Below are 57,671 nucleotides of genomic sequence, written 5' to 3'. Positions count from 1 at the left end.
GCGCCAGCGTCACCCACGCCAGGCCGGCGGGGGAGCCTTCCGGTGCCTCGATCAACAGCGGGGGGTCGGCCGGGTCGAGGCCGCCGACCTGGGTGACGCCCCCGGCCGGGTCGAAGACGAGAAGCCGGCCGTCGTTGGTCGTCGCCGCCGAGAATCCCTCGCTACCGATCGCGATCTCCTCGATGGGCGTCGGCAGCTCGTGCTTCCAGACCCAGCGCCCGGCGGCCGTGGCCCGGCCGATCCGGTCGCGTTCCTGGACGATCGCCAGGCCGAAGGAGTCGGGCTTGATCGCCAGGTGGGTCAGCTCCACGAGCATCATGTCGAGCCGCCGTTGCTCGCCGCGCCTCAGGTCGCAGAGGGCAACCTGGCGGTCGGTGGCCGCGGCGAGCCACCCCGGCGCGACGCGGAGGATCCGGCCGACGCCCGACGTCTCCGGCCCCTTCCCCAGCTTCTGGCCGTCGACGCCGAACAGCTCCAGCCGGTTCGGGCTGGAGAAGACCGCGATGCGCGGCGGGTCGTCGCAGACGGCCAGCACCGCCGTCTCGGCCTGATCCTCGGTCGAGACCGCCGGGACCGACCAATCCGGCGCCCGGACCGTCCCCGCGCCGGCGCCGGCGCCCGCGCCGGCGCGGCCCCTCGCCCCCCCCGCCCCGCCGACGGCCGTCCGCGACGCCCCCGACGACTCCCGGCGGCCGGGATCGGGGCCGAAGAAGTCGAGCCGGGTGATCTCTCCAGTGGCCCGGCCGTGGACGGCGTAGCGGCCCAGGGGGTCGACCTCCAGCGCGATCGGCGGGCGTTCGAGGCGGGTCCGCCAGCGGACGTTGCCGGCCGAGTTCATCACGGCCAGCTCCCCCTCCAGCGTCGAGGCCACGATCGTCCGGCCGGGGAAGTCCGGGACCGCGTGCGCGACCGTCCCCCCCAGGTGGTACGAGCCCTCGACGCGGCCGTTCAGGCTGAACCGCTGGACGCCGTGCGTGAAGCAGCTCGCCAGGACCATCGAGCCGTCGCCGCTGCACGTCAGCCGCCCGACGTTGGACATCAGCCGGTCCTGCCAGGCGACCTCGGGCTCGAGCCGACCGGGGGTCCGCGACGCCCCCAGGTCCACCCCCGCCAGCATGCCGAACGCCGCCGCGCCGACCGCGAACGGCCGGTCCGGGACGAAGCAGAGGTGCGCGACGGGCTGGATCGTCTCGATCCGCCCCGCCGCCCGGCCGTTGCGGTTCACCAGCTGCACGGCCCCCAGCCGGCTCCCCACCGCGACGTACCGGCCGAAGGGATCCGTGGCGACGAACGAGGCCTCCGGCGGCGCGGCGCGCTCGGCCTGGATTTCGAGGTCGCCGCTGAGGAGCAGCAGGCCGGCCTCGTCGTGGTCGCACAGGACCACGACCAGCGAGCCGTCGTCGCTGATCGCGCCGGCGAGTATCCGGCTGGGGGAGCGCGTCGAGGAGACCATCTCGCCGTGGGCGTTCAGCAGGTAGAGCTGGTTCCCCTCGTCCCAGGCGAAGATCCTGGCGGCCTCGCGCGCGAACGCCAGCCCCTTCAGCGGCGACTCCGTGAGGACCGTCCAGGACTCCACCGGCTCCAGCTTCGCGCCGCCTCGAACGCTCATCTCGGACATGGGGATCGTCCCGACCTCGCCGATAAACCCCGCGACCGGAATCCCACTCTTGTCGGACTCCCCGACGACGATCGTCGCCTCCCGAGGCCGGCATGGCAAGCCCCCGCCGGGGCGGTCGGCGTTGACAGGCGCGGAGGGCGGGTTAGAACGACGTATCGGTCCCCTACCCCCGGCCCCCGGAGCGTCCGAGTGCGTCGCAATAGCCTGCTCACCCCTCGTCGCGAACGGCTGGCCCGGATCCTGGTCCTGGCGGCGTGGTGGGGCGTGGTCGGATACTTCGCCCGGGAGGTCCTCGGGACGCGGGACGCGAACGGGGAGCACCTGATCGCCGTGGCCGTGCTGGCGTACCTCGCGGCCTGGTGCCCGGTCCTGGCCCTGTCGCGATGGGGCCCGGCCGGGAAGCTGGGGCGATTCGCCGCGTGCACCGCGTCGATCGCGGCCGGGATAGCGGTCGCGGAGGCCCCGGCCGCGCTCGGGCGGATCGACTACCGCGAGGTCTTCCACACCCCCACGCCCCCCTGGAGGCGGTCCGGGAACCTCGCCGACCCCGACCTCCTGTTCGCGCGCAAGCCCGGTTCCAGGCTGACGCTCCGGTTCCAGGGGTCGGACCTGCACGGGCTCCGCGACGCGCCGAAGGACGTCTACACTTGCGACACGACCCTGGACGCCCTGGGCTTCCGCAACCCCGCCGGGCTGGATGCGGCCGAGGTCGTGCTGATCGGCGACTCGTTCGTCGAGGGCCTGCAAGTGGCCGACGACAAGTTGGTCTCGGCGCGGCTGGCGGAGCGGATCGGCGCCCCGGTCGCGAACCTGGGCCGCACCGGCTACGGGCCTCGGCAGGAGCTGGCCGTGCTGGAGCGGCACGCGGCGGGATTCAATCCCCGCGCGTGCGTCTGGTTCTTCTACGAGGGGAACGACCTGCAGGACCTGGGCTCCTACGAGGCCCAGCGCGAGCGCGTGAAGGCGTTGCGGCCCGAGTCGTTCAAGCGGGCGTGGCAGGCGCGGTCGTTCTCCCGCAACGCGGCCGGCTGGCTGATGCGACCGGGGAGCCGCGACGGCGCGCCGGCGCGCGAGCGGGCCGGGCTGCTGGCCGACGGGACCGCCGTCTACTTCTCCTGCGGCGTGCACGAGGGCGCCCCGGAGGCCGTCGCCGGCCGCGCCCGGCCCGAGACGACGGCCGGGCTTCGCGACGTGTTCGAGGAGGCCGCCGAAGCCAGCCGGGCGCGGGGGATGGAGCTGATCGTCGCGTTCGTCCCGGCCAAGTTCCGCGTCTATCGCGACCTCTGCCGGTTCGACGACTCCTCCCCCTGCCCCTCCTGGCCCGTCGACGACCTGCCGACGGTCGTGGCCGGCGTGGCGCGGGCCGCCGGCGTCGACTTCCTGGATCTCACCCCGGCCCTGAAGTCCGCGGCGGAGTCCGGCCCCCTGGTCTACCTCGCCGACGACACCCACTGGTCGGCCGAGGGCCACCGCGTCGCCGCCGCCGCGATCGCCGAGCGCATCGCGCGAGATCGGAAACCTTAACGGTCTTCCCCCCTGGAGGGGGAAGACAGACCGCGAAGCGGTCAGATGAGGGGGTGCCCGCCCACGGGGCGCCGGACTTCGGAACCTCGGGCCCAGGCCGACGACCCCGGAAGGCCCCCTCGGACTCCCATGGTCCTCTCGCTCGCCCCCCCCTCATCCGGCCCTCCCGGCCACCTTCCCCCTCCAGGGGGGAAGGCCGTTAGGACAAATCCTTGGCGCCCGCGAGGGGGCGTGATTCGCCCCCTCCCGGGAAGGGCTCCTCACTTCGACGGCTGGGCCTCGGGCGAGCGGATCGACCGCACGAAGGCGATGAGGTCGCGGACCTCCTCCGGGGTCAGGTCCTTCTCGAGGCCCTCGGGCATCAGCGAGATCCCCGTGGACGCGACCTGCTCGATCTCGTCGCGGGGGACGACCTCGGTGACCCCCTCGGCCCGCTTGAGCACCAGCGCGGCGGCCGACTCGGAGGCGATGATGCCCGAGACGACGCGGCCGTCGGCGGTCTCCACGTTGTAGTTCAGGTAGTTCGCGGCGATCTCGCGGTTCGGGTCGAGGATGTGCAGGAGCAGATCCTCGGGCGTCCGCGCGGCCACCGTCGCCAGGTCGGGGCCGACCTCCACGCCCTGCCCCTCGGCCTTGTGGCAGGTGGCGCACGCCTTAACGTGGACGGCCTTGCCCCGCTCTCGGTCCCCTTCCCCGTCGAGGGCCGACCGGAAGGCGGCGATGACGGCGGAGCGCTCGCGAGGGGCGTCGGCGCCGAACAGCTTCGCGGCGCGGTCGCGGATCGCGTCCGTCGGGTGCTCGCGGAGCTGCTTCAGGCGCGCCGGGTCGATCTCCGCCGTCGCCAGCCGCTTCGCCTCCACGGCGTCGAGCAGCGCGCCGATCCAGGCGGGGCGGCTGAACAGGACCTCGGCGGCCTCGCGACGCGCGGCCGGGCTCATGGCCTTCCAGCCCTTGAGGATCGCCCCGGCGACCTCCGGCTCATCCTGCGCGGACAGAGCCCGGAGCGCGGCGAGCTGCACCTCGGACGGCTGGCGGGCGTCGAGCAGCGGCGGCAGGGCTTCCAGCGAGCGTTCTGGCCCGCTCAGGCCCACCAGCGCGACGGCCGTGACGCGGCGGTCGGCCGGCTCGGTCGAATCGGCGGCCTCGGCCGCGGCGTCGAACAGCGGGGCGAGCCGGTCCCACGAGGCCGGCGAGAGCGACTCGCGCAGCGAGCCGCGGACCCGCTTCAACCCCGCCCCCAGGGCCAGGACGACCCGGCCGCGGAGGTCCTCGGAACGGCCCTCGGCGAACAGATCCGCGACGACCTTCTCGATGGCCTCGCCGTCCTTCGCCTGGCCGATCATCGTCGCCAGGTCGTCGATCCAGGGGCGGCCGGCGGGGGTCGTCAGGAAGTCGCCGGCGGCCAGCCGCGCGAGCAGCTCGGGCGCGCGGCCGGCGATCGCCGTCATCACCGCCGCGCGGGTGTAGCGGTCGCCCGAGTCGCGGATCGCGATCGCCGCCAGCGCGTCCAGGGCGCGAGGTTCGTCATTGACCTCGCCCAGCGTCAGCGCGACCTGGAAGCGGACCATCGGGTCGGCGTCGTCGGCGCGGGCCACGACGTTGGAGACCAGCCGGCGGTCGCCCTTGATGTAATTCTCGGCGAGCCTGGCGGCCCGCTCGCGGACGCGGGGCTCGGGGTCCGCCAGGGCCATGCCGATGTGCGACGTCTTCAGGACGCCAAGTGCGTCCAGCGTCCAGAGGGCGTGCATCCGGCCGAGCGCCGACGGCCGGTCCTGGGCCAGCTTCTCCAGCGCGGGGGCCGCGTCGACGGCCTTGCGCTCCACCAGGAGCCGCTGGGCCGTCTCGCGCCACCAGGCGTCGGGGTCGGCCAGCAGGGAGACCAGCTCGGCGGTCGGGGCGTCGCTCAGCGAGGGCCGGCGCAGGGGGCGCGGGCCGTCGGCCAGCAGCTCGTACAGCCGGCCGCGGTCCTTGCCGCTGGTCAGGTCCAGGTGCTTCTTGATCGGCTCGGGGATGGAGACCGGGTGCTCGATCGTCTCCCGGTACATGTCGATGATCAGCAGCGTGCCGTTGGGCGTGTTGGCGAAGTCGACCGGGCGGAACCAGTTGTCCGTCGACGCCAGGAACTCGACGCCCTCGTCGGCGCGATCGGCGACGTAGGTGGCGCCGGCGACCTTCAGCGTCTTGCGGTGGATCAGGTTGCCGCCGACGTCGCCGATGAAGACGTTGCCGCGGTACTCCTCGGGATAGGCCGAGCCGCGATAGACGGTGACGCCGGTGGCCGAGGTGAAGTAGCCGAAGGCGAACTGCTCGGAGAAGATCAGCTTCTCCTTCACCGCCGGGTCGGCCACGCGCTGGCGGGTGCGGACGACGCGCCAGGGCTCGGGGGGGCTGATGCGGAAGACCGGGCCGGAGGGGCCGTCGGAGGGGATGTCGACGATCGCCGCGGGGGGGACGTAGGCCGGGTTGCGCTCCACGTCATGCGCCGGCAGGACGATCTGGCGGATGTGGTTGCTGTTGCCGCAGGTGAATTCGTGGCCCCAGTCGTCGGTCGTGAAGCCGAACTGGCCGCCGCCGCTGGTCGCCGCGAACTCCAGGGTGTCGGGCTTGAAGCGGAAGTCCCGGCCGCGGACCGAGACCGCCGGGCGGTCGGGGTGCTCGGGGGTGAGGATCGACCCGCCGTTGCTGCTGGTGACGCCGTGGATCCAGCCGTCCTCGCCCCAACGCAGGCTGTTGAGGAGCCCCTGGACGTTATTGGTGTTGAAGCCCGTGAAGGCGACCCGCCGGACGTCCGCCTTGCCGTCGCCGTCGGTGTCCTTGGCGTAGAGGATCTCCGGGGCGACGGCGATGAAGACGCCGCCGTCGTAGGGGACCACGCCGGTCGGCCACATGAGGCCGTCCAGGAAGACCGAGCGGGAGTCGAACTTGCCGTCGCCGTCGGCGTCCTCCAGCTTCACGACGGCGCCCGAGGGCCGGTCCTCGATGAACGGGTAGCCGCGCATCTCCACGACGTACATCGCGCCGTCGGCGTCGTAGGCGACGGCCACCGGGCTGCGGACCAGGGGCTCGGTCGCGACCTGCTCCACGCGGAAGCCGGGGTGGACGGCCAGGCTGTCCATGGCCTCGGCCGGCTCGCGGGGGGGAATCCGGGGGAGTTCGCGGGCCAGGTCATCCTGGCCCCGCGCGGCGGTCGCGCCCAGCAGCAGCGTCAGTGCGAGGGCGAGGCGTCCAACGGGCGTCGGCGACATGCGGCAAGGTTCCTCGTCTCGTCCCGGACGGGTGCCGACCGCTCAACCCTGGATCGCGTTGGTGCGCCCCAGGGCGATGTCGAAGTCGCCGACGGCGGGGACGAGCATCGCCATCAGCGCGAAGCCGTACACCCCGGCGCTGACGAGCAATGCCGCCAGGAAGTCGCCGTTGAGCAGGCTTATGATGCAGTAAAAGGAGCAGAAAGGGGTTAGCAAGGCGACCAGGGCGATCGCCCGGGAGGGATTCTTGGCGCCCAGCGAGCCGAACAGGGCCACGCTGCCGGCGCCGATGAAGATCATGAAGCTGAGGAGCTGGCGGCCGAACTCGCGGTCGCTGAAGATGATGAGGTAGGCGCAGAGGAGGATGCCCACCATCAGGAAGAAGATGGTCCCCAGGCTGTGCGCCACCGCCGTCCGGCTGTTGGTGTAGGTGATGGCGTCGTGCAGGCCGAGCATCGCCGCGAAGTGGCAGAACAGCAGGTAGTCGACCGTGAAGAAGACGAGGTTCTCGCCCCCCATCCGGTCGGTCCACCAGAGGTAGGACGCCAGGATCAGCGGCAGGGCCACCATCTCCTTGGCGTTGTACAGCGCCCCGAAGAGCTTGCCGTAGATGAACTGCCCGGGGGAGAGCTCGGTGACCAGCAGGAGGTCGAGCGCGCCGGTGTCGCGCTCGGTCGTGATGGCGGTGACGCCCTGGGCGTTGATGAGGACCAGGCTGAGGATCGCCAGGCCGACGGGGATCATCCCCAGCCCGGTCGCCAGCGGCTGCTCCATGCCGGCGGAGAGGCTCTCGAAGAAGCCGAAGCCCAGGGCGAACAGCAGGAGGTAACAGGCCTTGATGATCAGCGGCCGGGAGCCGTAGGCGCGGGTCATCAGCTCGCGCCAGAGGATGGGGTTGGACCACGCGGCGCGGTAGGGCCTGGCCGCGGCGGCGACGCGGCGGTGGGTGCGCCGGGGGACGTGCAGCCCGGTGACGCCCCGCCCGGCGTCGTCGAGGTCGTCCTCGCCCCCCGAGGCGATCGCGGCGGCGGCCCGCCCGGAGGCCCCCTCGCCGCCGACCGTCGCGCCGGAGGCGACGGCGACGGCCTCGGCCGGGACGGCCTCCTCCACCTCGACCAGCGTCTCGACGACCCCGGCCTCCTCGTCCCCCTGCTCGCGCGGCTCGTTGTTCCCCGGGTTCCAGACCCGGAGCATGTACGTCCCGAAGGCCACGATCAGCGCCGCGAACGTCAGCCGGACGCCGATGTAGACCAGGCTCGACGCGCGGACCAGGCCCGTCGCCTCGTCGGACGCCGGGTAGAGCACGGCGATCATCGCCCGGTACGGGTTGAGCACCTCCTCCACCGGCACGTCCCAGAGCCGCAGGCCCGGGAAGAAGACGCTGAACAGCTCCACCCCCGTCACCGAGAAGACGACCATCAGGATCGTCAGCGAGATCGACTGGAACGTCCGGTCGCGCCAGAGCGCCACCAGCAGCCCCATCGCCCCGCCGGCCACGCCCGACGCCGCCGTCACCGCGGACAGGCTCACCACCTGCCCGAACGAGATCCCGCCGAACAGGGCGCAGAGCGAGAGCAGCCCCACCCCCGCCCCCAGCAGCACCACGATGTGCAGGAGCCCCGCCACCAGCTTGCCGACGACGATCTCCGTGTCCGACAGCGCCGTCATCAGCAGCAGCGTGAACGTCCGCCGGTCCTTCTCGTAGGCCACGGCCGCCGCCGTGGAGAGGGGGGCGAAGAAGAGCATCAGCGTGAGCTGGAGCATGGCGAACATGCCGTACAGCACGCCGCCGAACCGCGCCATCAGGCCCAGCTCGCGCACGTCCTGCCAGCCGACGATCGACTGCCACGCGGTCCACAGGAGGATGAAGAGGAAGCAGGCGAACGAGGCCCGCCACAGATAATATCGAAGGGTCCGGGGGGCCGTGAGCACTTCCCGGGCGATGATCGGTCCGGCGAACAAGGCGGATCCCCCAAACGGACGGAGAGCGGCGCGGGGCGGACGACGAATGATCTCGGGATGCTCGGCCCCGACCCAAAGTGTAGCAAAGCACGACGGGCCCGACCAAGGGGTCTGGAGCGTCGCGGCCGGCGGATCCGCGCGGCGCGGCCGGCGGCGGGGCATGGCCCGCGATCCCGTCGGTTAGGGGCCGCCGGGCCCGCCGGCCGACGCCGAGATCGAAAGCCGCCGCCGGCCGGCGGGGGGACGCTGCAACGCCGGCGACGGTTTGCTAAGATCGTGACCTCTTCCGACCACGAGGCCCGGCGGCGCGGCCCGGCGAGCGGTCCATCCCGAACAGATCGACGGTGAGGCGCATGAGTCCGATCGACGTGGCGGTGGTCGTGGCCTATATCCTCGGATGCACCGCGCTCGGGGCTTGGATCGGCAGCCGGGGGGACCAGGGGCTCAAGGGGTACTTCCTCGGCGAGCGGAACATGCCCGTCTGGGCCGTGATGATCTCCATCGTCGCGACCGAGACCAGCACCGTCACCTTCCTGAGCGTCCCCGGCGAGGCGTACAAGGGGGACTTCGGGTTCCTCCAGCTCCCCATCGGCTACGTCGTGGGCCGGATGATCATCGCGGCGTTCCTCCTGCCGCCGTACTTCCGCGGCCAGATCGTCACCGCCTACCAGGTGCTGGGCGACCGATTCGGACAGACGACCCGGCGCACGGCGTCGACCCTGTTCCTGGTGACGCGGACCCTGGCCGACGGCCTGCGGCTGTTCCTGGCGGCCACCGTCCTGAACATCATCACCGGCTGGCGGATCGAGGTCGCCATCATCGCGGTCGAGCTGGCGACGATCGTCTACACCTACCTCGGCGGCGTGAAGGCCGTCATCTGGGCCGACGTCCTCCAGTTCGTCGTCTACATCGTCGGGGCGCTGATCGCCCTCTATGTATTGATCGGCAAGCTCCCCGGCGGCTGGGACCAGCTCATCGCCACGGCGACCGACGCCGGCAAGTTCCAGGTGTTCGACTTCTCGTTCACCCTGACGAGGCCCTACACCTTCTGGGCCGGGCTGATCGGCGGCATGGTGCTGAACACGGCGACGCACGGGGCCGACCAGATGATGGTGCAGCGCTACCTGGCGGCGCGGTCGCAGAGGCAGGCGGCCGCGGCGCTGATCGCCAGCGGGTTCGTGGTGCTGGCCCAGTTCGCCCTCTTCCTGTTCATCGGCGCGTCGCTGTACGTCTTCTTCGGCCAGTACCCGCCGGGGCCCTCGGCCGGGCACTCGGACCGGGCGTTCGCGCAGTTCATCGTGGAATACCTGCCGACGGGGATCAAGGGGATGGTCGTGGCGGCCGTCTTCGCCTCGGCGATGGGGGTGCTGTCGGGCTCGCTGAACGCCTCGGCGTCGACGCTGATCTACGACCTCTACCGGCCGCTCGCCGGGGACGTCGGCGAGCGTCACCTGGTCCGGATGTCGAAAGCGGCGACGATCGCCTTCGGCGTGCTCCAGGCGACGGTGGCCGTCTGGGCGACCGGGCTGACCGAGAGCGTGGTGGCCAACGCCCTGGCGATCGCCGGGTTCACGACGGGCATCCTGCTGGGCCTGTTCGTGCTGGGGAACCTGACGAGGACCGTGGGCCAGGGCGCGGCGCTCGCGGGCATGGCGGCGGGGGCGGCGGCGGTGACGTTCGCCAAGTTCGGCGTCCCGGCCGTCTGGCCGGATGTCCCGCCCCTGGCCTGGCCCTGGTTCGCCCTGGTCGGCTCGACGACGACGTTCCTGGTCGGCCTGGCCGCCGGCCCCTTCTTCCCCGCCGCCCGCCCCTCCCCGGCGGCCGAGTCCCCCCAACCGACGAATTGAGCGAGCCGCGACGATGGCCCTGGAAGACCACCTGCAGACCGAGGCCCGCAACCCCCGCACGACGGCCATCGACGCCGTCGGGGCGCTGGGCGTCGTGGAGATGATGAACGACGAGGACGCCAGGGTCGTCGAGGCCGTGCGGGCCGAGGCGGCGAACGTGGCGAAGGCCGTGGAGTGGACCGCCGATCGGTTCCGCCGCGGCGGCCGGCTGATCTACGTCGGCGCCGGGACCTCCGGCCGGCTCGGCGTGCTCGACGCCTCCGAATGCCCCCCGACCTTCAGCACCCCGCCCGAGATGGTCGTCGGCCTGATCGCCGGCGGCCGGGACGCGCTGACGCGGCCGATCGAGGGGGCCGAGGACGACCCCGACGCCGGCGCGGCCGAGATCGCCGCGATGGGCGTGACCGACCGCGACATCGTCGTCGGCATCGCCACCTCCGGCCGCACCCCCTACGTGCTGGGCGCGGTCCGCGAGGCGAGGAGGCGAGGCGCGGCGACCGTCGGGATCTCCTGCAACCGGCCGAGCCTGCTGGCGGCGGAGGTCGACCTCGACGTCGCGCCGCTGGTCGGCCCCGAGGTCGTCTCGGGCTCGACCCGGCTGAAGGCCGGCACGGCGACCAAGATGATCCTGAACATGATCACCACCGGGGCCATGGTCCTGATCGGCAAGACCCTGGGCAACCGGATGATCGACTTCACGCCGGTCAACGAGAAGCTCCGGATCCGGGCGCGGCGGACGCTGCGCGAGCTGGCGGGGGTCAACGACGCCCGCGCGGCCGAGCTGCTGGCGGCGTGCGGCGGCCGCGTCAAGGTGGCGCTGGTGGCCGAGCTGGCGGGGGTCGGCCCCGCGGAGGCCGAGGCGCTGTTGGAGGCCCACGGCGGCCGGGCGCGGGAGGCCGTGGAGGCGAGGACGGGGGCGAGCCGGCTATGAGCGACGAGACGAACGACGTGCTGTTCCTGGGGGTCGACGGCGGCGGGACCTCCACGGAGGCCCTGCTCGGGCTGGCCGACGGGACCGTCGTGGGCCGGGGCGAGGCCGGCCCCTCCAACGCCAAGGCCGTCGGCACGGCCGCGGCGCGGACGGCGCTGGAGGAGGCGATCGCCGGCGCGTTCGCGGCGGCCGGGCTCTGGCCGCGGGCCGTGGCGGTCGCCTGCCTGGGTGTCGCCGGCTTCGACCGCCCGGAGGACAAGGCGCTGCTGGGCGAGTGGTCGGTCGCCGGCAACTGGGCCGACCGCCTGGTGCTGGTCAACGACGGCGACCTCGTCGTCGCCGCCGGCACTCCCGAGGGCTGGGGCGTCGGCCTGATCGCCGGGACCGGCTCCATCGCCGTCTCGCGCGCGCCCGACGGCCGGAAGTCCCGCGCCGGCGGCTGGGGCGCCACCTTCGGCGACGAGGGGAGCGCCTACGCCGTGGCCGTCGCCGCCCTGCGGCTGATCGCCCGCCGGATCGACGGCCGCGACCCCGCCCCCGAGGGCCCGGACCCGCTCACCGAGTCCATCTGCAAGGCGCTCCAGATCGACGGCCCCGGCAAGATCGTCTCGGCCGTCTACGCCCCCGGCATGGACCGGACCCGGATCGCCGGCCTGGTCCCGGCCGTGATGGAGGCGGCCGAGAAGGACCCGACGCTGATCGACCGCCTCATCAAGCCCGCCGCGCGCGACCTGGCCGAGGCCGCCGCCGCCGCCGCCCGCTCGCTCGGCTGGCACTCCGGCCCGCTGCCGATCGGCCTGGCCGGCGGCTTCCTCGTCTCCGCCGGCCCCCTGGTCGACGCCCTGCTGGACGACCTCCGCTCCCGCGGCTACGAGCCCTCGCACTCCTTCGTCGAGGAGCCCGCCGAGGGGGGCCTGCGACTCGCCCGCCGCGCCCACGCGGGGGAGGCCGTCGGCTGAGGCCGCGAGGCCGTCGCCGAGGCGGCCCGGCGCGCCGCTCGCATGCATCTGGACTCGCCCCGGCGGGGCGGTACACTGAACCTTACCTTTCCTTCATTTTGAATGGTCTTGCCGGGCGTCTCGATCGGGGCGCGGCGTGCCAGGAGCCACGGCCATGCGCGTCTGCCGATTCCGCTGCGACGACCTGGTGCTGACCGGCTTCTATCGAGACGGCGTGGTGGTCCCGATCGATCAGGCGGCCGACCTCTACGGCCGTGAGACCGACGAGGAGATGCTCCTGGGGGACACCGACGACCTGCTGGAACTCCTCCCCCCCGACGGGGCGGCGTCCTGGCAGGCGAGGCGGCTCCACGAGTGGATCGAGACCCTGGACGTCATCACGCTCGACGAGCTGACCATCCCCCGAGACGACGTGCAGCTCCTCGTCCCCGTCCCCTCCCCGCGCAAGCTGCTGTTCCTGGCCGGGAACTACTCCAAGCACCTCGCCGAGCGCGGGTACATGACCACCGAGCGGGAGGAGACGTTCCCCTACGTCTTCACGAAGCCCCCCAGCACCACGCTGACCCACCCCGGCGACCCGATCGTCATCCCCGCCGTCTCGCCCGACCAGATCGACTGGGAGTGCGAGCTGGGCGTGGTGATCGGCCGTCGCTGCCGCGACGTGTCGGAGGCTGAGGCGCTCGGGTACGTGGCGGGCTACACCGTCGTCAACGACGTCAGCGACCGGGCCTTCCGGCCCAACCCCGGGCGCAAGCCCCGCGAGCGCGACAAGTTCTTCGACTGGCTGCACGGCAAGTGGCACGACACCTTCTGCCCAATGGGCCCGTGCATCCTCTCGGCCGACGCCGTGCCCGACCCCCAGGCGCTGCCGATCCGGCTGACGGTCAACGGCCGGACGATGCAGGACGCCTCCACGGCCGAGATGGTCTTCCCCGTCGCGGCGGTGGTCGCGTTCGTCTCGCGGTTCGTCACCCTGGAGCCCGGCGACGTCATCGCCACCGGCACCCCCTCGGGCGTCGGCTCCGCCACCGGCACCTTCCTCAAGCCCGGCGACCTCGTCCGCGCCACCATCGGCCCCATCGGCACCCTGGAAAACCCCGTCCTGGCCGAGGACGAGACGACCGACTTCTAGGCCCCGCGCCGAGGCGCGTGAGTCGATCGAAGTTGGCTTCGTTCGCGCGCGGCCCTCGCGCCACGTCCGTCACAAACCCATTCACAATGGCGACTTCCGCGGAATCGACTTGGCTTCGTTCGTCGAAATCGTTGCGTGATTTCGACGCCGCGGGCCCGGCTCGCTTGAGGATTTGACCCAACCGCCGGGATGCCGCGCGAGTCGACGGACGGCCCCGGCGTGGGCTTCACTCGGATCGAAGCACTACCCCCGCGCGGACGATCCCCCGCCAAGTTCCCCGCTGGCTTTTCCTACCCACGAATTGTCAAGGAACGACCATCCGCCCGAGATGATCAGCCGCGCGTGGCGCGAGATTTCAGGAATCCGTCGAGAATTCAGGATTCCCGCGCGATGCGCTGGCCCGGGTCAGGCGGGGGCCGCCGTCTGGAGAAGCTGGTCGCCAGCCCGTCGCGTCCGGCGCTCACCAGCCCATGCCCTGGGCCTCGGTCATGAGCTGCTTGACGCGGTCGTCGATGATCCGCTCGGAGTTCTCCTCGCGCTTCCGGATCAGCTCCCGGAGCTTCGCCACGCGGGCTTCCAGGGCGTCGACCTCGGCGGCGTAGCGCCGTTGGCGTTCGGTGAACTGGCCAGCGAGGCGCGCCCGCAGTTGCCTGGTCCAGTCCTCTCGCGCCCCATCCGGGGGGATCGTCCAGCTCTCCGCGCCGGGGTCGGATTCGGCCAACTGTCGGACAAGTGCCCGGATCTCCCGCTCCTCATCGGACGTCGGAGGGAGCATCCCGGGGCCGCCGAATGGGGAACGGTCATCGTCCGCCGGCCCCGCCTCGCGCTCGACCGGAGGGGGCGCGGCCGACTCGATTCGAGAGTCGATCGGCCGCCGTACGCGGTCCAAGAGAGGCGTTGCGACCGGCTCGGGGCGAGGGCTGGGTAGTGGCGCGGCCGCGTCGGACGGGAGGGGATCCAGGGGGGTCGGCGGCCCCGGGTCCGGGAGCAGATCCGACGACCTGGCCGGTACGTCCCCGGGCGCTGGCGGGGGGATCGAGGCGTCGGGCTCCGGAGCAGGCAAGAGCGGCTCGGGCGACGGATCGGCCTTCAGCTCGGGCGTCGGCTCCTGCGCCAGCGCGAGCAAGGCCGGGCCCGGATCCGCGGATTGCGCCCGGGAGACGCGGGCCTGGGCCGCGCCCAGCGCGATCAGGGCGACGACGGCGGACGCGGCGGCGGCGTATTTCCATCTCATGGCGATCACTCCGGGTCGGGGTCGGGGGTCGGGTCGGTTCATCGGGGCGGGGCGAACGAGCGTTCGAGCGAATCCAGGTCGAGGCGCAAGTCTTCGATGGGGGCGAGGGTTCGCGAGGCCTCGCCGCGGGCCGACGCGCCGGTCGCTTCCAGCCTATCGGCCTCCGCGCGGGCCTCACGGATCAGGGCGGGGATGGCGTCGACCTCGGGCCACGCCGGCGCGGGGCGCGGCGACGGCTCGGGCGTGGGGGCCGGGTCCGGGATCGCCTGGACGGCCGCCACTTCGAAGTCGGGAGGGCCCGCCGTGGGCGCCACCGCGATCGAGGGCCCCATGGCCGAGGGCCGCGTCGTCGGCCACCATGCGACCGCCGCGAGCGTCGTCAGGATGCCCAGCGCGATCACCAGGCGGCGGAGGTGCCGTCGGCGGGCTTCCGGGCGCGCGAGTTCGTCGGGGAGCGGGACGACCAGGGGCTGCTGGACGTGGGCGAGGCAGCGGCCGAGGAGGTCGGCGACGTCCTCGGCGGAGGCGAAGCGGCCGGCGGGCTCCTTGGATAGCAGGCGGTCCACCACCCTTTCGAGCCAGGCGGGGACGTCGGGGTTGGCCTCGCGGATCGGGCGATGGCGGTCGTCGCAGACGCGCCTGAGGACCCCCAGAGGGGTCTCGGCGCGGAAGGGAGGGCGGCCGGCGAGGGCGGCGTACAGGGTGCATCCCAGGCTGAACAGGTCGGCGCGGTGGTCGACGGTCGCGCCCGACGCCTGCTCCGGCGCCATGTAGTGCGGCGTGCCGGCGATGACGCCGGAGCGGGTGACGGCGGCGTCGGCCACGGCGCGGGCGAGGCCGAAGTCGGTCAGGCGGACGCGCTCGACGCCGTCTTCCAGGAGGATGTTGGCCGGCTTGACGTCGCGGTGGACGATCCCCTGCGCGTGCGCCGCGGCCAGCCCGGCGGCGGTCTGCCGGCCGATGCGCAGGACTTCCGCCAGGTCGAGCGGGCCGAAGCGGTCTATGCGCTCCTGGAGCGACCGGCCGGGGACGTACTCCATCACCAGGAACGGCAGCCCGGCCGACTCGACGACGGCGAAGACGGAGACGACGTGCTCATGCACCACGGCCGCCGCCGCGCGGGCCTCGCGGAGGAACCGCTTGCGCGACGCCCCGCACGTCGCCAGCGGGGCCGACAGCACCTTGATCGCCACGTTCCGCCCCAGCGCCGGGTCATTCGCCTTCAGCACCACTCCCATGCCGCCGCGTCCCAGGACCCCCTTGATCTCATAAGTACCCAACCTCCCGAGCGAATCCGGCCAGTCGGACGGGGCGAGGAAGTCGAGCGGCTCGGGGCCGGCCGGGGGCTCGTCCGGCTCGTCGGGCTCGTCGCGTCCGGCCTCGCGCAGGGCCGCCACGCAGGGGTCGGCGCGGACGATCCGGTCCAGCTCGTCGCGGCACCGGGCGCAGGATTCGAGGTGGCGCCCCAGCGCGTCGGCGTCGGCGTCGGCGAGCAGGCCGCCGTCGAGGTCGCGCAGCCGGTCCGGGTCACAGGCCGTCGGGTTCATGATCGCGATGCTCCTGGACCTTGCGGCGGATCCGCGCGAGGACCCGGCTGCGGGCGATGTAGACCGCCCCCACGGAGACGCCCAGCTCGGCCGCGACGTCGGCCGGGGCGCGGCCCTCGACGGCCGTCTGCTCGAAGGCCCGCCAGGCGGCGGACGTGGCCTCGCCGCGGGCCTCGTCGCAGGCCCAGCGGAGGAGACGGCGGCGGTACTCGCGCTCGAAGGTCGCCGTCGCGGAGGGGTCCTCGGCCGGAGCGGCGTTCAGCAGCTCCACCATGCTGGTCGCGCCGGTGCCGCGCGGCTCGCGACGGCGGGACAGGAAGTTGACGAGCAGGTTCCGCGCGATCGTCGACAGCCAGCCACGGAAGCTCCCGCGGTCGGGGTCCCAGCGACCGACGGCGCCGGCGACGGCCCGGAACACCTCCTGGCAGACGTCGCGGGCGTCGGCGTCCTGCAATCCCTTGCGACGCGCCAGGCGTAGCACCAGCGGCTCGTAGAGCGCGACGAACTCTCGCCACGCCCGCGAGTCCTCCGCGTCCGCCAGCCTGACGATCAGCGACCGCCGCGTCTCCGGCGTCTCGTCCATCCTCGGCCCTCCCGACCGACTATACACGGGCGGCCGGGATCTCTTTCACGCTTCTCGACAAGGCCCCGCCAGGAGCCAGGCGAGCTGCCGGGCCTGGGAGCGGGCGGCGAAGGGGGCGCGGCAGAGGGCGTTACGGAGCTTGCAGGCGAGGGGGTTGGACCACTGGGCGACCGCGCCGACCTGGCGCGAGGCCCGGACGATCCGAGCCGCGCGCGGGACGCGGCGGGCGTCGTAGCGGCGGAGGGCGGCGGGGATGGCGTCCGGCGTCGCGTCGGCCAGCTCCTGGGCCAGGACCACGGCGTCCTCGATCGCCTGGCAGGCCCCCTGCCCCAGGTTGGGCGTCATCGGGTGCGCGGCGTCTCCCAGCAGGGTGACGCGGCCGACGGACCACCGTCGCAACGGCGGGCGGTCGTAAATGTCGTTGCGGAGGATCGTCGACTCGTCGGTCGCCCGGATCAGGTCTTCCACGGGGGCGTGCCAGCCTCGGAAAAGCTCCAGCAGCAACGCCTTGCGGCCCCCGGGCGGGTCGGTTTCGCCTTCAGGGGCGTCGGCGACGGCGAACCAGTAGGCGCGACGGTTGGACATGGGCAGGCAGCCGAAGCGACGGCCGCGGCCCCACGACTCGCCGGGGGCGAGCCGCTCGGGGTCGAACGGGCAGACGCCCCGCCAGGCGGTGTAGCCGGCGTAGCGCGGGGGGGCCGCGCCGAACAGCGCGGCGCGGACCGTGGAGCGGAGGCCGTCGGCGCCGACGAGGACGTCGCCGCGCGCCTCGGTCCCGTCGGCGAACCTCGCCCACGCGCCGGAGTCGTCCTGGCCCACGGCGACGCACTCCGCGCCCGCGCGGACGGCGTCGGCGCCCAGGGCGTCCAGGAGCGCCGCGTGGAGGTCGGCGCGGTGGACCATCCAGACCAGGCGGTCGGCCGTCGCGCCGACGTCCTCGGGCCGGATGGCCATCAGGACGTCGCCGCGATCCGCGCGGATGGCGCCGGCCTCGGACGTCGCGCCGGGGCGGAGCGCGGGCAGGACGCCGAGGCGGTCCAGGCAGTCCAGCGCGTTGCCCCAGAGCGAGATCCCCGCGCCGACGGCCGCGATCGTCGGCGTGCGTTCGAAGACGGCGACGTCCCAGCCCCGGCGGCGGAGGGCGACGCCCGCCGCCAGCCCGCCGATGCCGCCGCCGACGATCAGGGCTTTCATGGGCGGCCTTCGGTCACGGAAGCTCGCGGAGGCGGAGGTTGCGGAACTCGATCGGGGAGCCCTCGGACTCCAGGCAGAGGTAGCCCTCGGCCGGCTGGCACTCGGCGCCGCCGGAGACCTCCTCGCCGTTGACCCACAGGCGGATCTCGCCGTTGACCCCGCGGATGTAGTAGTGGTTCCACTGGTCCACGCCCTTCGACAGGTTCTTCGTCGGGAAGCTGCGGGAGCCGTCGGCGGAGAGCGGGGGGAACGGCTTCATCCGCGACGTGCCGACGGGGAAGACGTCGCCGTTGGTGGTGAACCAGTCGGGGTCCTTGCCGGTGTTCTCCTTGTACTGCTCGGCGTAGCCGTGGTCGAGGATCTGCACCTCGATGCCGCCGCGGGGGAGCTGGCCGGGCTTGATGTCGGCCAGGGCCTCCTCGGGCGCCCAGGCGAAGACGCCGGAATTGCCGGCGGACTTCAGGTGCCGCCACTCGACGACCAGCTCGAAGTTCTTGACCTTGTTGGCGGTCCGGATCACGCCGACGGGCGTCCCCTTGCAGTGGATCTCGTTCTTGTCGTCGTGGAACGTCCAGGTGTCCGGCTCGTCGTTGACGTGGACGAAGTCGGCCTCCTTCAACGGCCGCCATCCCGGGCCCTCGCCCACGACGACCTCGCCGGGGGCCCGCTCGGGCCCCTCGGCCGTCGCCAGGGCCGGGACCGACACCAACGCCAGTAGACACGCGAGCCGCTTCATGGATCGGGACCTTTCGCAGGGGGTTCAGGGGTTGCGGACGTGACGATACGCGATGCGGGCCACGTCGGCCGCCAGGGCCCTCGCGGCGGGCTGGGGGCCGAGGCCGCGGGTCATGACCACCAGGACGAACGGGGCGCGCCCGGGGGGCTCGACGACCGCCGCGTCGTGGTAGACGTTCGTGATCGAGCCCGTCTTGTGGGCGACGGGCGTCCCCTCCGGCAGCCCGGCCGGGATGCCGTCGTTGAACTTCTGGGCGCGGAGGACGTCCATCATGGCGGCGTCGGCCGACTTCGACACGGCCGTCCCCTCGGCCAGCCGACGGAGGATGGTCATCGTCCCCCGGGCCGTGCCGACGTTGTTCAGGCCCGCCTCGTACGCCTTGCCGTCCTGGACGCCGCGCAGGACCTTCAGGTCGGGGGCGCCCAGCTTCGCCATGAGGTCGGTCACGGCCTTCGCGCCGAGCTTCTCGACCAGGATGTTCGTGGCGAGGTTGCTGCTCTCGGTGACCATCAGGAAGACCAGCTCGCGGACCGTCGCCTTGCCGCCGACCCGGTCGTACAGCGTCGTCTCGGAGTCGTCGGCGGGGTCGAGCGCGTACGGGCTCCCGTCGACGAGGCTGGCGAAGGAATTGACGACTTCAAGCTCGTCGTCGAGCCGCAAGTCCCCGGCCTCGGCGCGGCGGTAGGCCTCGATCATCACCGGGATCTTCATCGTGCTGGCCGGGTGGATCGGCTCGTCGGCGCGGATCAGGCGAGCTTGGCCCGTCGCGAAGTCGTGCAGCGCGACCTCGACCACGGCGTCCGGGCCGAACGGCTTCACGGCCGCCGCGACCTCCTCTTCGAACGTCCCGGCGCGGGTCGCGAGGGGCAGGCAGGCGACGAGGAAGGCGGCGATCCAACGTGACGCCATCGGGGGGTCTCACGGCCGGGGTGGTGGTCGATCGGCGGGGCGAGGCCGCGAGTATAGCCGGCCCGACACCCTCGATCCACCACCCGCCGACCCCCGCTCACGCCTCGGTGGCCATCTCCTGGCGGGCGAAATCGGGGAGGCTCACCATGCCGCCGGAGAGCATGTCCCAGTACTGGCCGATGTGCACGTCGACGCGCAGCAGGGCGAGGTCGGGGTCGTCGACGCCTTTGGAGAACCAGATGCGGTAGGCGGGGTTCCACAGCTCGCGGGCCTTCGCGGGGTCGCGGACGATCGCGGCGCGGCCGGAGAGGGAGACGTAGCGATGGTCTTCGGGGGAGGAGTAGGCGACGTTCACCTCGGACCCCTCGCGGATCTCGTCCACCTTGGGGGAGGACGCCTTGGTGAAGAACCAGAGCGCGCCGTCGAAATCGACCTCCTGCGTCGCCATCGGCCGGCTGTGCAGGCTCCCGTCCGGGGCGACGGTCGTCAGCATCGCGACCTTGATGCCCCGGATCATCATCGCCACCTTCTTGATCACGTCGTCGGGTTTCTTGCCGTCCATCACGCTCTCCCATCCTCTTTACGCTTACGCGCGCCATCCGTCCTCGGGCCTGGACGGAACGTCATCGCAAGCGGCGTTCCAAACCGCCCGCCGGCCCGCGTCAGGGCTTGCCGAACTCGCGGTCGAACAGCTCATAGGCGCGGAGGCGCATGGGCTCGGGGAAGTCGTGGGCGCAGTCGGGGTGCTCCAACTCCAGGCGATCGGCCGCGCCGAGCAGGGCGAAGACCGGGCGCGCGGCGGCGGCGACGCGGTCGACGCTCTCGCGCTGGAAGTTGGAGTCGTGCGTCGGCGCGACGATCAGCACGGCGCGGGGGGCGAGGCCGGCGACGAGTTCGTGGAAGTCGAACGGGATCGCCTCCAGCCGGCCGCGATACTCGGCCAGCCGCGGCATGTAGCGGGTCTGGCACCAACCCTTCTCGGGGAGCCAGTTGGCGGGGTCGCCCCCCTTGTAGTCCAGGAACGAATCGAGCCCGCAACTGGAGACGACGGCCTTGATCCGGTCGTCGTGGAAGGCCGTGAAGACGGCGTTGTGCCCCCCCAGGGAGTGGCCGATCGCGCCGATGGCGTCGCGCTCCACATAAGGGAGCGATTCCAGCAGGTCGATCCCGCGCATGTTGTCCCACACCGCCTTCAAGGTGCCGCTCTCCCAGCCGAGCGCCGCCAGGTCGGGCTGGTACGAGGCCAAAAGCGGGTAGTTCGGCGCGAGGGTCACGTAGCCGCGCTCGGCCAGCTCGCGGGCGTACTGGCGGTTGGGGCGATCGCCGATCCCGACGACGGTCCCGGCGCCCGTCACGTTGTCGGTCCCGTGCAGGCAGAGGACCGCCGGGACGGGCTCCGCGCCGTCGGCGAGCGCGGCCTTCGGCACCAGCAGGTAGGCGGGGACGCGCGAGCCGGGCTCGGAGGCGTACGTCAGCTTGCGGCGGACGTAGCTCCCGCAATCGACCTCCTCCTCGACCGTCGGGTCGAGCGGGGCGCGCCTCTCGGGGCCGGGGAGCCGCCCCATGATCGACTCGACGCCCCGGGCGATCTCCGCGCGGCGATCCCCCCACTCGGCCGCCGACCGGACGGGCGCGGGGGTGCCGTCGGCCGCGCGACGGACGAGCAGATCCTCGCGCGGGAGCCTCGGCGGGTCGGCCGCCGCGACGATCGAGGGGGCGAGGAGGAGCGGCATCGCGAGGAGGAGCGGTCGAGGGCCGGGCATGGGTCGCGTCTCCGCGGGGGTCGTGGTCGTCGCGTCGGGGCGATCGTCGCACCCGGGTGCCGGCCGTGCCAGTGGCTCGCGGAACGGCCGGGGATTTGCATTCCGGGAGCCCAGGGGGCCCGAGCCGACGCGAATGGCCCCCTTCGATCCCCGAGGCATCAAATGGAGCCGCAAGCATGGCGCGAGACACCATGAGCCACGATACGGGCCGGCGCGGGGCCGGCTCGGAGCATCGCGAAGGGTCCGGGCGCGAGGGCATGAGCGGGATGCAAGAGGCCCTGGGGGGCATCATGGAGCGTCATCGCGACGTCAACGTGGGGAGCGTCGAACGCGTCCTCTGCGTGGCCGGGGGCGGGCTCCTCGCCGTCCTCGGGGCCGCGCGGGGCGGCCTCTCGGGGCTCGGGCTCGCCGCCCTCGGGGGCGGCCTCCTCTACCGCGGCGCGACCGGCCACTGCGAGGCGTACCACGCGCTCGGCATCGACACATCGGACAGCGCCGAACCCTCTCGCGCCTCCGACCTCGGCCGCGCCCATTCCTGACCCGCCCCGACGCCGCCCGGCCCCCCAGGCCGGGCGGCGTCACTCGCGATCCGACCCGCGCGAGTCGTCCCCCGTGGCGGTCGCGTCGGGCCGCGAAGATCACGGCCGCCGGGGATCCGGCCGATAGAAGGAGATGTGGCCGGGAGAGGCGTCGGGGTCTTGCGTGGAAGGCCGGCGCGCGCTAGGGTCGTGTGCGGCCGGGGGCCCGGCCTTGACTCGCGGCCGCGACCTGGTAGGGAGAAGGGGTGGAATCCCCCGCGCGGTCGGCATACCATACATTAGGGAACCTGCCGAACTCGGCGAAAGTCCTGGAGGGGCCGCCCGATCGGTCGCGGCCCTTGATCACGGCTCGCGTCGCCCCGCCCGGGGCCGCGAGGGGCGGGCTCACGCCGTCGTGGAGCGACCAGCGATCATGAACCTCACGGGCGAGATGGCGGGGGCGGGGACGATCGCCAGGGGCGGCCTCGACGAGGCGCGGACCACGGGGACCTCGAAGATGGCGACCGCCTTGATCGTGGAGGACCACCCGGAGCAGGCCCGCCTCGTCCGGAAGATCCTCGGCCTGCGCGGGTACGAGGCCGAGATCGCCGAGGACGGCGAGACCGGCCTGCGGCTGGCCCGCGAGCTGCAGCCCGACGTGATCCTGCTCGACCTGATGCTGCCGGACGTCAACGGCTTCGACGTCTGCCGGCGGCTGCGGGGCGACCGGGCGACCATGCTGATCCCGGTGGTGATGCTCACGGCCCTGGACGACCGCCAGCACCAGATGCACGGCTTCCGGGTCGGCGCCAACGCCTACCTCACCAAGCCCTACGGCGTCGAGGAGCTGTACGAGGCCGTGGCCGCCGCCCGCGCCTGGCGCGAGAGCATGCGCGAGCGGGCTCTCCAGGGGGAGATCCACGTCGAGCTGGACAGCGAGATCACCCTGCTGAAGGATCTGAACGACTTCCTAATGAACGTCTGCCGGGCGACCCCGCTTTCGAACGACCAGGTGATGCAGATCCGCCAGGCCGTGATGGAGATGGCCCAGAACGCCATCGAGTGGGGGAACCAGCACCGGACCGACCGGCTGGTCGAGATCACCTACCGCGTCCACGCCGACGGCCTGGAGATCGTGATCCGCGACCAGGGGCAAGGCTTCGACCGGGGGTCGCTCCCCCACGCCGCGGCCCCCGACGACCCGTTCTCCCACCTGGACGTCCGCGACAAGCTGGGGCTCCGGGCCGGCGGGTTCGGGATGCTGATCTGTCAGGGCATGGTCGACGAGATGAGCTACAATCGCGAGGGGAACGAGGTGACGCTCGTGAAGCGCTACCCGGGCCCGGAGCCGGCCCCGGACGCCTGAGGTCGGCCGCCGAGACGCCCGCGCCGTCCCTCCCCGGAGAGCCACGCCGGTGGTCACGACCCCGACCCGCCCCGAGCCGACGACGCCCCCCGCCCCCGACGGGCCCGGCTCGATCCCCACGCGCGCCCGGCGCAGGCCCGTCGTCCTGGTCGTCGACGACGAGGAGCAGGTCCGGCGCTCGGTCTACGACCTGCTCCGCCTGGAGTTCCAGGTGGTCCTCAAGGGCTCGGGCGCCGAGGCCCTGGATTACCTCGCCTCCGACGCCGAGGTCGCCGCGATCCTCTCCGACCAGCGCATGCCCGGCATGACCGGGGTGGAGCTGCTCCGCGGCGCCGCCGAGATCCGGCCCGAGACGACCCGGCTGCTGTTCACGGCGTTCGCGGACCTGCGCACGGTCGTGGCCGCCATCAACGAGGGGCACGTCTTCCGCTACATCGCCAAGCCGTGGGAGCCGGCCGAGCTGCAGCTGGTGATCCGCCAGGCCGTCGAGCGCCACGAGCTGATCGTGGAGAAGAACCGCCTGGTGGCCGAATTGCAGGCCGCCAACACCCGGCTCCGCGAGGCCGACCGGCTCAAGGGCGCCTTCCTGGAGGTCGCCAGCCACGAGCTGAACACCCCCGTCACGGTCGTCCGCGGGCTGACCGACCTGTGGAAGATGTCGCAGGCGCCGACCGCCACGCCCGCCGAGGTGGAGTGGGTCGACCGGATCCGGGCCGCCGCCGGCCGCCTGGCGAGGACCGTGGAGCGGATGCTCAAGCTGGTCGGCGGCCGGAGCTTCGACCAGCCCCTGGCGGTCGCCCCCGTCGAGATCGCCCCGCTGATCGCCCAGGCCGTGCACGTCCTGGCCCCCTACCTGGAGAAGCGCGGCCAGCGCGTCGACGTGCTCGCGGCCCCCGACCTGGGGCCGGTCGAGTGCGACGCCGACAAGATCCACGACGCCCTGCTCAACCTGCTGGTCAACGCCGTCAAGTTCACCCCCGACGGCATGACGATCCGCGTCGAGGCCCGCGAGGCGCCCGACGACCCCGACGCGATCCGCGTCTCCGTCCACGACCGCGGCAAGGGGATCGACCCCGTCGACCGCCGCTTCCTCTTCGAACCGTTCTTCACCGGCTTCGACACCCTCCACCACTCGTCCGGCGACTACCAGTTCGGCAAGCGCGGGATGGGACTGGGCCTCTGCCTCGTCAAGACCTTCGTCGAGCTCCACGGCGGCCGGGTCGAGGCCTACAGCCCCGCCCAGGATGGCGGCGGCGACGGCGGATGCGGCTCCATCTTCGCCTTCACCCTCCCCCGCCGACGACCCCGGCCCGACGCGACATGAAGACGATCACCTGCGGCGTCGTCCAGTTCCATCATCGTCCCGGCGACAAGGGGTACAACCTGGGGGTCGTCGAGCGGTTCACGGCCGAGGCCCGGGCGCTCGGCGTGAAGATCCTGGCGTTCCCGGAGATGTGCCTGACCGGCTACTGGCACGCGACGAAGCTCGACCGCGCGGGGCTGGAGGCGCTCGCCGAGCCGATCCCCGACGGCCCCTCCGTCCGTCGCCTCCGGGCCCTGGCCCAGGGCGCCGACATGGCCGTCGGCGCCGGGCTGATCGAGCGCGCCCCGGACGGCCGGCTGTTCAACGCCTACGCCGTCGCCATGCCCGACGGCGCCGTCCACCGGCATCGCAAGATCCACGCGTTCGAGAGCGAGCACATCTCCGCCGGGGGCGAGTACACGGTCTTCGACACCCCATGGGGCGTCCGCGCCGGCGTCCTGATCTGCTACGACAACAACATCGTCGAGAACGTCCGCGTCACGGCGCTGATGGGCGCCGACATCCTGATCGCCCCCCACCAGACCGGCGGCTGCGACTCGCGCAGCCCGCACGCGATGGGGCCGATCGACCCCGCCCTCTGGGAGCGTCGCGAGGCCGACCCGGCGGCGATCGAGGCCGAGTTCCGCGGGCCGAAGGGGCGGGAGTGGCTCCTCCGCTGGCTGCCGTCGCGGGCGCACGACAACGGCCTGTTCGTCCTGTTCAGCAACGGCGTGGGGGAGGACGCCGGCGAGGTCCGCACCGGCAACGCCATGATCCTGGATCCCTATGGCCGCATCCTCGCCGAGACCTGGGAGGCCCGCGACCGCCTGGTCGTCGCCGACCTGGACCTGGACCTGCTCCCCCTCTGCACCGGCCGGCGCTGGATCCGAGGCCGCCGCCCCGAGCTCTACGGCCTGTTGACCAAGCCCCTCGGCCACGAGCTGGACCCCCGCGCCGCGCGGTTCTCCCGCGCGGCGGTGGAGCGTCCCATCCCCCGCGCGGGGGGCGACCGCCCCGATCAGGGCTTGATCGCGTAGACCTGCACGCTGGCCGCGTACTCGTTGAGGTCGTACCGCGACGCCAGCTCGACGAACCCGCCGTGGACGTCATTCCCGACCGCTGGCGAGCAGCAGGCTTCCTCGACCACGTTCAGCGACGAGCCCGCCGCGGGGGCCGCCGGGGCGCAGCAACCGGCCTGGCCCTCGACCAGCGCGTAGGCGTTAAGATCCTTGCCGCCGTCCACGACCGCCACGTCGCGGAAGCCCGCCGCCTCCAGGCCCTCCACGTACTCGGCGATGGGCACGGCCCCGGCGATGCACCCGACGTAGGCCATCGCGTCGGCCGCCAGCTCCGGCGGCAGCGGCTTCCTCAGGGCGATGTCCGAGACCGCGACCCGCCCGCCGGGCCTGAGCACCCGCGCGATCTCGCGGAAGACGGCCGGCTTGTCCGTCGCCAGGTTGATGACGCAGTTCGAGATCACGCAGTCGACCGAGGCGTCCGGCAGCGGCAGGGCGTCGAGCGTCCCCTCCAGGAACTCGACGTTCGACAGCCCCGCCTTCGCCGCGCCGGCGCGGGCCCGCTCCAGCATCGCCGGGGTCATGTCGACGCCGATCGCGCGGCCCGTCGGCCCGACCTTCCGCGCCGCCAGGAACACGTCGAGCCCGCCGCCGGATCCCAGGTCGACCACGACCTCGCCCGGCCGCAGCCCGGCCGTCGCCGTCGGGTTCCCGCACGACAGGCCCATGTTGGCCTCCGCCGGGATCGACGCCAGTTCCTCCGCCGTATAGCCGAAGGCCTCGGCCACCGCCCGCGCGCCGTCGTGGCGGCTCGACAGCCCCCCCGCGCCGATGGCCCCGTATTTCTCGCGCACCAGGTCCCGGATCGCGTCGCTCATCTCTCGTCCTCCATCAAGCACAGGGCCAGATCCAGCAGCGGGGCGACGCACTCGTTGGTCACCCGGTAGAAGACGTTGTTGCCCTCTCGCCGAGAGGTGACGACCCCGGTGTCCGACAGCCGCTGCAGCTGGTTCGACACCGCCTGCGACCGCATCCCCAGCGCCTTCGCCAGCTCGGTCACCGACGACTCGCCGCGGATCAGGTGGTGGAGCATCCGGATCCGCGTGTCGTTCGCCAGCACCTTGAACAGCGCCGTCACCTTGACCGCCTCGACGAACGACAGGAGCTGTCGATCCGCCAAGGCCGTGCGGGCCGAACAGGCCCCGCCCTCCAGCACCACCGGCTTCGCCTTCGACATGGAATCGGCCCTCCCTTGGACTCCACCACAATTACACCACACAGTGTAATTGTGTCAAGACGGGGCTCTCGACGGGGCGTGCTATGATCGGTGGCCGACACCATTTCTCGTCCCGACCAATCCGGAGGCTTCCATGCCGACCGCCGTCCTGCTCGCCGGCCTGATCCTGGCCGCGGCCCCGCCCGACGCCCCCGCCCCGCCCCCCGTCGCGCGGGAGTTCCGCGCGGCGTGGGTCGCGACCGTCGAGAACATCGACTGGCCCAGCAAGCCCGGCCTGCCGACGAACGTCCAGCAGGACGAGGCCCGCGCGATCCTCGACCGGCTGGCGAAGTCGAACTTCAACGCCGTCGTACTCCAGGTCCGCCCGGCGGCCGACGCCCTGTACGACTCCAAGATCGAGCCGTGGTCGTCGTACCTCACCGGGGAGCAGGGGAAGGCCCCGGAGCCCTACTACGACCCGCTCCAGTTCTGGATCGACGAGGCGCACGCCCGGGGGATCCAGCTCCACGCCTGGTTCAACCCCTTCCGCGCCAAGCAGGCCGGGGCGAGGTACGAGACGGCCGCGTCGCACGTCTCCAAGGCCCGCCCGGAGATCGTGCGCGAGTACGGCAGGCTCCTGTGGATGGATCCCGGCGAGCCCGAGGCGCGCAAGCAGACGCTGGACGTCGTGCTGGACGTGGTGCGTCGCTACGACCTGGACGGCGTCCACCTGGACGACTACTTCTACCCCTACCCCGTCGCCGACCCGGAGACCAAGGCCGAGATCGACTTCCCCGACGACGCCTCGTGGGCCCGCGCGGAATCCAAGGGGAGCGGCCCCGAGGCCCGCGCCGACTGGCGTCGCGAGACCATGAGCCGGATGATCCGCTCGCTGTACGAGGAGATCAAGCGGGCCAAGCCGCACGTCCTGTTCGGCATCAGCCCGTTCGGCATCCCGCGCCCCAACAAGCCGGAGGGGGTCAAGGGTTTCGACCAGTACGCCAAGCTCTACGCCGACACCGAGACCTGGCTGAAGTCCGGCTGGATCGACTACTGGTCGCCGCAGCTCTACTGGAAGATCGACGCCCCCGGCCAGCCGTTCCGCCCGCTGCTGAACTACTGGCTGTCCATCAACGACAAGGGCCGCCACATGTGGCCCGGCCTCTCCATCAGCCGGATCGGCGCCAGGCCCGGCGAGGGCTACGAGGTCGACGAGATCCTGAACCAGATCAAGATCGTCCGCGAGACGCCCGGCGGCGGCGGGGTCGTCCTGTTCAGCGAGAAGGTGCTGCAACAGGACCGCCAGGGGCTCGCCACGACGCTCGCCGAGGGCCTCTTCCGGGAGCCGGCGCTGGTCCCGGCCTCGCCCTGGCTGGAGGGCGAGGCGCCCAAGCCGCCGACCGTCATCGTGACCGACAACAAGATCGTGGTCTCTCCCGAACCCGAAGCCGACGGGCTCTGGGTCATCCAGACTCGCCGGGGGGACGACTGGACGACGCGGATCGTCGCCGCGTCGAGGACGCCGCTGCGTCAGTCCCGCAACGGGGCCGAGGCCGTGGTGGTCACGCCCATCAGCCGCGCGGGCGTCGCCGGGCCGTCGGCGTCGTCCGAGGCCCCGACGCCCTGACCCGACGACCCGAGACGGGCACTCGCGGCGGGCCCGAGGTTACTCACTCGGGCTCGCCCGGCTCCCCCCCGCCGCGCTGCTCGATGTACTCGCGGAGGAAGTTGAGGAAGGTGGGGAGCCCCTCGGCCTCCCACGCGCGCTCGACCGCCTCCTTGAGCTGCTGGTTCTCGGCCTGGAGCCGGCGGAAGGCGTCGACGTCCGCCGCGGCGATGTCCAGCCCGGCGATCTGGTCGTGCGTGTTGACCGAGAGCATCATCCCCTCGGCGTTGTTCCAGGGCTGGAGTTGCAGCTTCATGTGCGGGTATCGCTGGTTCCCCAGCCGCAGGGCGAAGATGGGGGCCTGGCTCCCCTGCGCCTTGCCCGCGCGCTCGAACGGCGGCCTGGCGAATAGCTCGTGGGGGGGGACCCCCTCGGCCCAGTTGGTCCGGCGGCGGACGCTCTCGGGATACTGGCCCGACGGGTAGGCGACCTTCAGGTAGACGTCGACGGCCCGGCGCAGGACGTCGAGCCGCATGGCGTCGACGTCGGCGGGGCCGTGATCGGGATCGGCGGGCGCCTCCATGGGCGAATCCTCTTTGATGTGGCGATCGGTGGGCGGGTTTCGCGGGCGGTTCGACGTTCAGGATAACCGCCGCCCCCGGGCCCGGCCAAGGGGAGCCGCCATCCGGCCCGACGAGGATTCAGCCGACGGTCCGCATCGCCAGCTTCAGGACGTCCTGCTCGCCGTGGCCGAGGACCCGGAGGCCGGCGTCGATCCCCCGGGACGCCAGGTTGATCGCGTCGGTCGCCTGGGTGTAGGGCTCGATCGCGATCACGTCCTCCTTTCCCGGCGGCGTGTAGACGACCAGCTCGCGGAACGATCGGTCGAACGCGAGCTGGAACTCGCCCCCCTTCTCCTCGTCGACCAGCCGGCAGACGCCCTCGCCGTCGACGTGCTCCAGGCCGGTGAGCACGTCGTCGAGCATCAGGCCGCGGATCGCCTGGCCCTTGCGGAAGTCCAGCCGGCCGGAGATCTCCGAGACCTCGCCCGTCGGCAGGAAATCCCGGAGCAGCCAGTACCGCGAGGCCGGCAGGATGATCTTCGTCCGCTCCAGGTCGCCGCCGGGGGGGAACGGCAGCCGGAAGTAGGGATGGATGCCGAACCCGTAGGGGAGATTCTCGGCGGTGGGGTTGGAGACGGTCGTCGTCATGGTCAGCGTCCGCCCGGCCAGCTCGTAGCGGACGTGGACCAGGGCGTCCGTCGGCCAGTGGTCGATGCTCTCCGGCGCGTGGACCGAGAGCTGGAATCGGCCCTCGATGACCGCCGCGTCGGGGGTCGCCTTGTGCTCGACCACGTCCCAGGGGGCGGCGATCGCGAATCCGTGGATCGCGTTGGCCCCGTGGTTGACCGGGATGGCGTGCTTCTTCCCCTCGAAGGTGAACTCGCCCCCGCGAATTCGGTTCGGGAAGGGGAAGAGGATGGGGGTCCCGTTCCCCCCGGCCCCGCGCGGATTCTCGGCGAAATCCGGGGCCGCGACCACGATCGGCCGGACCTCCCCCGCGACCGGGAGCCGGAGATCGAACAAGTTGAAGCCGTATGACGGCAAGACGGACGCCGACGCCCCCGACACGTCGTCCCTCAACGTGTGGATGTCCCGGCCGTTCCGCTTCTCCACGTCCACGCGAAATCCCACGGCCCCCTCCCGGTGCTCGACCTATCGGCGCGTCATCACCGCCCAAATTTACGATAGGGGTCGGCCTCTTGTAACCTCCGCCCACCAACTGGCGCGTCGCGCCCCTTGATCGTCACGCGCCGGGATCTCGCGGCCAAGCGAAAAATAAGTCGGGATGGCCTCGTAACAGCCCCCGACGGCCGCCAGCGCGGCCCAATAAAGCCAAAACTAAGATCCAAACCATCCATTCCCGGTGGCGGTGCCACTGAATTATTTAGTAAGACGCCAGCGAAAGAAGTTGCTTCCACACACCCGCACATGGTAAGCATTCATAAACGAGACGTGTGCCGTCGCGCGACCCGACGCCGCCTCCATGACCGGCTCGGGCGGCGAAGATGAAAAAAGTCACCCAGCCTGCCTCCCCGGCACCACAAATGCTGGCGTACAGACATTATATCTCGGTTGGCTGGAGTCGTCCCGATACCGGCCGTGACCCTGGCCCGGAATGTTCACCCGACGACGCGGATCTCGCCGAGTCCAGGTTGACGGGACGCTGGAGACTGCTATGATGGATGTGGTCAGTCGCGGAAAGAATCGTGAGATGACCATGTCACGGGTCGAAGGAACGGCCGGTCTCACCCGAGAGGAGGAACCGCGTATGGAATCCGTCCTGGAAGTCAACGGGGCTATCATCGACTCCTGGGTGGAGCCGCGCGGCGGGGACGGATCGACGCGGGTTGTCCTCCAGGTCGCGCCCAAGGGCCGCCCCCGGGAGCTGGTGTTCGTCGAGGCCAAGGCGTCGCTGGTGCCCGACGACGGCTGGCTGGAAGACCTGAGCGAGAACATCTGCCACGGCAGCCCCGTCCGCGCCCTGGGGCGCAGGATGCTCAACGGCTTCATCGCCGCCACGCAGCTCCAACTGGTCCGCTGAAACGGCCCGGCCGCGGCGGCATTTTCGCTCCGGCCCAGTCCCTCCCCCGCCTCGCCCGACCGACGCTCCCGCCCTCTCCCCCACGGCGCGTCGCCCGGGCTCGACATATCGCGAACGCCTGGATCGCCATCGTCGCGGCGCTTGCTTCGGGGCCCCGGATGGGCGATGCTCTGCCATGCGCCCCGGAGACCGGCGAGCGTCGCCGGATCGGGTAGCGCCCGGCGCGAACCGAGGAGTTGCGCGATGTCCGACGAATCGACCCCGACGCGGGGGACGACGCCGAAGTCCCTGTCGAGACGCCACTTCCACAAGGCGACGGTCGCGGCGGCCCTGGGCGCGTTCGCGGCCCCGGCCGTCGTGCGAGGTCGCAACCTCAACGAGCGGCTGGCCATCGCCTGCATCGGCGTGGGCGGGCGTGGCGCCGGCAACCTGGCCGAAGTCTCCTCCGAGGACGTCGTCGCACTGTGCGACGTGTACGACGAGGCCGTCGAGCGGGCCGCCGGGTCGCATCCGAAGGCCCGGAAGTTCAAGGACTTCCGCAGGCTGTTCGACGACCTGAAGGGGTACGACGCCGTCGTCGTGAGCACCGCCGAGCACACCCACGCCTTCGCCACCCTGCCGGCTTTGCAGCTCGGCAAGCACGTCTACTGCGAGAAGCCTCTGACCCACAACGTCTGGGAGGCCAGGCGCATCCGCGAGGCCGCCGCCGAGGCCAAGGTGGCGACCCAGATGGGGACGCAGATCCACGCCGGCGACAACTACCGCCGCGTCGTCGAGCTGATCCAGGCCGGGGCGATCGGCCCGGTGAAGGAGGTCCATGTGTGGGTCGGCCGCGCCTGGGGCCTCCAATCCCCCGAGGAGGCGAAGGCCAACGGCGACATCGTCTCCGTCACCGACCGCCCCGCCGGCTCGTCCCCCGTGCCCTCCGGCCTCGACTGGGAGCTATGGCTGGGCCCCGCCCCCGCGCGGCCGTTCCACGATGTCTACTTCCCCGGCCCCAAATGGTATCGGTGGTGGGACTTCGGCAACGGCACGATGAGCGACCTGGGGAGCCACTGGATCGACCTGCCGTTCTGGGCCCTGAAGCTCAAGGCCCCCAGCACGATCGAGGCGTTCGGCCCGCCCGCCCATCCCGAGATCGCCCCGGCTAGCATGAAGGCGGTCTACGAGTACCAGGCCAGGGACGATCAGCCGGCGCTGACGCTCACCTGGTATCAGGGGGCGATGAAGCCCGAGCCCTGGACCTCCGGCGCGATCCCCAAATGGGACAGCGGCGTGCTGTTCGTCGGCGAGCAGGGGATGCTGCTGTCCGACTACGGCCGCCACGTCCTGCTCCCCGAGGACCAGTTCAGCGACTACCAGCGGCCCGAGCCGACCATCCCGTCGTCGATCGGCCACCACGCGGAGTGGATCCACGCCTGCAAGACCGGCGCGCCGACCACCTGCAACTTCGAGTACGCCGGCTGGCTGACCGAGGCCAACCACCTGGGCAACGTCGCCTACCGCGTCGGCCGCAAGCTGGATTGGGACGCCGCCGCCCTGAAGGCGACCAACGCCCCCGAGGCCGACCCGCTGATCCGCCGCGAGTACCGCGCGGGCTGGTCGCTGGGCTGAGCGACCCGGGCCCTCACGCCCCCTCCCCCTTCGGGGCCGCCGCCGGGCGGAGCGCCGGGGGGGGGCCGGCGGGGGCGACGGGCCTGGCGATGGCGATCCCCAGGCCGATCTCGTTGGCCACGTCATACGCCATCACGGCGTTCCGATGCGGGGTGGAGAAGTCGGCCGACAGCAGCATGGTCGTACGGTTGGTCACCTCGCGGGCCGACCGGAGCCGCTCGGCCAGTTCCCCGAAGTCCGCGGCGACGGGCTCGCGATCGACCTGGATCCGGCCCTCCGGGTCGATCTCGACGAGGATGTAGTCTTCCCGCAAGTCGTCGAGCGTCCGGTTCCGCCCCTGGGCGACGGCCTCGGGCGGGGCCTCGCCGGACGGTTTCGGGATCTCCAGCGACTTGTACAGGACGGTCGTGGCCGTGACCAGGAAGAACAGGACGAGCTGGAACGCCACGTCCACCATCGCGGCGAGGTCCAGCTCCTCCACCCGTTGCGGCCCGGCGCGGCGGAGCGAGACCACGCCGCCGTCTTCCTCGTCTTCCTCCTCGTCCACGAAGACCGGCTCGTCGTAGTCGCGCGAGCGGGCCGCGGGTAGGTTCACCCGGCTCCCCGTTTCTGGCCGGTCCAGCTCAAGGTCGTCCTCGCCCAGTTCCCAGTCGGGCAAGAGGTCCGACGAGACGGAGGGCGTCGGGGGCTCTTCCGAGTCGTCCTCGAACTCCTCCTCGTCTTGCGCGTCCTCGAAATCGTCTTCATCCTCGGTCTCGTCCTCGGTCTCCCAGTCCCAAGCGATGGGCGCGGGGGGAGACGGCTCGGGCAAGACCGGGAAGGAGAGGTCGTCGGCGCCCGCGCCCGGGGGGGGCGGTGGCGCCGCGGGCGCGAGCAGCTCGGTGATCTCGACGACGCGGGCCCAGGGGTCGGACGTCCCCGAGGGGCGCGCGAGGTCGTCGTCGCGGATCGACCCGGCGGCGAGGCCCGCGCGGATCTCCTCCGCGGACAGGCCCCGTGCCAGTTCCAGGCGGTCGGAATGGAAGACGTCCCAGAGCGACATGATTCAGGCCCGTCCGTTCCGGGGCGCGGACCTATCCGCGCGAAGCGACGAAGAACGGCCTTCCCCCCTGGAGGGGGAAGGTGGCCCGGAGGGCCGGATGAGGGGGGGACGGGCGGCACGACTTCCGGATAATGCAGGGGCCTTCCCCGGCCGACGGCCGGGGCCGTGCCCCGATCTCCGGCGCTCGGCGGGCGGGCTCCCCCTCATCTGACTCCTCCGGAGTCTGTCTTCCCCCTCCAGGGGGGAAGGACGTCTTTCCCGACCGGGCCGAGCGCCGTCTCGATGGATCATGGCCCGCCCCCCGGTTCCTGGACGCCGACGTGGACCGTGACGCCCTCGACCTCGGAGACGGCGGCGGCCACCTCCAGCACCTTGCCGTGGGGGACGTCGCCGTCGGCCTGGAGGATCACCTTGTGAATCCCCTCCTTGACGGCCTCGTCGACGGCCCGCTTCGCCTGGTCGATCGTGGCGGCGGGGCCCGAGCCGTGGCCGAGCAGGAGCTGGGGCTCGCCCCCCGGGGCCTGCGGCTCCAGCAGCGTCAGGAACGTGGCCTCGTTCGACTCCACCCCCACCCCGTGCCGCGCGGGGGGGACGTCGACCAGTTCGCCGCCGGTCATCTGCGAGGAGAAGAGCATGAACGTCATGAGCTGGAACACGACGTCGACCATCGGGGTCATGTCGATGTGCTCGTCGCGTTCCTCGTCCTCGTCGCGTCTCAGCAGCATGGGGGTCGCCCGATCGGGTCAGGGGAGGATCGGATCGGAAGGGAGGTCGACGGCGAAGGGACGCCTCAGCGCGAGGCCGCCGGCTTCGACGGGCGCTCGGCCGCGGCGCGTTGCGGCTCGGTCGTCTCCATCACATCCAGGACCTCCTGCAACTGCTTCTCGGTGCGGTCGCGGAGGCGGCGGAGCCGGGCGTGGAAGTCGTTGCCGATCAGCATCATCGGGTTGGCGATGAGCAGCCCCGCCCCGGTGGCCCAGAGGGCCAGGCTGATGTCCGACGCCAGGGCGTTCGGGTTCACCTTCTCCGAGCTGCCGATCCGGCCGAACGCCGCGATCATCGACGCCACCGTCCCCAGCAGACCCAGCAGCGGGCCCAGCCGGACGATCGTCGAGACCGAGCCCAGCCGGTTCTCCATCTCCGCGACGACCTCCGTGTGGAACTCGGTGACCAGGAGCTGCTTGACCTTCGCCAGCCCCTTCGCCCGGTTCTTCAGCGCCACCGCGATGAGCTGCGCGAGCGCCGTGTGCCAGTAGGTCGGGCTCTGGCAGACGCTCATGGCGGCGTCGAACTTCCTGGCCTCGCAGAGTTCCTTGACCTGGAGGATCAGGGGGGCGGGGTCGCGGATGGTCTTCTTGCGGAGGGTCCGATACAGGAGTATGGATATGTACGCGCCCCAGACCGCCAGGAGGGCCAGCGACCCGTAGATGACATACGCGAACACATCGATGATGCCCGTGACGCTCATGTCGGCCCGCCCCGCTCGCCCGGCTCGGCCGCGCCCGCCCCGCCCCTCGGGGCGGACTCGCCTCGCATGGACATTGTGACCGACGCCATTAGGCGAAGGCAAGCACGCCGTCGCGCGATCGGCCGATCGACGGCATGGTCACCCAGACGGGCGCGGCCGGCCGCCGAGGCGCGACCGGATCGCCTCGGCGACGGCCTCGGGCTCGGCGACGTTCGGCAGCGGGTGGAAGACGTGCCGGCGGCGGCCGGCGGGGTCGGGCGGCCCCTCCTCGACGATGGTGAGCGTCGCCAGGCCGCCCGGCCGGAGCAACGGGCCGGTCCAGCTCTCGACGGCGATCGCGCGCGCCAGGGGGATGACGGCCAGCGGCCGGGGCGAGCCGTCGCGCCGGATCTCGACCCGGTCGGCGAAGACGAGGTAGGCCGTCCGCGACCTCGCGCCGATCAGCGCCCGATGATGCAGCGCCAGCAGCGCGAAGAACGCCGTGGCCGTCGCGACGGCCGACCACGCCAGCGCGAACCGCAAGTTGCCGTCGCTCGCGACTCCTCGGGCCGCGTCGGCGGCGAACTTCAGCGCGATGAGCGCGAGGGCGCCGACGAACAGGGCGATGGCGATGCTATGAATCCCCCCCACCAGCCGGAACTGCCGCGGCACGGGGGTCGCTCGCGCCACGAGCAGCGGGGTGTCGTCGGTCTCGGCCGTCATGACGCCTCCGGCCGCGGCCCGGCGGGGATGACCCAGCAGGAGTCGTGCGGCTCCATGCCGATGTGGGGGTAGTACGTCCGGGCCTTCGGCGCGGCCAGCAAGATCAGGGTGGTATGGCGTCCGGCCGCCTCGTGCGTCAACCGGATCAGCTCGCGGCCGATCCCCCTGCCCTGGTAGGCGACGTCCACGGCCAGGTCCGAAAGGTAGGTGCAGAAGTGTCGATCCGTCAGCGCCCGAGACACGCCGACGAGTCGGCCGTCGTCTCGCGCGGTGGCGATCACGTCTGCGTTCTCCAGCATCCCGAGCATCGCGTCCGGCCGGTCGACCGCCCGCCGCTCCGCGAGCGTCGACCGGGTCAGCACGTCCACGAACTCCTCCGGGGTGATCGCGGGATGCGACTCCAGTTGATACGTCAACGCCACGTCAAAGGCCCCCCTTGCGGTCGATGAACTTCGCGGGGGCCATGTCCCAGGCGCGGATCGCGGAGGCCGAGGCCGTCCCCCCCTTCGCCGCGAGCGAGACCCCGAGCGCCTCCCGGCTCTCCGGGAAGACCTGCTGCGTGAGGCACTGGCGGTCGTTGGCGAAGACCTCCAGCATCGGCCCGTCCAGGAAGATCCGCAGGCGGAGCGGCTCGCCGGGCGCGAGTTCCAGCGGCGCCTCGAAGCTATCCTTCGGCCGCTTGTAGTCGGCCCCGCGGAGGATGCCGCCGGTGTCGAGCGGGCCGACGGTGTAGACGACGTCCTCGCGCGTCGTCGACTTCGAGCAGTCGATCGCCAGCGTCCTCGAACCGGGCCGGTAGACGATCGCCGTGGTCTCCGACCCGTCGGGCGTCCGGCGGACCGAGACCACGACCTCCTCGGCCGACCCGGGCGTGATCTCCATGGCCAGCTCCATCCGGTCCCCTCGCACGCCGGGCAGCGCGGTCTCGGCGGCGAACGACAGGTCGGCGACGGTCCTCGGATCGCGCCTCAGGCGCTCCAGCTCGGCGACGGGCTTGATGGTCAGGTTGCCGTCGGCGTCCAGGTCGATGACGCGCGGGAGGCTCTGGACGCCGGAGCCGGTGGCCTGCTGCGTCGGCAGCGTCCGCGGGTCGGTCACCCAGGCCCAGACGATCCGCCGGCCCTTGTCGTCCAGCAGGCTCTCCGGGGCGAAGAACTGCCCGCCGGGCCAGTTCATCCGGACGTGCTTCTCCGGGAGGAACCGCCCGTCCTCATATCGGCCGATGTACATCCGGCCGCCGACCTTGTGGCTGATGCACAGGAGGGCCCGCTTGTCGCCGAGCTTGAAGAAGTCGGGGCAGGAGCAATCCTCGCCGTCGGTCGTCCAGGCGAGGTCGGGGTGCTCGAAGAACGGGCCGATCGGCTCCCACGCGACGAGATCCCTCGACTTCATCGCGTAGAGGGTGTCCTTGCCGTTGGGGAGCTTGTTCCCCCCCAGCAGGCAGATGTAGTCGTCGCCTTCGAGCCAGAGGTACGGATCCCAGACCGTGTAGACGCCGTGGCCGGGCTCCCCCTCCTTGGGCATGGGGATGACGGGGTTGTTCGGGTGCTTCTTCCAGCGGATCAGGTCGTCGTCCTCGGCCGTCGCGACGCAGACCCCGGCGTCGACGCCGAACCAGCAGAGCATGGGGACGCCGTCGCGGTTGATGAAGGCGTTGCCGCTGAAGATGCCCACGTCGGGATCCTCGGGGGCGGGGACGAGGGCCGGCGGGAGGAACGTCCAGTCGACCAGGTCCGTGCTCACGGCATGGCCCCAGGAGTGGCCGCCGTGGGGGAGCTTCGGATCCTGGTAGATGTACATGAGATGGTATTTGCCCTTCCAGTAGATGCAGCCGTTGGCGTCGTAGGGCCGGGCCAGGCCCTCGCTCGGCAGGGCGGTGACGTGGTACGACGGCCAGTCCTCGGTCTCGCGCGAGCGAGCCGGGCCGAGGCCCTTGCCGACCAGGGCGTAGCCGCCATCCAGGCGCAGCCGGCCGTCCTCCACCGAGGCGGCGCCGATCAGCCGCGCCGTCGGGAACGTCCCCATGACGTCCTCCACCTCGCCGTCGGCGAAGGTCCACCAGGCCAGCGGCTTCGGGTCCGAGGGCTGGTCGGGCTTCAGCCCGGCCAGCGCGTCGGCGTCGAGCGCGACGGGATAGATCCGCGCGTCCTCGACCTGGCCGCGGAACACCGGGCCGGCGACCGCCAGCTCGATGTGCCGCAGGCCGAGCAGGACGAAGCTGGAGTCGTCGAACGAGGCGGGCTCGCCGTCCATCTCGTACTCGGCGTAGAGCTTCGCGTCCCGATAGATGGAGACGTGCTTGCCGCTGTACGCGACGGCGATCTGCGCGAAGGTCTCCGGGCCGGCCGTCTCGGCGGGCCATGCGGACTGCTCGGCGCGGGTGCGGCGGAAGAACTCGCTGCCGGCCATCCACCGCGCCGGGGCCAGTTCGCCGAAAACGACCGAATCGAAGCCTTCGCCGGGCCGCTGGAGGGTCAGCGCGCCGCCCCCCTTCTGCTCCAGGTCCGCGGGCGCCGCCCAGACGACGAGCGTCTTGTCGCGCAGCTCCTTGTCGACGGCGAAGGCGGCCGGGAGCCAGGCGAGGGAGATCAGCAGCGCCGCGGCCGGGCGGGCGATCCGGGGGGGGATGGTCATCGCGGCGTGATCCTGTTCAATCGGACGGGGAGAGGCCCAGGAGCGTGGGCTGGCGGCGGCCCTTGCCGGCCTTCGGCGCGGGCGGGGGGGCGACGGCCTCGGGGTTCGCGGCCAGGGTGATCGGGCGGAGCGCGGGGAAGACCTCGCGGCCCAGCTCCACGACGTGCGGGTGGCACGTCAGGAAGATCACCTGCGCCTTGCCGGAAACCTCCCCCAGCGCCCGCAAGGTGCGCCGGGAGCGGTCGTCGTCGAAGTTCGCCAGCACGTCGTCCATCACGATAGGCAGGGACTCGGCGCGGTCGCAATAGTGCAGGGCGTAGGCCAGGCGCACGGCCAGGTAGAGCTGCTCGCGTGTGCCGACCGATAGTTGGTCCGGCTCCAGGATCTCGCCGTCGACGCGGCGCACCTGGAGGCGGCCCTCGTCGTCCTCGGGGCGATCGACGTGGACGTATCGGCCGTCGGTCATCATGGCGAACAGTCGCGAGGTCTCGCGGAGCATCATCGGCCGGGCGTCCTGCTCGAACCGGGCGATCGCCCGCCGCAGCAGGTGCTGGGCGAAGACCAGCGGGACGTAGCGGTCGACGAACTCGGCGAGCTGGCTCCGGCGCGAGGCCGCGGTCTCCAGGATCTCGGCCGCGTCGCCGCCGCCGCGCTCGTACTCCGAGAGCGCCTGCCGGCGCGAGCCGACCTCCTGGTCCGCGGCGGATTTCTCCCCCTGCAAGCGGTCGCGCGCCGCCTCGGCCTCGGCGCGGTCGGCCTCCAGGGAGACGGCGTCGGACGCTTCCAGCGTGGCGATGAAGGCGTCGCGCGGGTCGGCGTCGCGGATCAGGTCGAACTCGCGGCCCTTGGCCTCGATGTCGCGATCCAGGCGGGCGACGGCCGCGGCGCGCTCGGCGACGGCGCGGAAGGCCTCGGCCGTCTCGACGCCCGCGAGCCGGAACAGCTCCTCCCGCCCGGCCGCGAGCCTGGTCAATCGCTCCTCGCGGCGCGACGCCTCGGCGAGCGCGTGGGCGCGGCCGCGCTCCAGCGCGGCCTGGCGCTCGCGGTCGGCGACGCTCGCGGTGAGCCGGGCTTGCAGCTCGTCGGCGAGGCGCTCGGGCTCGAGCCCGTCCAGGTCGGGGGCGATCTCGGCGGCCAGCGCGGCGACGACCGGGTCGAACGCGGCCAGCGTCGCCTCGTCGGCGGCGATCCGCTCGCCGCGATGATCGGCGGCCTTCAGATCCTTCGCGGCGCCCTCCATCCCCCGGAGCACGCGGCCCAGCAGCTCCAGCGACCACGACTCCGGCAGCCGCAGCTCGCCCAGGAGCGCGACGAGCCGGGCGTCGGCGTCGGCCGACTCGGCGCGTCGTGCCTCGTCCTCGCGCCCGTTGCGCTCGATCCGGTCGCGGAGCTTGCGGCAGTCCTCGGCGAGCTGGGCGCGGGACTTCTCGGCGTCGCGGGCGGCCTGCTCGCGGCGGCGGGCGGCGGCGATCAGCTCGTCGGCCGCCGCGTCGCGGCCCACCATCGCGGCGAGGCGCGCCTCGAAGGCCTTGATCCGCTCGCTGACGCAGCGCCCCTCCTGCTCGGTCTCGGCGAGCCTCGCCTGGAGGGACCGGAGGTCTTCCAGGCGGTCGAGCCACGCCGACATCGCGTCGGGGTCGAGGGGGGCGAAGCCGCACGGCGACCAGAGGGCGCGCCAGCGGGAGTCGAGCGACTCGCGGTCGGCCTTCAGGTCGTCGAGTGCCTGGCGGCCGCGGCGGACGCGGTCGCGGAGGGCGTGCAGGCGCTCCTGCTTGGCGACGGCGCTGGAGTGGCGGAACAGCTCGTCGGCGTACTCGTCGGCGCGGGCGACGGACCTGGGGAAGGCGTCGACGAGGTCGGCGTCGGCCGTGTGCTCGGCGAGCCAGTCGCGGACCTCGGCCTCGGCGTCCTCGTGGTCGATGAACTTCCGGCGGATCAGGGCCCAGCCGGCGTCGCGGCCCTGGCGCATGTCCTGGAGGATGTCGCGCGAGGGGATCTCGCCGTCGCGGTCGGCCAGCGCGGCGACCTCGCCGTCGAGCGCGGCGGCCTCGGCCTCGTCCTTCGCCAGGGCCGATTCGGCGTCGTCGATCCGGCGGTCGATCCGGTCGATCTCCTGCCCGAACCGCGCGACGGCCTCGCGCGGCGGGGCGGGGAGGCGGGCCGCGTCGAGCGTCGGGTCGAGCAGCGGGGGAGCGAGCCGGGGGAGCAGGTCCGCGGCCTGGCGCTGGAGGTCGCGGTGCTCCTTGCGGAGGCGACGGTATTCCCTCTCGTCGTCGTTGTAGTCGTCGACCCCGGCGAGGAGGGCGGCCCAGGGAGCGGGGTCCTCGGGCTCGCCCAGGGCCTGGAGCGCGGCCTGCTTGTCGGCCAGCTCCTCGGCGTCGCGGGAGCGGTCGCGCGCGAGGGCGTCGAGCGACCTGGCCCGCGAGTCGCGATCGGCGACGAGGCGGTCGAGGCGCTCGCGGGCCTCGGCGGTGAGCCGGAAGCGGCGGAGGTCGTCGAGCGTCCAGCCGGGGACCAGCTCGGCCAGGCGGTCGGACGCGTCGCGGAGCGCGGCGTCGCGGGCGCGGCGGTGTTCGGGCAGGTCGCGACGGGCCTGCTGGACGGCGGTGATCGACCGGGCGAGGGACTCGATCGCCGCCCGGCGCTCGATAGGTCGGGGGTCGAAGCGCAGGGCTTCCAGGTCGCGGGCGGCCGTCTCGGCGTCCTCGCGGTTCTTGTCGCGCTCCCGGATCTGGTCGGCGGTCTCCTTCTCCAGCGCGTTGAAGCGTTCCAGGCCGTCGGCCGGGAAGCCCTCGGGGGCGGAGAGGCCGGCGCGCTCGCCGCGGAGCGCGGCCAGCTCGCGCCAGGGGGCCAGGGCCTTCGCCAGCCGTTCGCGACGGGCCAGCTCGCGCGCGGCCTCGACGAGCCTGCTCCCCAGCGCGGCGGCCTCGGCCTCGGCCTCCAGGAGTTCGCGACGGCGCTGCTCGTAGCTCTCGCAGCGGATGCTCTTCTCCTTGATCCGCCTGGACAGCTCGGTCAGCTCGGTGAGGAGCTTGTTGACGGGCAGGACGCGGGCGCCGTCGGTGTAGATCTTGCGGGCCTCGGAGTCCAGCGAATCCAGCACCTTCTTCGGGTCGGCCGGCCCGGCGGCCCCGACGCTGAAGAGGACGGCCTTCACGCTCTGCTCGGAGAGCGCCTTCTCGCCGGCGGCCAGCTCTTCCAGGCCGAAGGCGAAGACCGAACGATACAGGCCCTCCGACGCGCCGCCGAGCAGGGCCTCGAACGACTCCTCGTCCAGCGGCTCCTCGCGACCGGCGACGGTGCCCGTGACGGTGCGCTTGCGGCCCTTGCGACGGTGCAACTCGACGGCCGCGCCGTCGTCCAGGACGAGGGACGCGGAGCCCTCGATCTTGCCGTTGGCGGCCGGGCCGAAGGCGTACTTCGAGCGCTCGGCGAAGCCGAACAGCAGCTCGCGGACGAACTCCAGCAGGGTCGTCTTGCCGGCCTCGTTGGGGCCCAGGATCATCTGGACGCCGTCGCCGTCGAAGGCCAGCTCCAGGTCCTTGTGGCGGCCGTAGGCGCCGACGCGGAGGGTGCGGATTCTCACGATCGGGCCTCCGCGGTCAGGCGGTTGAGCAGCTCGTCCTCGGCCTTGCGGAGCCAACGCCTCAGCTGGTCGGGGTCGTCGAAGTCGGGGCCGCCGTCGGCCTCGTTCCTCAGCTCCAGGGCCACCCTGTTCGCCAGCTTGCGGACGTGCTTCGTCAGGTCGAGCAGGGCCGATTCGTCGTCGGCGGTGGAATCGATCGAGCGGAGCAGGTCGCCCAAAACGTCGCGGCCCTTGCGCAGCTTCTCGCGGTCGAGCGGCGGGTCGGTCTCCAGCTTGATCTTCTCGACCCAGAGGTCGGCGCCGAGGTCCCCGGGCGCGGCGCGTAGCTCGGTGACGGCCTCCTGCCGACGGGCCTCGTCGCCCAGCTCGCGGTGGGCGCGGCAGCGACCCTTGACCTCCAGCCGGACGGCGGCGAGCCGGCCGTCGCACTCCTCCGCGACCTCCCTCAATCGGAGCTTCGCCGCGTCGACCAGCTCGTCGACGCCGTCCTCGGGCGCCAGCCGGATCGTCTCTCGGCGCCAGCGCAGGACGTCGGTGGACCGGAAATCGAGCCCCGTCACCTCGCCCTCGGCGACGGTCGCCACCACGCAACCCTTCGCGCCGGTCTCGCGGACGTGCCTCCCCTGGGTGTTGCCCGGATAGACGACGTAGGGGCCTTCGTGCAGGATCTCTCGCTTGTGGATGTGGCCGAGGCCCCAGTAGCCGTACCCCTTGGCGACCAGCTCGTTGACGGAGCAAGGGGCGTAGCTGTCGTGGTCCAGCGAGCCGGTCGCGTTGGTGTGCAGCAGGCCGACGTTCAACAACCCCTTGATCGGTTTCGGGTATCGCGGGACGAGGTTCTCGGTCATCTCCCGGCGGGGGAAGCTCATGCCGTGGACCGCCACGCCGAGGTCTTCCAGGACGACGGTCTCCGGCTTGTGGCAGTCCAGGATGCGGAGGTTGTCCGGCCAGGGGACGCGATAGCTCATCTCGTCGCGGGAGTCGTGGTTGCCGCGGATGACCAGGACCTGGATGCCGCGGTCGCGCAGCCGGCGCATCTGGCCGGCGGCGAACAGGGCGGTGTTGAAGTCGTTCCAGTCGCCGTCGAACAGGTCGCCCGAGACGACCAGGAACGAGGCCCCCTCGTCAAGGCAGACGCCCACCAGGTTCCGCAGCGCCTCGCGGGTCGCGAGCCGGACGCGCTCGACGGGGGCGCCCTCGTAATGCTCCAGCCCGCGCAAGGGGCTGTCGACGTGGAGGTCGGCGGCGTGGACGAACTTCATCGGGCGATCCCTCGGTCCATGGGGGCGGGCGATACCGTCCGACGGCCTCACCCGTTGCGGGGCGAGGCCGGCGACGACGTCCCTCCTCCCCTCGTGGGAGGAGGTGCCCCGGGGGGGCGGATCAGGGGGCGCGACCGACGCCCGCGGACTTCAAGGCCGTGGTCCGGTCGGGATATGGCGGCGATCGCCCCCCCGCCCGGTCCTCGACCACCCCCCCCGCGAGGGAGGAGGCAGGTCGCGCGGCGCGCCAACGTCGGCCCACACACCGACATTGTACTTTTGTCACCTGTCCGGGAAGGCCAATCGGCGAGGATTTCGACGCCGCGTGGTCGTCACATCCGTCGCGGCCGGATCAAGGCGTTGGGTCGCGCAGGGGTCGGCCCTTGCGATAGAGGTCCAGGCGGGCGGCGGCGCGGGCCTTGGCCTCGGGGTCGGGGCAGAGCGCCAGGGCCATCTCCTGCCAGGCGACGGCGGAGGGGAACCGGCCCAGTTCGGCCTCGGCGGCGGCCAGGGCGGCGAGGGCGAAGGGCTCGGCCTCGCGGGTCAGGACGCGGGCCTTCTCGGCCAGGGTCCGGGCGCGGGCGCCGTCGCGAAGCTTGGCGTCCGGGCAGGCGGCGAGGAGCCGGGCCAGGTGGGTCGCGGCGACGGCGTCGTCGGCGTTACGCTCCAGGGCGGAGCCGAGGTCGGCGGCGGCGTCGGCGTATCGGCCCTGGAACAGCCGGGCGATCCCCCGGCCGGCGAGGGCCGACGGGTGGCCCGGGTCGAGCCTCAGCGCCTCGTCGTAGTCGGCGGCGGCCCGGTCGTATTCCCCCTTCTGGGCGAGGGCGCGGCCGCGGCCGTAGTGGGCGTCGGCCGAGGTCGGGTCGATCTCCAGCGCCTTGCCGTAGGCCGAGACGGCCAGGTCGTGCTCGCGTAGCTCGACCAGGCAGGTGGCCCGCCCGAGGTGCGCGCGGGCGTCGCCCGGGGCGAGCTTCAGCGCCTGGCCGAAATCTTCCAGGGCGTCGACGTATCGCCCCTGGTCGAAGGCGACGGCGGCGCGGGCGTCGTGGGCGTCGGCCAGGCGGGGGGCGAGCCGGATCGCCCGCGAGAAGTCGTCCGCCGCGCCGGCGAGGTCGCCCAGCGCCCGACGGACGTCGCCCCGGCTGAGGTGGAACAGCGCGCTGGACGGGGCGAGCCGGATCGCCCGGTCGTAGTCGACTAGCGCCTTCTCGTAATTCCGGCGCGACGCCTCGGCCTGCGCGCGGGCGAACGGGGCCAGGGGGTCTTTCGGGTCGGCCTCCACCGCCCGCGAATAATCGGCGATGGCGGCGTCGACGTCCCCCGACGCGGCGCGGAGCCGGCCCCGGCCGACGTAGGCGGCGGCCAGCTTCGGGTCGAGCTTCAGCGCCTCGTCGTAGTCGGCCAGGGCCTTCGCGGCGTCGGCCGTCTCGGACAGGACGGCGGCGCGGTCGTAGTAGGCGAGGGCGTCCTTGGGGTTGAGCCGGATCGCCTCGGTGAACGCGGCGGCGGCACCGGCGAGGTCCCCCTTGCCGTGCAGCTCCACGCCCCTCGCCCGCGCCTCGGCCCCCTTCGCCAAGTCGTCGTCCCGGCCGATCGCGGGGCGCGACGGCGCGACCAGCAAGAGCAACGCGACGGCCGCCGTCGCGGCCTCCCAGGATCGTCGGCGCGGGGGCATGGTCAATCTCCGTATCCGTTCGGATGGCCCTGGTGCCACTTCCAGGCGGACTCGACGATGGGCCGGATGCTGGTGAAGCGGGGGACCCAGCCCAGCTCGCGACGGGCGAGCGAGGCGTCGGCCACCAGGGCCGGCGGGTCGCCGGCGCGGGGGCCGGCGACGACGGCGGGGATCGGGTGGCCGGTGACCTCGCGGCAGGCCTCGATCACCTCCTTCACGCTGGTCCCCCGGCCGGTCCCCAGGTTGCAGCGGAACTCCACCCCAGGGCCCAGCTTCTCCAGCGCCGAGATGTGCGCGGAGGCCAGGTCGTCGACGTGGATATAGTCGCGGATGCACGTGCCGTCCGGGGTCGGCAGCTTGTCGCCGAAGATGGTGATGTGCTCCCGCTGCCCCAGGGCCACCTGGAGGACCAGGGGGATCAGGTGGGTCTCCGGGTCGTGGTCCTCGCCGAGGTCGCCGTCGGCCGAGGCCCCGGCGGCGTTGAAGTAGCGAAGGGCGGCGTAGCCCCAGCCGTAGGCGTGGGCGAAGTCCGACAGGGCCCGCTCGATCACCAGCTTGGTGTAGCCGTAGGGGTTGATGGGGGCCTGGGGCTGGGTCTCCCGGATCGGCACGCTCTCCGGCTCGCCATAGGTGGCGCAGGTGCTGGAGAAGACGATCCGCTTGACATCGGCCGCGAGCATCGCCTCCATCAGCGACAGCGTGCCGACGATGTTGTTGCGGTAATACTTCGCCGGGTCCGTCACCGACTCGCCGACGTAGGCGAAGGCGGCGAAGTGCATCACGGCGTCGATCCGCTTCTCGCGCAGGACGCCGACGAGCCTGTCCTTGTCGAGCAGGTCCCCCTCGATCAGCCGCCCGGGCGCGACCGCGCCGCGGTGGCCGAAGACGAGGTTGTCGTACACCCAGACCTCGTGCCCGGCGTTCGACAGCATCCGGGCCGCGTGCGACCCCACATATCCGGCCCCGCCCGACACCAGCACGTTCATCGTCGTCCACTCCGTCGCGCCCCACCGTCGGAATCTCGGCCATCGAGTCTAACCGAATCGCCCCCCCGACGCCGCAACCCGCCGACGGCGCGCGGCTCGCCACCCCGCCGCCGGGCCGCGACAGGCCCCCCCCCACGCTCGCGCGCCGGGGGGCGGGCCTGCCCCGCGAGTTGGCTTCGTTCGCGCGCCTCGCTTACGACCCAATCCCACATAACCGTCCACCAGCACGCATTTTGCGACCTAACCAACTTGGCTTCGTTCGTCGTCTTCGAAGTAGTTTTCTCGACCATCGAGCAGGCCACGCGCTTCCCCCTCCCGCCGGGGGGCGGGTGGCCCGAGGGGCCGGGCAGGGGTCGTCGTGCCTCGGGGATCCCGACGGTTCGTGATCCATGCGGCCGATGCTAGCTCCGCGCCGCGGCGGCCCCGCCCGGGGGGAGAGGGGGCGGAATCGGGCCGGCGTCCCTGGGCCGGCATGGTCACCGCCGCTAAGACATGGTTTCAATACCCGGTCAAGCGACGAGTCGGGCGGCCGGCCGGTCTGGTCGCGGCCGGGCCGCTCGGAGCTTGCGGGCGCAGATGACGCAGGCGGCCAGCGAGTGGAACGCCTGGGCGTGCTCGGGTCGCCGCTCGTAGCATTGGACGAGGCGGCGGGGCCGCGAGAACCAGGCGTGCGTGCGCTCGACCACGTATCGTGTCCGCCCCAGGCCGCTGCCGTGCGGCGAGCCGCGCGGGGCGATCAGGGCCCGCATGCCCCAGGAGAGGATCAGGGCGATCGTCCAGGGGAAGCCGTACCCGCGGTCGGCCTGCACGGCCGCCGGGAGCCGGAGCCCCGCGGCGAGTAGGGCCGCCCGCATCAGCCACGGCAGCGGCCCGACCGGTTGCTCGTCGCGGCGGTTCGCCGGGCCGATCAGGACCGCCAGCGGCGTCCCGTCGCCGTCGGTCGCCAGGTGGCGTTTCAGGCCGCGCTTGGCCCGGTCGGTCGGGTTGGGGCCGGTGTGCGCCCCCCTTTTACGGCCCGCGTCGAGGCCGAGTCGACGACCGCCCGCTCCAGGTTCAGGAGCCCCCGCTCGCCGAGTGCGCCGAGCAGGAGGGCGTGGGCCTTCCGCCAGACGTCGGCCTCGGTCCACTCGGCGAACCGCCGCCAGCACGTGCCGCCCGAGCCGCAGCCCATCTCGGCCGGCAGCGACTGCCACCGCAGCCCCTCGCGGAGCACGAACAGGATGCCGGCGAGGGCCCGGCGGTCGGGGACCCGCGGGCGGCCCCCCTTCGGGTCGGGCGGATGCTCGGGCAGGTGGGGCGCGATCGCCTCCCACAACTCGTCGGTCACCAGGGCGGCCATGATGGATCCCTCCGGGAAGTAACCCGGAGTCTACCCGTCTCAGGCCGGGTTTTGAAACCACTTCTAAACCGCTTCCGCGTTGTCAAAGAGCGCCCTCATCAAACACCCGCATGGTCCGCGGCCGGATGGGCGGGATTTCAGGTTTCTCGAATTTTTCCGCGCGGTCCCGCCGAAGCCCGCCATGGACGGGAGGTCCGCCCCTTCCGCGAATGGCTCTTGACCGGAGCCCCGGCCTGTACGACACTTGTCAATGCCGTGAAATCGCTCGACCTGATGGAGGGGGGGTGACTCATGAATGCTGAAGTCGACATGGAGAGGCCCGGCTCGGCGGCGAAGGCGCTGGCCGTCGCGAGCGTCGGGGGGTTCTGGCTCCTGCCATTCTCCCCGCTGGTCGCCATCGCGGCGATCTCGATGACGTCGGAGACGACGGGCTGGCCCCGACGGCTGGCCCGCACGGGGGGCGTGCTCTGCATCGCCTACACGACCGCCCTGGCCCTGCTGATGTCGCTCGCGGTGGCCCGCCTCATCCAGACTCTTTCATAGTGCCTGGCGATCCAGCGCGCGGGCTCATGATGGCCCTCGCGATGGCTGGCCTCGCCCGGGGCGACGCTGTCCAGGCGGACGCCCTTCGGCTTCTCGCGTCCCGTGGCCAAGGGATGGATCCGGTCCCTCGCGTCGCGGTTCGATAGCGAAGGGCTGCCCCGGGTTGATCCCGGACGGCCCCGGATCGGTCGGCGGAATCGCCGTTCAGCCGGCCCCCCTTCGACGGCGCCATCCCAGGGCGATGGCGGTCGCGCCCAGGCCGAGCGAGATCGCGCCGGACGGTTCGGGGACCGCGCGGACGCCCGTGTCGATCCTGAGGACGGTCATCGTCCCCGTGACGTACACCCCTTCGTCGACGCTCGATTCCCACCTCTCCATGAACGCCCCGTCCTTCGCGAGCGACGTGGCGTTGAAGGCCAGGTAGGGGAAGAGCGGATCCTGGGGCGGTGGGATGGGAGCGGTGGAAATGGCCAGGCTCGTCAACGTCGGGCCGGTCGGGCCCGCCTCGAACGTTGCCGAGAACCCCTGCAGCGTGATCTGCTCGTAATTGTAGGGTTGGGGCCCGCCATGGACGGCGTCGATGACCGAGGTGGCGAGGAAGAACGTCTTCAGGTCCCCCAGCCCGACCGTGGTCAGTCCGTCGGCGAAGGAGAAGGTGCCTTCCCCGACGGCCCAGTTGCCCGGCTGCTGGTCGATCGTGAAGCGGATGGCCACCACGGTGTCGGCGTCGACGCGGCCCCCGATCGCCAGGAGGGCCAGGATCAGCGTCCTCTTGAGAGCGAGCATCTTCCATCCCCGGGGGTTGGGCGCGGCTCCAAGGGATGCCCGGCGCCGTCGTCGTTCACGGGCCCTGGCCCGTCTCCTCGCGTTCGAAAACCATGAGGGTCCAGCGGTCGCCGGCCTCGGCGCGGAAATCGTCGGGGCGGGGTTCGTCGGGGTCGCCGGTACAGAGGGTGAGCCGATCGCCTTCGAGCTTGTAGATGCCGCGGACGACCTTGTCGCGCCCGGGTCCGCCGTCGGCGTGGACGTCGATCGTCATGGGATCGGCCTTGGGGTCGATAACGATCGTGGAGGCGGAGAAGCTCTTGCCGTCGCGGCGCCAGACGACGCGGTCGCCGTCGACGGTCCGGGTGATGGAGCGGACGACGGCCGCGTCCGCCTCCTTCCCGTCGCGACGGAGGGAGGCGCAGCGCCAGACGCCCTGGTGCCGTTCCAGCTCGGCCTTGACGTCGGTGGCCGCCTCGGGCCCTTGCAGGCACGAGGCGGCGAGGAGGACGGCGAGCAGTCGGCTCATCCGAACAGCCGGGTGACGGCCTCTCCCTTGACCAGCTCGCGGGGCTGGTTGAGGTGATTCATGACCATGGTGGCCGGATCGATGCCGAAGGCGTGGTAGATGGTCGCCAGCAGCTCGCCGGGGTGGACGGGGTCGGTGAGCGGGGCCGACCCGGTCTTGTCGGACGAGCCATGGACGTGGCCGCGACGGATGCCGGCGCCGGCCAGCAGCGCGGTGTAGCAGTACGGCCAGTGGTCGCGGCCGTCGGCGCTGTTGCCGTTGCCGGACGTGCTGACCCCCTTGCGCGGGCTGCGGCCGAACTCGCCCACGGCGACGACGAGCGTCTCGTCGAGCAGGCCGCGGCGGTCGAGGTCGGTGAGCAGGCCGGAGAGGCCCTGGTCGAGCATCGGGCCGGACTGGTTCTTCATGCGCTCGGTCAGGCCGACGTGGTGGTCCCACGAGTGGTTGTCGGAGTTGGCGACCTTGGGCCAGATGACCTCCACGACCTTCGCGCCGGCCTCGACGACGCGGCGGGCGAGCAGGCAGCTCTGGCCGAAGGTGTTGCGGCCGTACAGCTCGCGGGTGGCTTCGTCCTCGGCGGCGAGGTTGAACGCCTCGCGGGCGCGGCCGGAGACGACCAGGCTCAGGGCGCGGTCATAATACTCGTCGAGCTTGTACTCGGCGGTGGCCTCGTCGACCGCCTTCATCCCGGCGTTGAGCGCCGAGCGGAGCTTGGCCCGCCGTTCCAGGCGAAGGGCGAAGACCTCGGGCCGGAGTTGCAGGTCGTCGACCTTGATCCGGTCCAGCTTGGTCATGTCCATGTCGTCGCCGTCGGGATACAGCGTGTAGGGGTCGAACGACTTGCCGAGGAAGCCGGCGGTCCCCCCCTTGCCGACGACGCCGCTCTCCTGGAGCGGGCGCGGCAGCATCACGAACGGCAGCATCGGCACGTTCTGCGGCCTCAGCCGGACGATCTGCGAGCCGAAGTTGGGGAAGTCCTTGGCGTTGGGGGGCTCGAGCTGGCCCGACGGGCTGACCTTGTCGGTCGTGTAGCCGGTCATCATCTGGTAGATGGCGGCGGTGTGGTTGAACAGCCCGTTGGGCGTGTAGCCCAGCGACCGGACCAGCGTGAACTTGTCGGAGACCAGCGACAGCTTCGGCAGGATCTCCGTGAAGTCGATCCCCGGCACCTTGCTGTTGATGCGGGAGAACTGGCTGCGGACGTTGTCCGGCAGGCCGTCCTTGGGGTCCCACAGGTCCAGGTGGCTCGGCCCCCCCTGGAGATACACCATGATGATGCTCTTGGCCCGGCCCCACCCCGGCGCGGCCTTGCCCGCCGAGGCGTCGGCCGCGCGGGCGGTGGCCGCCTGGAGATGGAACAGCGTCCCCAGCGAGACGCCCATCAGCCCCGAGCCCCCCACGCGGAGGAGGTCGCGCCGGGTCGTCCCCAGCGTCGGGTCGCACAAGTCCTTGCCGGCCTGTCCGGGGACGATGATCATCGGCGGGGCTCCTGGCCTCGGGGAGAGAGGGACGCGAAACGGAGACGGGATGACTGCGGATCGTATCGGTCAATCGGCCGCGGCGCTATTGAGCGAGAGCGGGGGGACGGGGTCCTCGAATTCGAAGTTCGCGAAGGAATCCTTGAGTTCCCCCGGTGTTCGGAGGAGGAGCATGTTGATGTCGGCCTGCTGGTCTTCCGTCAGCCGAGCCAGGTAGGACCAGACGAGCCGGCTCCGATCGCCCCGGCTCATGGATTCGAAGCCCGGGTCGAGGACGCGGACGCGGATCGAATAGGGGCCCTGCCGGTACATCGTGACCCGCGTCCCGGGGCGATCAGCCTGATACGCTTCCAGCGCCGACGCGATCGCGTCCAGGGTCTCGTCGGACGAACCACGGATCTCGACGGCCATGTCACAGCCTCCCGGCGGCCCATTGAATGATCTCGTCGACCGCGCCGAGGAATTCCAGCGCTTCCTCTTCCTTCAGGGTCGCGGTCGAGTATCGGAGGTCGGTCGACCAATCACCGACGATGGTAAAGGCCGGGTTGAGCGAGGAGGGCGGGGCCGGCCCCCCTCGCTCGCGATACCAGGCCTTCAACTGATTATAGTCGTGGGCCTTCGCGCCCCGGAACAAGGCCAGCGCTTCCGCCTCGCGGGTCGGAGGCGTGATCGCGAGGATCAGCGCCTTGAGGATGCACTCCACGCCGTAACCGGCCAGGTAAACCGCCCCGGTGTGCAGCTCGGACTTGAAGAGGACACGCGCCTCGTCCCGCCTCTGGGTCGCGCTCCGGGAGAAGCGGCGGACCAATCTGGTTTTCGGGGTGGCCACGGGGCCGGGGCTCCGCGCGGGTCGGGTCAGTGGTTGAACAGGAACTCCGGGCTGTTGATGAGGGCCCAGGCGACGTCCTGCGCCGCGGTGAGGCGGCGGCTGGCGGCCTGCCGGACGCTCATGTCGAGGTCGCCGCGGAGCCGGACGAGCGCCGGCGGCGGGGCGACGGGTTGCTTCGCGGACTCGACCCGGGCGACGAGCGCGGCCCGCGCCGGGTCGGCCGGGATCGGCGCCCTCGCGGCGGCGAGGGCGGCCTGGCGGTCGAGCCAGCCCTGGTCCATGCGGCGGTGGTAGTCCATCAGCGCCTCCGCCTGGGCGGGCGTCCGGACCTCGGGCGCGGTCGCGACGATCGCGCGGAGGGGCTCCGGCAGGCCCAGGCCCACGTCCGCCCGGCGGGCGACCGAGATCCGGAACCGGCCGAGCGTCCAGGCGTCGTTGAAGCGGTGATGGAGCTTGAACGTCAGGAGGGTCCCGCCGGGCCCGCCGACGGGCTCCTTCGTCCGGAACGTCGCCCAGTGGATCAGGCCCGTCCGCGGGGAGACGGCCCAGCCGCGCTGATCGTCGAGGTTGCCGTCGATCGCCTTGGCGACGTCGAACTCGCCCTGGCTGAAATCGGCCAGCGCGGCGTGCAGTTCCACGGGCTTCGCCTGCTCGGGAGCCCCCTTCGGCGCGGCGGAAACCTGGAACTCGGTCAGCACGAAGTTGCCGTCGTTCGCCCGGCCGGGGCCGGACGACGGCAGGCTCGGGTCGGCGAGGGCTTCGATCCGGACCGCGGCGATCCCCTCCAGGTCGGTCTCGGCCGCGAGGACGACCTCCGCGTTCTTGTTCGGGCCCGAGGCGACGATGGAGCCGTCAGCCTGCTTCTCCAGCTTGGCCTCGCTCGACGCGGCCATCGACTTCGGATCGATCACGACCCAGGGGTCGACGACGGAGCCGGCGTTGGCCTTCTCCCACTCGGCCACCTTCGCGGCGACCTGGGCCTCGTAGGCCCTGGCGTCGGCCTCCAGGGCGGCGATCTTCTCGGCGCGCTCGGCCTCCTTCCGGGCGATCGCCGGGGCCTGGGCGGCGTCGAAGGCCGACAGCTCGGCCTCGGCGGCGGCGAGGGCGGCCGAGCGTTCGCGCTCCAGTCGCGGGCGGTCGAGGGCGAACTGGACCTCCGCGCGGCCCAGCTCCTCGGCGAGCGCCTTGTGGTCGTCGTCCACCTCCTGGAACGCGGCGCGGGCGGCGTCGACCTCCTCGGATCGCGCGGGGCGGTTGAGGATCCGCAGGAACAGCTCCTCCACCAGCCTCGCGTCGTCCCGCTGGGCGGCGGCGAGCTTCGTGAGGGCGTTCTCGGGATCGGCCAGGGCGTCGGCCACCGTCGGGCCGCTCACCAGGGCCATGATGGGGCCGAGCTGCATGTCGCTCGACCGCTCGCACTCGCAGGCGCTCTCGCGGACGGGGCGGCCGAACGCCGAGAGGAAGCCGCTGGGGAGTTCCACGCCCGAATCCGGCAGCGCCGAGGCCCGCGTCCCCGGCGGCACGCCCGGGATCCGCGAGGTCGAGCCCGTCGCCAGGTTCACCGCGTCGTACAGCACCTCGGCCGGGAGGCGGCGGGCGATCGCGTGCGAGTAGTTCGTCTTGTCGTCGGCGTTGAACGCGTTCGTCTCCACCGACAGTTGATACGTCCGCGACGTGACGATCCGGCGGATCGTCGGCCGCACGCGGAAGCCGTCCTTGAGGAACTCGGCCGTCAGGTGGTCCAGCAGCTCGGGGTTCGAGGGGGGGTTGCCGGCGCGGACGTCGTCCAGCGGCTCCACCAGCCCGACGCCGAACAGGTAGCCCCACAGCCGGTTGACGTAGCCGCGGGCGAAGTACGGGTTGTCGGCCGAGGTCAGCCACGAGGCCAGCTCGGCGCGGCGGGTGGCGGCGGCGGGCTCCTCGTGGTCGCAGTCGAAGGGGAACTTCGGCGCGGCCGGCCGCCTGGTCCGGTCGTGGATGACCTCGGCGGTCGAGGCGTCGGAGACGACCTCGTAGAACGGCTGGGGCGCCTCGACGTCGGACCCGCCGATGGTCCGGCCGTTGCTGGCGGGGTCGGCCTTCAGGTCGACCTGCGCGAAGAACGCGGCGGTCTCGTAGTACTGGTCCTGGGTCCAGCGTTCGAAGGGGTGGTCGTGGCACTTGTTGCAGTTGAAGCGGACCCCCAGGAACAGCTGCGTGGTGTTCTCCATCGTCGCCTCGGGATCTCGGAGGATCTTGTAGTACGAGGCGGCGGGGTTGTCCTTGTTCGAGCCGGTCGCGGTGATGACTCGGCGGGCGAACTCGTCATACGGGACGTCGTCGGCGACCTGCGCGCGGATCCATTCGCGGAACGCGGCGGCGCCCTCGGCGCCCAGGAACTTGCGGTTCACCAGCAGGAGGTCGGCCCACTTGTTCGTCCAGTGGTCGACGAACGCGGGCGAGCCGATCAGGCGATCGACGAGCGCCTCGCGCTTGGCCCGGGATTCGGCCGGGTCGTGGAGGAACGCGCGGACCTCCTCGGCGGTCGGCGGCAGGCCGGTGAGGTCCAGCGAGACGCGGCGGAGGAACTCGGCGTCGGTGCAGAGGCCGGAGGGCTGGATCTTCAGCCGTTCCCACTTGGCGGCGACGAGGTCGTCGATCGGGCCGTGGCTGGGGGGGGGAGTCCAGACGAAGCCGGAGCGGTCCCCCATGACGGTCAGGGTGGTGGAGGCGTAGCAGCCCTCGTAGCGGACGAGGATCGGCGCCTCGCCGCGTCGGAGGGCGGCGACCATCCCGCGCGGCCTGACGTCGGCGACCTCGGTGTCGCCACTCTCCAGGAACGCCTCGCGGGTGACGTCGCGCGTCGTGCCGTCGGGGTACGTGGCGACGACGCGGAGCTGCTGCGTGGAGCCGGGGAGCTGGACGATCGGGTTCCCGGGGAAGACGTCGATCCGCTCCACCCGGGGCGACGTCAGGTCGAGCCTGGCCCCCTGGGCGATCCAGGCGCGGATGACCTCGTAATAGGCGTCGCCCGGCTTCATGAAGACGCCGCCGCCGTGGGGGACGACGCCCGTCGGCTTGTCGAGCATCAGGCTGTCGTCGGGGGAGGCCGTGTTGACGCGGCGGGCGGCGTTGTCGTCGGTGAAGGCGGTGACGTCGAACAGCGGGTCATAGCCCCGCAGCGAGAGCTTGAAGCCGTTCTTCCCCTGCGCGGCGCCGTGGCAGGTCCCCTGGTTGCACCCCATCCGCGAGACGACCGGGGCGACGTCGCGGACGAAGTCCGGGCGCATCGCGGCCGACAGCCCCGCGACCCTCACGGCGACCTCGGCCGTCTGGCCGCCGACGCGGAGGATCACCTTCGCCACGCCGTCGGCCTTCGGCTTGACCAGGCCGGAGCGCGTGACCTCGACCGCGGGGCCCTCGACCTTGAAGTCGACCGACCGCGTGACGTCCACGGCGTCGCCCGAGGCCAGCCTCGCCGTGGCGACGAGCTGGGCGTAGGCGACCGGCGAGTCGAGGAGCGCCTCCTTCGGCTCGACGTCCAGGGCCGCGACCGGGGAGGCCGGCGCGGGGTCGGGCTCGACGGGGTCCTCGGGCAGCGCGAGCGAGCCCGACGCGCCGGACGCCGCGAGCTTCGCCCGCGCGGATTCGGAGATCGGGACCGGGACGAATTCCCTGATGGGCGAGGCGGTCTCCGGGTCGATCAGGCGCACCACGCCGTCGACGCCGGCGAAGGCCAGGACCTTGCGGTCGGGGCGGAAGTCGACCGCGTAGAGGCCGGTCGGAAGTTGCAGCCGGGAGACCTCGCGCACGCCGTCCTTGTGGTAGGCGGCGACGGCCGCGTTCTCCTCGGCCGACCTCGTGGTGACGACCTTGGCCTGGATCTTCTTGATCGCCTCGGGGTACTCGTCGCTGAATTCGTGGGAGTAGACGACGACCTCGCCGGTCGACCCGTCCAGGCTGGAGACGGCGGCGATTCGCAGGCCGTCCGGGCTGACGGCCACGCCCGTCACGCGGCCCGACAGGGGGGGCAGCGAGCGCATCAGGTTGGAGTCGTCGCCGATGACGCGCTGGGTCTGGCGGAAGATGCGGTAGACCTTCGGCTCGCCGTCCGAGCCGCCGACGACGATCTCGTCGCGCCTCGGGTGCCGGGCGACGGCCGTCAGGCCCCCCTTGAGCGCGCCGGGGGTGATCGAGGTGACGTTGTCGACGAACCGCTGCTCGGCGATCTCCGTGAGCTTGGCCGTCATGTCGCGGCCGACGGAGACCAGGTGCGAGCCGTCCGCGGAGAAGACGGTGTCCAGCGCCCAGTCGGCGTGGGAGCCCATGAACAGGACCTGCTCGCCGGTCCTCGCGTCGATCGCGCGGGCCGAGTTGTCGGTGCAGCCGAAGGCGATCCGGGTCCCGTCGGGCGACCAGCTCGCGCCGGTGACGACGTCGAAGGCGACCGAGGCGGAGAGGGTCAGCTCGCGCTTGGCGACGTCCCAGACCTGGATCTCGCCGCGGCGGCCGGGGTCGCCGCCGGCGGCGGCCAGCCGCGTGCCGTCGGGGGAGAACGCCAGCGAGTCGACGCGACCGGACAGGCCGACCAGCCGCGCGATCGGCTCGGAGCCGTCCCCCTTCCACAGCAGGATCTCGTGGAACCCGGCGACGGCCAGCAGCGAGCCGTCGGGCGAGAACGCCAGCGTCGGGACGACCGGGGCGCGGGCGTACTCGGGCGGGTGGTCGGCGTCGACCCCCGAGCCGGCGCCGGCGGGGGTGTCGTCGACGGCGCCCTGGGCGACCCAGTTCCGGATAATCTCGACGTCGGCCTCGCCCAGCGGGGAGGCGTCGCGGGGCATCTGCGCCTTGCCGTCGTGGGCCGTGATCAGCTCCAGGAGGGGGCTCTCCTCGGGCTTGCCGGGGACGACGGCCTCCCCCTCGATCTCTCCCCCCTTGAGCAGGCGGTCGAAGGACGTCATGACGTAGCCGCCGCCCGCCTTGGCCGGCTGGTGGCAGCCCTGGCAGTGGGCCTGGAAGATCGGCCGGACCTGCTTGTCGTAGCTGACCTTCGCCGGCGCCTCCGGCTCCCCGGCCGACGCCCCGCCCCAGGACAGCGCGACCGCCGCCAGCGCCCCGAGCCCCACCCGGCCGAGAATCGGCCGGCCCTCACCGCGCGTCGAACGGCCCATCAGCGCACGCCCCCCGGAACCGGGTATCGAAAAGAACAGAGGAGTTCCGCGGATGTTAAACCCGCGGCGGGGCGGATGCAATGCGTGGACTGCCCGTCTCTCGGGCGCGCGGCCGCCGCGGAGGGCCGGCCGCGGCGCCCACGCCGGCGCGCGGGAACTGATTTTTCTTCTGGACGCGGGCCCGGCCTCGTGCTCGAATATCGACGCTGTCGAACCATGACATCTTCATGTGCGGAATTTGCACACAAACGATCGCTCGGGCGCGGTCCCGCGACGAGAGGGAGTCCGCGATGCACGTCTGGTTGAGAATCATCGTTCCGACGCTGGGCTTCGGCGCGCTCCTCTCCCCGGCCCGGGGCGACGGCGTCCTCTTCGCGACGGGGGATCCCGACGGCCTGATGGCCATGGCGTCGAGGCCGTCGGGCGGCGGGGGCGGCGAGATCGAGACGGGCGACGATTTCGTCCTGGACGGGGCCTCCCGGATCACGGGCCTCTCGTTCACCGGCCTCCTGACCGGGGGCGCGACGCCGGCGGACATCGCCCAAATCGTGGTGGAGATCTATCGGGTATTCCCCGAGGATTCGACCGTCCCCCCGTCCGGCAGCGTCCCGACCCGGGCGAATTCGCCCTCGGACGTCGCGCTCACCTCGCGCGACTCGGGCGCGGGAGAGTTGACGTACGCCTCCGCCGTGGTCAACCCATCGTTCGCCGTCGGCAATTCCGTACTGAACGGCATCCACCCGGTACCCGGGAACGTGACCGGCGGGGACGGCCCGGTCGTCGGCTCGGAGGTCCGCCTTGATATCGCCCTGAGCGACCCGATCACGCTCGCGGCGGGCCGCTACTTCCTGGTCCCACAGGTTCTCCTGGCCGGCGCGGGCCAGGAATTTTACTGGCTTTCCGCGCCCCGGCTGGTCGGGCCGCCCGTCCCCGATCTGCAGACCTGGATCCGCGACGGTTCGATCGATCCCGACTGGCTCCGGGTGGGCACCGACATCGAAGGCCAGGGGCGGGCCTTCAACGCGTCGTTCACCCTGACAGGGACGGCGGTGCCCGAGCCGGCCGCCGTCCTCCTCGCCGGGATCGCCGCCGCGGCCGGCTGCGGGGGACTCCCGTGGTCCGGGCGTCGGCGCCCGGGCGATCGCCCGGCCGGTTGATCTTGACGCCCGACGCGCATGAGCTGGCCGGCGCCGCGGGCGGAGGCTCGCGACGCCGGCCCTGGCGTGTCGGGTTCGCGCGGCCGCCTCGCCGGGCGA

At 72.2% G+C, this 57,671-nt stretch carries 46 protein-coding genes (1 of these 46 running past the window's edge); 14 read left to right on the top strand and 32 right to left on the bottom strand.

All coding sequences use genetic code 11. The annotated features are described in order from the left end of the window. Positions 1 to 1,609 carry the 5' portion of a hypothetical protein gene (locus WG209_RS14355; protein WP_337175743.1) on the bottom strand. The gene continues 395 nt to the left of window position 1, outside the view, so only the first 1,609 of its 2,004 coding nucleotides appear in the window; the start codon lies at positions 1,607 to 1,609; its stop codon lies beyond the left edge, outside the window. 198 nt (positions 1,610 to 1,807) lie between these two features. On the opposite strand from WG209_RS14355, the gene WG209_RS14350 reads away from it, so the two are divergent. Beyond that, positions 1,808 to 3,142 carry a GDSL-type esterase/lipase family protein gene (locus WG209_RS14350; protein WP_337175742.1) on the top strand — a complete coding sequence of 445 codons (1,335 nt, stop codon included), beginning with the start codon at positions 1,808 to 1,810 and terminating at the stop codon, positions 3,140 to 3,142. 260 nt (positions 3,143 to 3,402) lie between these two features. Here WG209_RS14350 and WG209_RS14345 read toward each other — a convergent pair whose 3' ends face one another. Further along, complete coding sequence (locus WG209_RS14345; protein WP_337175741.1) at positions 3,403 to 6,387, bottom strand: PVC-type heme-binding CxxCH protein; 2,985 nt, start codon at positions 6,385 to 6,387, stop codon at positions 3,403 to 3,405. Between the two features lie 42 nt (positions 6,388 to 6,429). After that, the gene (locus tag WG209_RS14340; protein ID WP_337175740.1) at positions 6,430 to 8,349 is read right to left on the bottom strand and encodes a hypothetical protein; all 1,920 of its coding nucleotides are present in this window, start codon (positions 8,347 to 8,349) and stop codon (positions 6,430 to 6,432) included. A 353-nt stretch (positions 8,350 to 8,702) separates the two neighbouring features. Between WG209_RS14340 and WG209_RS14335 the strand changes: the two genes are divergently transcribed. The 4 genes from WG209_RS14335 (at position 8,703) to WG209_RS14320 (ending at position 13,218) form a co-directional block, all read left to right on the top strand. Next, positions 8,703 to 10,196, top strand: coding sequence for a sodium:solute symporter (locus WG209_RS14335; protein ID WP_337175739.1), 1,494 nt, complete (start codon positions 8,703 to 8,705; stop codon positions 10,194 to 10,196). Positions 10,197 to 10,209: 13 nt separating this feature from the next. Then, complete coding sequence (gene murQ / locus WG209_RS14330; RefSeq protein ID WP_337175738.1) at positions 10,210 to 11,127, top strand: N-acetylmuramic acid 6-phosphate etherase; 918 nt, start codon at positions 10,210 to 10,212, stop codon at positions 11,125 to 11,127. Then, complete coding sequence (locus tag WG209_RS14325; RefSeq protein WP_337175737.1) at positions 11,124 to 12,086, top strand: BadF/BadG/BcrA/BcrD ATPase family protein; 963 nt, start codon at positions 11,124 to 11,126, stop codon at positions 12,084 to 12,086. The genes murQ and WG209_RS14325 overlap by 4 nt, the downstream gene beginning before the upstream one ends. 154 nt (positions 12,087 to 12,240) lie before the next feature. Continuing rightward, positions 12,241 to 13,218: a fumarylacetoacetate hydrolase family protein gene (locus tag WG209_RS14320; RefSeq protein ID WP_337175736.1), complete on the top strand. Its 978-nt coding sequence runs from the start codon at positions 12,241 to 12,243 to the stop codon at positions 13,216 to 13,218. Between the two features lie 460 nt (positions 13,219 to 13,678). On the opposite strand, the gene WG209_RS14315 is transcribed toward WG209_RS14320, so the two are convergent. From WG209_RS14315 to WG209_RS14280, 8 genes are all read right to left on the bottom strand, one after another. Continuing rightward, positions 13,679 to 14,452: a hypothetical protein gene (locus WG209_RS14315; RefSeq protein WP_337175735.1), complete on the bottom strand. Its 774-nt coding sequence runs from the start codon at positions 14,450 to 14,452 to the stop codon at positions 13,679 to 13,681. Positions 14,453 to 14,490: 38 nt separating this feature from the next. Then, positions 14,491 to 15,999, bottom strand: coding sequence for a protein kinase (locus tag WG209_RS14310; RefSeq protein WP_337175734.1), 1,509 nt, complete (start codon positions 15,997 to 15,999; stop codon positions 14,491 to 14,493). Further along, on the bottom strand, positions 15,980 to 16,582 hold the full coding sequence (locus WG209_RS14305; RefSeq protein ID WP_337175733.1) for a sigma-70 family RNA polymerase sigma factor: 603 nt from the start codon (positions 16,580 to 16,582) through the stop codon (positions 15,980 to 15,982). Before WG209_RS14305 ends, WG209_RS14310 begins: the two co-directional genes overlap by 20 nt. A 45-nt stretch (positions 16,583 to 16,627) precedes the next feature. Next, positions 16,628 to 17,776, bottom strand: coding sequence for an FAD-dependent monooxygenase (locus tag WG209_RS14300; RefSeq protein WP_337175732.1), 1,149 nt, complete (start codon positions 17,774 to 17,776; stop codon positions 16,628 to 16,630). 13 nt (positions 17,777 to 17,789) lie between these two features. Then, entirely contained in the window at positions 17,790 to 18,512 is a 723-nt protein-coding gene (locus WG209_RS14295; protein WP_337175731.1) for a DUF1080 domain-containing protein, read from the bottom strand. A gap of 24 nt (positions 18,513 to 18,536) precedes the next feature. Next, complete coding sequence (locus tag WG209_RS14290) at positions 18,537 to 19,421, bottom strand: serine hydrolase (RefSeq protein ID WP_337175730.1); 885 nt, start codon at positions 19,419 to 19,421, stop codon at positions 18,537 to 18,539. A 97-nt stretch (positions 19,422 to 19,518) separates the two neighbouring features. Further along, complete coding sequence (locus tag WG209_RS14285) at positions 19,519 to 19,983, bottom strand: pyridoxamine 5'-phosphate oxidase family protein (protein WP_337175729.1); 465 nt, start codon at positions 19,981 to 19,983, stop codon at positions 19,519 to 19,521. A 100-nt stretch (positions 19,984 to 20,083) separates the two neighbouring features. Further along, positions 20,084 to 21,184, bottom strand: coding sequence for a prolyl oligopeptidase family serine peptidase (locus tag WG209_RS14280; protein WP_337175728.1), 1,101 nt, complete (start codon positions 21,182 to 21,184; stop codon positions 20,084 to 20,086). 191 nt (positions 21,185 to 21,375) lie between these two features. On the opposite strand from WG209_RS14280, the gene WG209_RS14275 reads away from it, so the two are divergent. The 4 genes from WG209_RS14275 (at position 21,376) to WG209_RS14260 (ending at position 25,408) form a co-directional block, all read left to right on the top strand. Continuing rightward, positions 21,376 to 21,723, top strand: coding sequence for a DUF2892 domain-containing protein (locus tag WG209_RS14275; RefSeq protein WP_337175727.1), 348 nt, complete (start codon positions 21,376 to 21,378; stop codon positions 21,721 to 21,723). Between the two features lie 412 nt (positions 21,724 to 22,135). Then, positions 22,136 to 23,068: a response regulator gene (locus WG209_RS14270; RefSeq protein ID WP_337175726.1), complete on the top strand. Its 933-nt coding sequence runs from the start codon at positions 22,136 to 22,138 to the stop codon at positions 23,066 to 23,068. A 49-nt stretch (positions 23,069 to 23,117) separates the two neighbouring features. Continuing rightward, positions 23,118 to 24,392: a hybrid sensor histidine kinase/response regulator gene (locus tag WG209_RS14265; RefSeq protein ID WP_337175725.1), complete on the top strand. Its 1,275-nt coding sequence runs from the start codon at positions 23,118 to 23,120 to the stop codon at positions 24,390 to 24,392. Beyond that, positions 24,389 to 25,408, top strand: coding sequence for a nitrilase family protein (locus WG209_RS14260; protein ID WP_337175724.1), 1,020 nt, complete (start codon positions 24,389 to 24,391; stop codon positions 25,406 to 25,408). Before WG209_RS14265 ends, WG209_RS14260 begins: the two co-directional genes overlap by 4 nt. Here the strand turns inward: WG209_RS14260 and arsM are convergent. Both arsM and WG209_RS14250 read right to left on the bottom strand, forming a co-directional pair. Further along, positions 25,390 to 26,265, bottom strand: a complete 876-nt coding sequence (gene arsM, locus WG209_RS14255) for an arsenite methyltransferase (RefSeq protein ID WP_337175723.1) — start codon at positions 26,263 to 26,265, stop codon at positions 25,390 to 25,392. The two genes, WG209_RS14260 and arsM, sit on opposite strands and share 19 nt — an antisense overlap. After that, entirely contained in the window at positions 26,262 to 26,624 is a 363-nt protein-coding gene (locus WG209_RS14250) for a metalloregulator ArsR/SmtB family transcription factor (RefSeq protein ID WP_337175722.1), read from the bottom strand. The genes arsM and WG209_RS14250 overlap by 4 nt, the downstream gene beginning before the upstream one ends. 133 nt (positions 26,625 to 26,757) lie before the next feature. Here WG209_RS14250 and WG209_RS14245 point away from each other — a divergent pair, with 133 nt between their 5' ends. Continuing rightward, a complete protein-coding gene (locus WG209_RS14245; protein ID WP_337175721.1) occupies positions 26,758 to 28,230 on the top strand; it encodes a family 10 glycosylhydrolase in 1,473 nt (490 codons plus the stop codon). Between the two features lie 43 nt (positions 28,231 to 28,273). On the opposite strand, the gene WG209_RS14240 is transcribed toward WG209_RS14245, so the two are convergent. Together WG209_RS14240 and WG209_RS14235 are read right to left on the bottom strand one after the other, a co-directional pair. After that, positions 28,274 to 28,792: a hypothetical protein gene (locus tag WG209_RS14240; protein ID WP_337175720.1), complete on the bottom strand. Its 519-nt coding sequence runs from the start codon at positions 28,790 to 28,792 to the stop codon at positions 28,274 to 28,276. Positions 28,793 to 28,910: 118 nt separating this feature from the next. Beyond that, positions 28,911 to 29,903, bottom strand: a complete 993-nt coding sequence (locus WG209_RS14235) for an aldose 1-epimerase (RefSeq protein ID WP_337175719.1) — start codon at positions 29,901 to 29,903, stop codon at positions 28,911 to 28,913. Between the two features lie 637 nt (positions 29,904 to 30,540). On the opposite strand from WG209_RS14235, the gene WG209_RS14230 reads away from it, so the two are divergent. After that, complete coding sequence (locus WG209_RS14230) at positions 30,541 to 30,813, top strand: hypothetical protein (RefSeq protein ID WP_337175718.1); 273 nt, start codon at positions 30,541 to 30,543, stop codon at positions 30,811 to 30,813. Between the two features lie 243 nt (positions 30,814 to 31,056). Continuing rightward, positions 31,057 to 32,427 (top strand): Gfo/Idh/MocA family oxidoreductase, encoded by a 1,371-nt coding sequence (locus WG209_RS14225; RefSeq protein ID WP_337175717.1) that lies wholly within the window; start codon positions 31,057 to 31,059, stop codon positions 32,425 to 32,427. Positions 32,428 to 32,440: 13 nt separating this feature from the next. Here the strand turns inward: WG209_RS14225 and WG209_RS14220 are convergent, their stop codons facing one another. From WG209_RS14220 to WG209_RS14170, 11 genes are all read right to left on the bottom strand, one after another. Next, entirely contained in the window at positions 32,441 to 33,469 is a 1,029-nt protein-coding gene (locus WG209_RS14220; RefSeq protein WP_337175716.1) for a biopolymer transporter ExbD, read from the bottom strand. Between the two features lie 287 nt (positions 33,470 to 33,756). Further along, positions 33,757 to 34,194 (bottom strand): biopolymer transporter ExbD, encoded by a 438-nt coding sequence (locus WG209_RS14215; RefSeq protein WP_337175715.1) that lies wholly within the window; start codon positions 34,192 to 34,194, stop codon positions 33,757 to 33,759. Between the two features lie 65 nt (positions 34,195 to 34,259). Then, complete coding sequence (locus tag WG209_RS14210) at positions 34,260 to 34,937, bottom strand: MotA/TolQ/ExbB proton channel family protein (RefSeq protein WP_337175714.1); 678 nt, start codon at positions 34,935 to 34,937, stop codon at positions 34,260 to 34,262. Between the two features lie 138 nt (positions 34,938 to 35,075). Continuing rightward, positions 35,076 to 35,639, bottom strand: a complete 564-nt coding sequence (locus tag WG209_RS14205) for a PH domain-containing protein (RefSeq protein ID WP_337175713.1) — start codon at positions 35,637 to 35,639, stop codon at positions 35,076 to 35,078. Then, positions 35,636 to 36,061, bottom strand: coding sequence for a GNAT family N-acetyltransferase (locus tag WG209_RS14200; protein ID WP_337175712.1), 426 nt, complete (start codon positions 36,059 to 36,061; stop codon positions 35,636 to 35,638). The genes WG209_RS14205 and WG209_RS14200 overlap by 4 nt, the downstream gene beginning before the upstream one ends. Position 36,062: 1 nt before the next feature. Further along, complete coding sequence (locus WG209_RS14195; protein WP_337175711.1) at positions 36,063 to 38,273, bottom strand: GH32 C-terminal domain-containing protein; 2,211 nt, start codon at positions 38,271 to 38,273, stop codon at positions 36,063 to 36,065. Positions 38,274 to 38,289: 16 nt separating this feature from the next. Beyond that, positions 38,290 to 41,859: an AAA family ATPase gene (locus WG209_RS14190; protein WP_337175710.1), complete on the bottom strand. Its 3,570-nt coding sequence runs from the start codon at positions 41,857 to 41,859 to the stop codon at positions 38,290 to 38,292. Beyond that, positions 41,856 to 43,121, bottom strand: coding sequence for a DNA repair exonuclease (locus WG209_RS14185; RefSeq protein WP_337175709.1), 1,266 nt, complete (start codon positions 43,119 to 43,121; stop codon positions 41,856 to 41,858). The genes WG209_RS14190 and WG209_RS14185 overlap by 4 nt, the downstream gene beginning before the upstream one ends. Positions 43,122 to 43,473: 352 nt before the next feature. Continuing rightward, on the bottom strand, positions 43,474 to 44,796 hold the full coding sequence (locus WG209_RS14180; RefSeq protein WP_337175708.1) for a tetratricopeptide repeat protein: 1,323 nt from the start codon (positions 44,794 to 44,796) through the stop codon (positions 43,474 to 43,476). Between the two features lie 2 nt (positions 44,797 to 44,798). Continuing rightward, a complete protein-coding gene (galE, locus tag WG209_RS14175) occupies positions 44,799 to 45,782 on the bottom strand; it encodes a UDP-glucose 4-epimerase GalE (RefSeq protein ID WP_337175707.1) in 984 nt (327 codons plus the stop codon). Positions 45,783 to 46,291: 509 nt separating this feature from the next. Then, positions 46,292 to 47,124, bottom strand: a protein-coding gene (locus tag WG209_RS14170) for an IS5 family transposase (RefSeq protein ID WP_337175839.1) whose coding sequence is annotated in 2 segments (ribosomal slippage) — positions 46,292 to 46,782 and positions 46,782 to 47,124 — 834 coding nt in all. Because the reading frame shifts where the segments join, the coding sequence is not laid out codon by codon here. 288 nt (positions 47,125 to 47,412) lie between these two features. Between WG209_RS14170 and WG209_RS14165 the strand changes: the two genes are divergently transcribed. Beyond that, positions 47,413 to 47,664 carry a hypothetical protein gene (locus WG209_RS14165; RefSeq protein WP_337175706.1) on the top strand — a complete coding sequence of 84 codons (252 nt, stop codon included), beginning with the start codon at positions 47,413 to 47,415 and terminating at the stop codon, positions 47,662 to 47,664. A gap of 204 nt (positions 47,665 to 47,868) precedes the next feature. On the opposite strand, the gene WG209_RS14160 is transcribed toward WG209_RS14165, so the two are convergent. The 6 genes from WG209_RS14160 to WG209_RS14135 all read right to left on the bottom strand — a co-directional run bounded on the left by WG209_RS14160 (position 47,869) and on the right by WG209_RS14135 (position 56,415). Continuing rightward, positions 47,869 to 48,450 (bottom strand): PEP-CTERM sorting domain-containing protein, encoded by a 582-nt coding sequence (locus WG209_RS14160; protein WP_337175705.1) that lies wholly within the window; start codon positions 48,448 to 48,450, stop codon positions 47,869 to 47,871. Positions 48,451 to 48,505: 55 nt separating this feature from the next. Next, complete coding sequence (locus WG209_RS14155; protein WP_337175704.1) at positions 48,506 to 48,958, bottom strand: TIGR03067 domain-containing protein; 453 nt, start codon at positions 48,956 to 48,958, stop codon at positions 48,506 to 48,508. Beyond that, entirely contained in the window at positions 48,955 to 50,436 is a 1,482-nt protein-coding gene (locus tag WG209_RS14150) for a DUF1501 domain-containing protein (protein ID WP_337175703.1), read from the bottom strand. Before WG209_RS14150 ends, WG209_RS14155 begins: the two co-directional genes overlap by 4 nt. A gap of 69 nt (positions 50,437 to 50,505) precedes the next feature. Then, positions 50,506 to 50,847 (bottom strand): hypothetical protein, encoded by a 342-nt coding sequence (locus WG209_RS14145; protein WP_337175702.1) that lies wholly within the window; start codon positions 50,845 to 50,847, stop codon positions 50,506 to 50,508. A gap of 1 nt (position 50,848) precedes the next feature. Further along, complete coding sequence (locus WG209_RS14140; protein ID WP_337175701.1) at positions 50,849 to 51,265, bottom strand: HEPN domain-containing protein; 417 nt, start codon at positions 51,263 to 51,265, stop codon at positions 50,849 to 50,851. A 26-nt stretch (positions 51,266 to 51,291) separates the two neighbouring features. Beyond that, positions 51,292 to 56,415, bottom strand: coding sequence for a DUF1549 domain-containing protein (locus tag WG209_RS14135; RefSeq protein ID WP_337175700.1), 5,124 nt, complete (start codon positions 56,413 to 56,415; stop codon positions 51,292 to 51,294). A 302-nt stretch (positions 56,416 to 56,717) separates the two neighbouring features. Between WG209_RS14135 and WG209_RS14130 the strand changes: the two genes are divergently transcribed. After that, positions 56,718 to 57,572 carry a hypothetical protein gene (locus WG209_RS14130; RefSeq protein ID WP_337175699.1) on the top strand — a complete coding sequence of 285 codons (855 nt, stop codon included), beginning with the start codon at positions 56,718 to 56,720 and terminating at the stop codon, positions 57,570 to 57,572. Positions 57,573 to 57,671: the final 99 nt, after the last annotated feature.

Source organism: Paludisphaera sp., assembly GCF_037189885.1.
In the GTDB taxonomy this organism is placed as follows: domain Bacteria; phylum Planctomycetota; class Planctomycetia; order Isosphaerales; family Isosphaeraceae; genus Paludisphaera.
The sequence above is the reverse complement of the archived record's forward strand: the minus strand, read 5'-3'. Positions and strand labels throughout refer to the sequence as shown.

Bases quoted from the DNA above. Each gene is read 5' to 3' on its own strand.
- WG209_RS14345 (WP_337175741.1), bottom strand. From the start codon at position 6,387: ATGTCGCCGACGCCCGTTGGACGCCTCGCCCTCGCACTGACGCTGCTG.
- WG209_RS14335 (WP_337175739.1), top strand. From the start codon at position 8,703: ATGAGTCCGATCGACGTGGCGGTGGTCGTGGCCTATATCCTCGGATGC.
- murQ (WP_337175738.1), top strand. From the start codon at position 10,210: ATGGCCCTGGAAGACCACCTGCAGACCGAGGCCCGCAACCCCCGCACG.
- WG209_RS14325 (WP_337175737.1), top strand. From the start codon at position 11,124: ATGAGCGACGAGACGAACGACGTGCTGTTCCTGGGGGTCGACGGCGGC.
- WG209_RS14320 (WP_337175736.1), top strand. From the start codon at position 12,241: ATGCGCGTCTGCCGATTCCGCTGCGACGACCTGGTGCTGACCGGCTTC.
- WG209_RS14315 (WP_337175735.1), bottom strand. From the start codon at position 14,452: ATGAGATGGAAATACGCCGCCGCCGCGTCCGCCGTCGTCGCCCTGATC.
- WG209_RS14310 (WP_337175734.1), bottom strand. From the start codon at position 15,999: ATGAACCCGACGGCCTGTGACCCGGACCGGCTGCGCGACCTCGACGGC.
- WG209_RS14305 (WP_337175733.1), bottom strand. From the start codon at position 16,582: ATGGACGAGACGCCGGAGACGCGGCGGTCGCTGATCGTCAGGCTGGCG.
- WG209_RS14300 (WP_337175732.1), bottom strand. From the start codon at position 17,776: ATGAAAGCCCTGATCGTCGGCGGCGGCATCGGCGGGCTGGCGGCGGGC.
- WG209_RS14295 (WP_337175731.1), bottom strand. From the start codon at position 18,512: ATGAAGCGGCTCGCGTGTCTACTGGCGTTGGTGTCGGTCCCGGCCCTG.
- WG209_RS14290 (WP_337175730.1), bottom strand. From the start codon at position 19,421: ATGGCGTCACGTTGGATCGCCGCCTTCCTCGTCGCCTGCCTGCCCCTC.
- WG209_RS14285 (WP_337175729.1), bottom strand. From the start codon at position 19,983: ATGGACGGCAAGAAACCCGACGACGTGATCAAGAAGGTGGCGATGATG.
- WG209_RS14280 (WP_337175728.1), bottom strand. From the start codon at position 21,184: ATGCCCGGCCCTCGACCGCTCCTCCTCGCGATGCCGCTCCTCCTCGCC.
- WG209_RS14275 (WP_337175727.1), top strand. From the start codon at position 21,376: ATGAGCCACGATACGGGCCGGCGCGGGGCCGGCTCGGAGCATCGCGAA.
- WG209_RS14270 (WP_337175726.1), top strand. From the start codon at position 22,136: ATGAACCTCACGGGCGAGATGGCGGGGGCGGGGACGATCGCCAGGGGC.
- WG209_RS14260 (WP_337175724.1), top strand. From the start codon at position 24,389: ATGAAGACGATCACCTGCGGCGTCGTCCAGTTCCATCATCGTCCCGGC.
- arsM (WP_337175723.1), bottom strand. From the start codon at position 26,265: ATGAGCGACGCGATCCGGGACCTGGTGCGCGAGAAATACGGGGCCATC.
- WG209_RS14250 (WP_337175722.1), bottom strand. From the start codon at position 26,624: ATGTCGAAGGCGAAGCCGGTGGTGCTGGAGGGCGGGGCCTGTTCGGCC.
- WG209_RS14245 (WP_337175721.1), top strand. From the start codon at position 26,758: ATGCCGACCGCCGTCCTGCTCGCCGGCCTGATCCTGGCCGCGGCCCCG.
- WG209_RS14240 (WP_337175720.1), bottom strand. From the start codon at position 28,792: ATGGAGGCGCCCGCCGATCCCGATCACGGCCCCGCCGACGTCGACGCC.
- WG209_RS14230 (WP_337175718.1), top strand. From the start codon at position 30,541: ATGGAATCCGTCCTGGAAGTCAACGGGGCTATCATCGACTCCTGGGTG.
- WG209_RS14225 (WP_337175717.1), top strand. From the start codon at position 31,057: ATGTCCGACGAATCGACCCCGACGCGGGGGACGACGCCGAAGTCCCTG.
- WG209_RS14220 (WP_337175716.1), bottom strand. From the start codon at position 33,469: ATGTCGCTCTGGGACGTCTTCCATTCCGACCGCCTGGAACTGGCACGG.
- WG209_RS14215 (WP_337175715.1), bottom strand. From the start codon at position 34,194: ATGCTGCTGAGACGCGACGAGGACGAGGAACGCGACGAGCACATCGAC.
- WG209_RS14210 (WP_337175714.1), bottom strand. From the start codon at position 34,937: ATGAGCGTCACGGGCATCATCGATGTGTTCGCGTATGTCATCTACGGG.
- WG209_RS14205 (WP_337175713.1), bottom strand. From the start codon at position 35,639: ATGACGGCCGAGACCGACGACACCCCGCTGCTCGTGGCGCGAGCGACC.
- WG209_RS14195 (WP_337175711.1), bottom strand. From the start codon at position 38,273: ATGACCATCCCCCCCCGGATCGCCCGCCCGGCCGCGGCGCTGCTGATC.
- WG209_RS14185 (WP_337175709.1), bottom strand. From the start codon at position 43,121: ATGAAGTTCGTCCACGCCGCCGACCTCCACGTCGACAGCCCCTTGCGC.
- WG209_RS14180 (WP_337175708.1), bottom strand. From the start codon at position 44,796: ATGCCCCCGCGCCGACGATCCTGGGAGGCCGCGACGGCGGCCGTCGCG.
- galE (WP_337175707.1), bottom strand. From the start codon at position 45,782: ATGAACGTGCTGGTGTCGGGCGGGGCCGGATATGTGGGGTCGCACGCG.
- WG209_RS14165 (WP_337175706.1), top strand. From the start codon at position 47,413: ATGAATGCTGAAGTCGACATGGAGAGGCCCGGCTCGGCGGCGAAGGCG.
- WG209_RS14160 (WP_337175705.1), bottom strand. From the start codon at position 48,450: ATGCTCGCTCTCAAGAGGACGCTGATCCTGGCCCTCCTGGCGATCGGG.
- WG209_RS14155 (WP_337175704.1), bottom strand. From the start codon at position 48,958: ATGAGCCGACTGCTCGCCGTCCTCCTCGCCGCCTCGTGCCTGCAAGGG.
- WG209_RS14150 (WP_337175703.1), bottom strand. From the start codon at position 50,436: ATGATCATCGTCCCCGGACAGGCCGGCAAGGACTTGTGCGACCCGACG.
- WG209_RS14145 (WP_337175702.1), bottom strand. From the start codon at position 50,847: ATGGCCGTCGAGATCCGTGGTTCGTCCGACGAGACCCTGGACGCGATC.
- WG209_RS14135 (WP_337175700.1), bottom strand. From the start codon at position 56,415: ATGGGCCGTTCGACGCGCGGTGAGGGCCGGCCGATTCTCGGCCGGGTG.